The sequence below is a fragment of the Streptomyces sp. NPDC014907 genome, assembly GCF_055562975.1.
The window spans coordinates 56,633-114,303 of the sequence record NZ_JBVHEG010000014.1; the positions used below are offsets into that span (position 1 = coordinate 56,633).

The window sequence follows — 57,671 nt, forward strand, 5'->3', positions numbered from 1 at the left end:
TCGACCGGGTTCGACGGGGCGGTGCTGGCGACGGCCGGGGCGTCGGAGGCCGGGAAGGACTCCTTGCCCGCCTCGTCGACGCAGTCCACGTAGTTGCGGACGTCCTGCTTGAACTGCTCGGCGGCGTCGGCGAGGACGATGCGGTCCTGCGGGCGCTTCGGGCCGGCGATGGACGGGACGACCGTGGAGAGGTCGAGCTCCAGCTTCTCGGAGAAGTCGGGCTCGGCGGCCGGGTCGAGCCAGAGGCCCTGCTCCTTGGCGTACGCCTCGACGAGCGCGACCTGCTGCTCGGAGCGGCCGGTGAGCCTGAGGTACTTCAGGGTCTCGTCGTCGATCGGGAAGATCGCGGCGGTGGAACCGAACTCCGGCGACATGTTGCCGATGGTGGCGCGGTTCGCGAGGGAGGTGGCGGCGACGCCCTCGCCGTAGAACTCGACGAACTTGCCGACGACGCCGTGCTTGCGCAGCATCTCGGTGATCGTGAGGACGAGGTCGGTGGCGGTGGTGCCGGCCGGGAGCTCGCCGGTCAGCTTGAAGCCGACGACGCGCGGGATGAGCATGGAGACCGGCTGGCCGAGCATCGCGGCCTCGGCCTCGATGCCGCCGACGCCCCAGCCGAGCACGCCGAGGCCGTTGACCATGGTGGTGTGCGAGTCGGTGCCGACGAGGGTGTCGGGGTACGCCTGGCCGTTGCGGACCATGACCGTGCGGGCCAGGTGCTCGATGTTCACCTGGTGGACGATGCCGGTGCCGGGCGGGACGACCTTGAAGTCGTCGAAGGCGGTCTGGCCCCAGCGCAGGAACTGGTAGCGCTCCTTGTTGCGGCCGTACTCCAGCTCGACGTTCTGGCCGAACGCCTCCTTGGTGCCGAACTTGTCGGCGATGACCGAGTGGTCGATGACCAGCTCGGCCGGGGAGAGCGGGTTGACCTTCGCCGGGTCGCCGCCGAGCTCCTTGACGGCCTCGCGCATGGTGGCGAGGTCGACGACGCAGGGCACACCGGTGAAGTCCTGCATGATCACGCGGGCGGGCGTGAACTGGATCTCCTGGCTCGGCTGAGCCTGCGAGTCCCAGCCGCCGAGGGCCCGGATGTGGTCGGCGGTGATGTTCGCGCCGTCCTCGGTGCGGAGCAGGTTCTCCAGGAGGACCTTCAGGCTGTAAGGGAGGCGCGCGGAGCCCTCGACCTTGTCCAGCTTGAAGATCTCGTACGACTCGTCGCCCACGCGCAGCGTGCTGCGGGCGTCGAAGCTGTTCGCCGACACGACAGTCTCCTTCATCAATGTGCGCGTACTACCGTCATACTGCCGCCACGACCCCTCGTGAATCCGTTAAGGTAAGACTTAGTTAGGTAACCCTTACCAGCCGGGCGGCCACGGTGCGCCGTAAGCAGTTATCTCGATGTCGAGATAACTCTAGTGCATCCCCGCCGTTCGGTCATGCCCGGACGCCCGCGACCGCCGCCGAAGCACGCGACGGCGCGGTTCGGGGACGCTTCTCGGCGGTGCGGTCGCGTCGGTGGTGCGGCCGCGCCGGCGGTACGGCCGCGTCGGCGATCGCGTGGTGGGCGCCACTCCCCGGGCCGGTGCCGAGCACGCCGCCGAGCCGGCCTCCCGTTCCGGAACCGCCGGTTCGGCCCCCCGGGTGTCCCGATCGCCCCGGTCACCCCGGTCGCGGCAGCGACCCCGACCCGCACGAACACGATCCCCACCCCCACGCACACGCCCCCACCCCCACGCACACGACCCCGCCCCGTACGGACGCGGCCCGGTGGCCGCTTCCGCGCGGGGCACCGAGGATCGGGGCATGTTCAGCGGCGTGCATGTGACCCTCTACACCCAGGACGCGGAGGCCGACCGCGACTTCCTCCGGGACGTCTTCGGCTTCGGACACGTGGACGCCGGGCGCGGCTGGCTCGTCTTCGGGCTGCCGCCGGCCGAGATCGTGGTGCTCCCCACGGAGGCCGGGCCGAGGCAGGAGATGTACTTCATGTGCGAGGACCTCACGCGCACCCTGACGGTCCTGGAGGACCGGGGCGCGGAGATCTCGCGGGCCATCAGCGACCAGGGGTGGGGCCTGCTCGCGGCCGTCCGGCTGCCGAGCGGGACCGAACTCCCCCTGTACGAACCGCGTCACCCGACCGCGCACGGCCTTTCACCCTGACGGTCCACCCCCGCTACGATCTTCATCTCATATCTGAGATAACGTGACGCCATGGCAGACGACTACCTCGTACGCATCGGCAAGCTCATCCGTGACGCCCGGCAGCACCGTGGTTGGACCCAGACGCAGCTCGCCGAAGCACTGGCCACGAGCCAGAGCGCCGTCAACCGCATCGAGCGCGGCAACCAGAACATCAGCCTTGAGATGATCGCCCGGATCGGCGAAGCCCTGGACAGCGAGATCGTGTCCCTGGGATACGCGGGCCCCATGCACCTCCGGGTCGTCGGCCGCCGCCGCCTCTCCGGTGCCATCGACGTCAAGACGAGCAAGAACGCCTGCGTCGCGCTGCTCTGCGCCTCGCTCCTCAACAAGGGCCGCACGGTCCTGCGGCGGGTCGCCCGCATCGAGGAGGTCTTCCGGCTCCTGGAGGTCCTCAACTCCATCGGCGTGCGCACCCGCTGGGTCAACGAGGGCGTGGACCTGGAGATCGTGCCGCCGGCGGAGCTGGACATGGAGTCCATCGACTCCGAGGCCGCCATCCGCACCCGCTCGATCATCATGTTCCTCGGCCCGCTGCTGCACCGCATGGACCGCTTCCGGCTGCCGTACGCCGGCGGCTGCGACCTCGGCACGCGCACGATCGAGCCGCACATGATCGCGCTGCGCCGCTTCGGCCTGGAGGTCACGGCCACCGAGGGCATCTACCACGCCCAGGTGGAGCGCTCGGTCTCCCCCGGCCGCCCGATCGTCCTGACCGAGCGCGGCGACACGGTCACCGAGAACGCGCTGCTCGCCGCCGCCCGGCACGACGGCGTGACCGTCATCCGCAACGCCTCCTCCAACTACATGGTCCAGGACCTCTGCTTCTTCCTGGAGGCCCTCGGCGTCCGGGTGGACGGCATCGGCACCACCACCCTGACCGTCCACGGCGTGCCGCAGATCGACGTGGACGTCGACTACTCCCCCTCCGAGGACCCGGTCGAGGCGATGAGCCTGCTGGCCGCCGCCGTGGTCACCGAGTCGGAGCTGACGATCCGCCGGGTCCCGATCGAGTTCATGGAGATCGAGCTCGCCGTCCTGGAGGAGATGGGCCTCGACCACGACCGCTCGGCCGAGTACTGCGCCGACAACGGCCGCACGCGCCTGGTCGACCTGACGGTCCGTCCCTCCAAGCTGGAGGCGCCGATCGACAAGATCCACCCGATGCCGTTCCCCGGCCTGAACATCGACAACGTCCCCTTCTTCGCGGCCATCGCGGCCACGGCGCAGGGCAAGACCCTGATCCACGACTGGGTCTACGACAACCGCGCGATCTACCTCACCGACCTCAACCGCCTCGGCGGCCGCCTCCAGCTCCTCGACCCGCACCGCGTCCTGGTCGAGGGCCCCACCCGCTGGCGCGCCGCCGAGATGATGTGCCCGCCGGCCCTGCGCCCCGCCGTGGTCGTCCTCCTCGCGATGATGGCCGCCGAGGGCACGTCGGTCCTCCGGAACGTGTACGTCATCAACAGGGGGTACGAGGACCTGGCGGAGCGGCTGAATTCGGTGGGGGCGCAGATCGAGATCTTCCGGGACATCTGACCGTCTTCAGCGGAAGCTTCACTAACCCCCTCCTGACCTGCATATATGCGGGCCAGGAGGGGATTCGCAGCGACTGTGGGACTTCTCTGGGACTTTGAGCCAGGCGGAGAAACTGTCGGCCTCTGGGGGCCCGGGAGCCAGCGTCGCCGATGCTCCGCGAGATGCGTCATGATAATCACGCAGAGCAGCCACCCAATCGGAGAAGACCCGGCTCAGCTGACCTTCGGGCACTCAGGGTGCACGGCCACACGTCACGATCAGCGGCTCAGGTATCCGAGGAACGCCCAGAGGACTGCCTTCCTGTACTCGACTTCGCTGATTCGTGAACCATGCGGCGGGTCAATGCGCCGATCTCGGCAAGCAGTCCCGCGGGCTGCTGGTCCAGGTCGATCGCATGCTGGTGGAGCACGGTCCCCGCGTGTCGCACGCGGTGGCTGGTGTGCGGAGCGCTGCCCTTCGCATACACCAGATGTCCCTCGGGCAGCCCGAGGGCCGTGCAGTAGGCCAGCATCTGGTACAGGTCCTCGTTCGGAAATCCCCGATTCCTGCGGGCCTTGTACTTGGCGTCGGCAACGACCATCGGCATGCCGGAGTCTCCGTACCAGACGAAGTCTGGTCTCAGGCGAATGGATTCACCTTCGTCCATGTGGATGTTCTGCGCCTGGAGGGCGCTCCTTCCTCCGTGGGTACGCATTGCCTCCCGCAGCGCCTTGCAGACGAAGTCCTCGTAGACGCCGTTCATGTCGAAGAGGAATCCGTCCATGCGCAGCCGGCCGGGCAGGTGCTCGGCCGACGATCCCTTCAGCACCACCTCTGCGAGGTGGAGCGCCGCGTGATAGCGGGTGTTGAGCCGTGTCGGTCGCCATGCGGGAGGTGCCTGCCCCGGCACGAGCGGTGTGATGTCGGCCAGCCGGGACCGCTGGTGGGTCAGGCGGGCACGTACGGCTCCGGGAACGTCCGGAAGGCGCAGCAGACGGTCGACGGCCCCGTGCAGGAGGCGGTTCTCGGCGATATCGGTGCTGAATTCGTCGAAGGTCACCTCCACGGGCAGCGACATCCCGAACCGGCGCCGGATCTGCTCGGCTTCGCGAAGCCGGCCCCGTACGACATGGGACGACTCCTCGGTGGTCCGATAGCCCTGGAGCAGGCCTTGCCGCAAGGCACGGTCGATCTGCCGCTCGACGAGGTGAGCGAGTGCCGGGAGCAACTCGTCATGTTCAGCCAGATCGACGCCGCCGTCCCGCCAGCCTCGCGGGTCGCTGCTATAGCCGATCAGGAAGAAGAGGCGAGCGACCGGCACCTTGGGGGTGATGCGCACCGTGACGCTCTCGCCGCCCGGTGCGGTGATCGCGACAGCTCCGACCTTGCTTCCTGCGCGCAGTCGCCAGGCGCCGGGTTCGTACGGGTCCGGCCCGGCCTCTTCGAGAACCTTCTCGGCGGCCAGTGCGCGGCCCACGGCATCCGGCAGACGCAAGGACCGTGCGGGCCCGTGCTCGACGAGCGAGACGACGGGCGTCACTCCGAGCCGGCCCCTTCACCCGGCTCCGGGGACGCTGCCCGCGATGCCAGCGCCTTGCGCAGCTCCGGCAGCCCGTAGCGGCCCTCGATGTCCATGTCGTCGCCGTAGTGGTGCTCCTCCAGCAGCGGGAGGATCTTGGTCCGCCATGTCCGCTCCAGTCCTCCCTCGCGGAAGACGCCGGGCTTCATCAGATACGAGGGCCCGATCTGGAAGTCCGGGTCGTCGATACGGGCGTTGAGGGCCTCCAGCAGGTCCGCGGGCTCGGAATCCCGCTCCGTGGCCTCCAGCCAGCTGCGCAGCAGCCCACGGGTCGGCTCGATTCGCGGGGACAGCTCGACGAAGGCGAACCGCCGGCGCATCGCCGCGTCCACGAGGGCGATCGAGCGGTCGGCCGTGTTCATGGTCCCGATGACGAAGAGGTTGCGCGGCAGGGAGAAGTCCTCGTCCGAGTAGGTCAGCCGAACCGACCGGTCCCGGTATTCAAGGAGGAAGTAGAGCTCGCCGAACACCTTGGCGAGATTGGCCCGGTTGATCTCATCGATGACCAGGAAGTGGGGGATGTGCCTGTTGCCCTCGCGGCGAGCCAGTTCGGCGAACTCCCGCAGGGGCCCGGCCGTGAGCCGGAAGGCGACCTCACGGGTCCTGGGGTCCTCGCGAGGGCGGAATCCTTCGAAGAAGTCCTCGTAGGAGTACGAAGGATGGAACTGAACGAGCTTGACCTGCTCCCGTCCACCACCGAAAAACTCGGCGAGCTCCTGCGCGAGGAAGGTCTTCCCGGTCCCCGGAGGACCGTAGAAGATCAGCTGCCGCTCGTCGTCGAGGAGTTGTCTGACGTCCTGCAGCCATTCCAGCGAGTGCACGTTGAGCTTCTTCCGCAACGCTTCGGCGGGCTCCGGAAGCTCCACGTCTCGGCGAACGGTGACGGCCAGAGGCTCGACACCGGGTGCGACCCCACTGTCCCGGGCTTCCTCCACGAGTTCCTCATCGCTGACCCCGAGGCCGTCGACGATGGCCTTGACCACGGTGAGGTCGACCACGTCGTGGCTCACTGACAACTTCTGCCGGAGTTCCTCGGGCAGCTCCTCCAGATCGAAGCCATCGCCACCCCACTCCACGGGGCGCCACAGAGTCCGGCTTCCGTCCTCGGCTGTGCGCTGTTCCACATTGCCCGTGATCTCACCGACGTACAGCCGACCGTCAGAGACCGCACACACCGTGTCACCCGGTCGCATCCTGGAGAAGAAAGCATGCAATTCCTCTGCGAGCTGCATCTTCTCGGTATACGACGCGGTCGACTCGTAGTCCTCGTCGACGAAGGTGCGCAGCTGGTCCTTGCTGACGCCTCGGGTGACGTCCGGACGCAGTCGAGCAGCGGCAAGGGACACCCTGCCGTCAGGAAGCCACACGCGTCGGAACAGGTCGGGCCCTACGGAATGGGGCCCACGCACCAGCCAAACCCGGCTGGGGCCCGACCAGACATGGTCGAGGAAGTCGGCAAGCGGTCGGCCGTCGGCCGTCTTCCACTCCATCCACCCGTTGCAGCTGCGGCCCACGAGGATGTCGCCCGCGGCGGACGGCGAGTTGCACTCCACGTCCTGCACGACTTCGAGCCATCCCGGCCGGGTGGTCGTCTCGCGTATCGCCCCCTCGGCGATGAGCTTTTCGCGCAGCCTGTGCGAGGACGGGGTCCGCACCGCGAACGACGGCACGACCTCCGGCCGCGCCGGGGATCCGGCGAGCACCATCATTTTCTGGCTGCCGTTGGTTCCCATCTCGGACAGGAGCCGACCCCTCGCGAACGGCCCGCCGTGCGGCAGACGCAGCTGGAACTCCGGGTACGAATCGGACATCGGTCTCCTCGGCCTCACGGGCGGACATGCAGGCATTGTGGGGCTCGCGTGATCCACTTCGGCGCTGCTGCGCACGTTTCCGGCCAACTCCGGCCTGTCGGTCATCAGGCATCCGGCCTCGCGTTGCCCCACCCTGTGGACGCCGTACATGATCTATGACGAGGACACCGTCACAGCAAGGGGGGATGCCGTGAGCGCCGGAACGTTCAACGGACCGACCAGACAGCGGCACGCCGAGGAGCCGCTCACGTCAATCTCGATTACGCCCTCGCACATAGCCGAGGTGATCGGCGGGTTCGAGGGTGATGCGCAGGCCATGGTGACGGCCGCCATCCACACGGCCGGACGTGCGTTCTCGGAGCTCGACGCTTGCGACGACGTCATCGACGGCGCCTCGGAGGCAGGCCGCGCCATCGCGGACCGGCTGAACGCCCGGCTCGCGGCAGAAGCCGACGAGGACGTCGCCTCGGAGTTGGACGCCCTGGAGGCCGTCTGCGCTCGGGTCCGCGACACGGACCGGACTCGCGTGCTGCTCAATCGCATCCTCGGGCGCGAGGAGCCGGCCAAGCGCGCTCTGCCGGCCGTCCGGCATCTCGCAGGAGTGGACCTGCCCGAGCTTCCCTCCTCATACAGCGACGAGGCGGGGTTCGACGACTTCGTGGCCATGGCCGCCCGAGAAGAGGAGCTGGCGCCACAACTGCGTGAGACCCATGCCAAGCGCCTCGGCGAGGTGGCCGCGCACCTGGTCCACGTGGTGGCACAAGTCGCGGCTGTGGGATTCGCCGACGAGGTCTTCGCCCGCGAGTCAGTCCGCGAGGCACGTGAGGCCCACCGGCTGTGGCAGCGCTGCCTGGCGGAACGCACACGACAGCTCGGCTAGCCGAGGCTCGCCCCTCCCTCACAGCGACGTACCACTTCCGGCTCGGGGGAACAGGCAGTCCTTGCTCCGCCGGTACGGGTCCGATCCCCGCACGGATACGGTGTGCGGTACGAGCGGACACGTCAGTTCTGTCCCTCCATGTCCGAGCAGAAAGGCCCCTTGTGCACATCGCCCCTCTGAGCCCGCACGATCCCGCCGAGCTGGGCGGCTACGAGCTGCTCGGCCGTATCGGGCACGGCGGCATGGGGCAGGTGTACCTGGGAGAGTCCCCCGGCGGGGAGCCCGCCGCCGTCAAGGTGATCAAGCCGTCGGTCGTGGACTTCGAGACCCGGCAGCGCTTCGCCCAGGAAGTGGAGATCCTCAAGACGATCTGGGGCGCGCGGATCGCGGCGCTCCTGGACGCCGACGCGGAAGCCGATCCGCCGTGGCTCGCGACCGAGTACATCGAGGGTCTGGACCTGAGCCGGCACGTGGCACGCCACGGCCCGCTCCCCTCACTGCTCGCCGCCTCCCTCGGAGCGACCCTCGCCGAGGCACTCGCGACCGTGCACAAGCAGGGTCTGCTGCACCGTGACCTCAAGCCCGCCAACGTGCTCCTCGGCCCCAACGGGCCGAAGATCATCGACTTCGGGCTCGCGGTCTTCGCCGAGTCGAGCGTCTCCCTGACCGCGCCCAACACCGTGGTCGGCACCCCGTCGTGCATGCCGCCGGAGCAGGCGAGGGGCGACCGGCCGCTCACGCCGGCGGTCGATGTGTACGCGCTCGGTGCCGTGATGCTGTTCGCCGCTTCTGGCCACTTTCCGTACCAGGCGGCCAACATCCACGTCCTCTTCCACCAGGTCACCGACCCCGAGACGGCTCCGGATCTTTCGGGGGCGCCCGACGAGCTGGTGCCGCTGCTGACCGCGATGCTGGCGCACGAGGCCGAGGACCGGCCCGCTCTGAGCGACGTCGTGCAGCAGTGCCGCACCGTGATCGAGGCGCAGGGCTTCAAGGTCGCCCAGGCACGGCGTCGGCTCACGACTCACACGGCTGCCCCCTCGCACATGCTGGACGATCTGCTGCCCACGGTCGCCGCACCTCCCCCGCCTGTCGCCCCGGACGACCTGCCGGACACGGTGCCGGACGCGTCGCCTCAGGCGACGACCGTCGTGCTCCCCTCCACCGCCCCTGAGCCGGTCCCGACCCTCGTCGACCGTCCCGCCCCACCCTCCGACTCCCCCACGGCCGGGCACCCGGCCGCTCCGGCCTCTCCTGAGCCCGCCACAGCCGCGGACGGCCCCTCGGCCTCCCGGTCGGCCATCTCCGGACCGGCCCGCGGCAGCTCCGGAGGACGTCGGCACTCCACCCAGGCCCGGATCACCGCACAGCGGCTCCGCGAGGTCTACGCGGCGCACTCGGCGTTCTGACACCGGCGGCCCCGCGATACCAGCGGACCCGCGATACTGGAGGGCCTGCCACATCCGTCACGAAACACCACAGGAGGCCACGGGTGACCGCCGTCCAGACCAGCCCCGAGCAGAACGGCGACGCATCGGACGCGGCAGGGCAGGAGCAGTTCCCGGCAGGCGCGCAGGTGCTCGTACGCGACGAGGTGTGGCTGGTCAGGAACGCGACGCCCACCAGGGACGACGGCACCCGCGTGGAAGTGGTCGGGGTGTCCGACTTCGTCCGGGACCAGGAGGCCGTGTTCTTCACACGCCTTGACACCATCGAGCTGATCGACCCGCGGGACACCCGGCTGATCGCGGACGACTCCCCGAACTACCGGCGCTCCCGACTGTTCCTGGAGGCCGTACTGCGCCGTACGGCCCTGCCCCAGTCGGAGCGACGGCTCGCGCTCGCCGACTCGTTCCTCCTGGATTCGCTCCCCTACCAGCGCCGTCCCGCCGAGCTCGCGCTCTCCGGCGCCAATCTGCGTCCGCGGCTGCTGATCGCGGACGTGGTGGGTCTGGGCAAGACGCTGGAGATCGGTCTGACGCTCGCCGAGCTGATCCGCCGCGGCCGGGGCGAGCGCATCCTCGTCGTCACGCCCCAGCACGTACTGGAGCAGTTCCAGCACGAACTGTGGACACGGTTCGCCATCCCCCTGGTCCGTCTGGACTCGGTGGGCATCGAGCGGATCCAGCGGGAGATCCCCGCCGGACGGAACCCGTTCACGTTCTTCAAGCGCGTGATCGTCTCCATCGACACGCTCAAGAACACCGACCAGTACCGCCATCACCTGGAGCAGATCCGCTGGGACGCGGTCGTCATCGACGAGTCGCACAACCTGATCAACCGTGGTTCCCTGCGCAACCAGCTCGCCCAGACCCTGGCGCCGCGCACCGACGCCCTGATCCTCGCCTCCGCCACCCCGCACAACGGCGACGCGAAGTCGTTCGCCGAGCTGATCGGCCTGCTGGACCCGGCCGCGATCCGCGACCCGGAGAACTACCGCGCCGAGGACATCGAGCACCTCTTCATCCGTCGTACAAAGATCAGCACCGAGGTCCGCGAACAGATGAAGGGGCAGTGGGCGGACCGCGGCCCGTCACAGGCGGTGCACTGCCCGGCCACCCCCGCCGAGGAGAAGATCTTCGAGGAGCTGGCCGCCGTCTGGCTGCCGCATGACGGCCGCCCGTCCGTGAGCTCGGTCCCGCTCTTCCCGTACACGCTCCTGAAGTCCTTCCTCTCGTCCCACGCGGCGCTCAAGGCCACCGTGACCGCCCGCGTGAAGACCCTGGAGAAGAAGGACGACCCGCAAGGCACGGCAGCGGAGCTCTCCGCCCTGCGCCGGCTGACGGAACTGACCGCGGACCTGACCGAGGCGGACTCGGCGAAGTTCGGCGCGCTCGTGGAGCAGCTGAAGGGCATCGGTGTCGGCCCGGCGTCCGTCACCCGCGTCGTCGTCTTCTCCGAGCGCGTCCAGACCCTGGAGTGGCTCGCGACCGTCCTGCCCGCCGCGCTCGGGTTCCGGGGCCGCGCTGCGAAGGAATCCCTCCGCGTCATGCACGGCGGTCTCTCCGACGAACAGCAGATGCAGGTCGTGGAGGAGTTCGGACTCGCCGGCGCTCCGGTACGGATCCTGCTGACGGGCGACGTGGCTTCCGAGGGCGTCAACCTGCACCGCCAGTGCCACCAGCTCGTTCACTACGACGTGCCGTGGTCGCTGATCCGCATCGAGCAGCGCAACGGCCGTATCGACCGTTACGGGCAGGCCCACCCGCCGCAGTTCCGCGCACTGATCCTGACCAGTGGGACAGAGGGCGCGAAGGACGACACCCTGGTCTCCGAGCGGCTCCTGGAGCGGGAGGACCAGGCGCACCGTTCGCTCGGCACCGCCGAGGCCGTCACCGGCCTCTACCGCGCGGAGGCCGAGGAGAAGTCCCTGATCCAGGACCTTCTGCGCGGCAGGACCGTGGACGAGTCCCTCGACGGGCGCCGGTCCGACGCGGACACGGGCACGGAGGCGATGGACGACTTCCTCGCGGACTTCTTCGGTTCGGTCGGCGAGGAGCCGGCGGCGGAGGCCGGTGGTGACGCCGAGAAGTCCTCCCCCGAAGCGCTCGGAGGCGACACGAGTACGAGCACGGCCACGGGCTCCGTACTCCCCCGGCTCTTCGACTCGACCGCCCACTTCCTGGACGAGGCGCTGCGCGAGGTGTACCCGGACGCCCGCGACCGGCTGGACCTCGACCGCGACGAGCAGTCGGGCCTGCTGTCCTTCCGCCCGCCGGCCGACCTCCTCCACCGACTCAAGGCGCTGCCCGTGGACTATCTGCGGGAACAGCGGCTGCGCGAGCGGCTGCTCGTCACCTTCAACCGACGCCTCGCCCAGCATTCGCTCCAGCGGGCCCGCGAAGCGGGTTCCACCTCCAGCTGGCCGGAGATCTCGCTGCTCACCGACCTCCACCCGGTGGTCGAGTGGCTGACGGACAAGGTCCTCGTCCGACTCGGTCGCCAGGAGGCGCCGATGATCACGGCGGGTGTGGCGGAGCCCACCTACCTCGTTCAGGGCGTGTACTCGAACACCCTGGGCAGGCCGACGGTCGTCAAGTGGATGGGCGTGACGCGGAGCGGGGCCGTGGACGACGACATGGTGTCCCTGCTGCGCCGCTCCGGGGTCGGCCCGACGATGGCGAACAAGCTCCGCTACCGGGATCCCGACCCGCTGGTCGCCGCCATTCCGAAGGTACTGGCCGCCGCCGAGGCCTTCATGGAACAGCGCCGCGACGCCTGGGACCGGCCGCTGCGCGAGTCCATCGAGCGCCACAAGCTGCGGCTCGGCGACTGGGAGCAGCCCACCCTCTCGGGCGAGCGCACCAAGCAGCGGCTCACCGACCTCGCCGACGACCTGCTGACCACCGGGCAGAGCCCGATGCTGCGGGTCCTCGCGGTCCTGCTGCCCGACCCCGACGCCCCGCCCGCCGCGTCCGCTTCCCTGTCCTCCGCGCCCGCCGCCCTCTGAGAGAGCCCCTGTCATGACGTACGACTCCCTGGTCAACCGCGGCGACTACTTCTCGGCCCACTACCTCGCCGAGGTGCTGCCCAAGGACCTGAAGACGGGCCTGCTCCAGGCGTGGAAGGAACGGGAGGAGGCCGCCAGGCCGCCGGCCGGCGCGGGCGAAGCCGGCATCGGTGAGGCGGCCCCCGCCGACGATCGGGACACCACACACGAGGACGCCGACAAGGCCCTGCCCGTGACCCCGCGGGCCGGGCTTCGGGCACTGCGCCGCGACTACTTCCGGGCCAGGTCGTTCTTCGCCCTCCCCGAGGACGCCGAGGGCACCGCCTCCACACCCGACACCGGGGACGACTCGGTGACGTACGGCGCCCCCGTCTGGCGCGAGCGGGTGCACGCGCTCAACGCCGAGGTCCTGCGCGCGCTGGGCTACGACGCAAAGGCGGGCACGCTCACCGTGGAGCGGGCCGGCCAGAGCTACGAGGTCACGGTCGCCCACGCCGAGAAGGGCCTCGTCGCGGTCGACTGCGGCTGGGCCGCCGAGGCGGACGCCGCCCTGGATCCCGACGGCCCCGGCCGTCTGCTCGACCCCGTGGCCCTCGACGGCTCGAACAGCCTGGCCACCGGCTCCAAGCTGGCCTCGTTCCTGTTCGCCTGCGACGACGCCCCGCGCTACGTCCTGCTCCTCGTCGGCGGCGTCGTCGTCCTCGCCGATCGCATGGCCTGGGGCGAGGGTCGCTACCTCGCGGTCTCCCTCGACACCGCGCTCCAGCGCAACGACACCCGGGCGGGTGGCGAACTCGACACCGTCGCCGCGCTGTTCGGCGCCGACTCGCTCCGCACCCCCGAGGAAGGCGGCGAGAACCCCCTCGCCGAACTCGTCGGCAAGTCCACCAAGCACGCCGTGGGTGTCTCCGGCGAGCTGCGTGACGGCCTGCGGCTGAGTGTCGAGCTGATCGCCAACGAGGTCCTGGAGCGCCTGCGCGAGCAGGGCATCCGGCCCGAGGACATCGGCGAACTCCCCGAACTGGGTCGCCAGTTGACCCGCGAGTCGCTGCGCTACCTGTACCGCATCCTGTTCCTGCTGTACGCCGAGGCCCGCCCCGAGCTGGGCATCCTGCCGTCCGACTATCCCGAGTACCAACTGGGCTACGGTCTCGGGCGGCTCGGCGAACTCGTGGCGGAGCGGGACCTCGTCGACGAGAAGTCCCGCAGGGGCTTCTACCTGTACGAGTCCCTGGACCTGCTGTTCCGCAAGGTCCAGGACGGCTACCGGCCTCGCCGTACGCACGGCGAGGCGGTCGAGGCGGGGGAGACGGCGGAGGCCGGCGACGTCGTCGGGTCGAAGATCAGCGAAGACCTCGGCCTGCGCTTCGAGCCCCTGCACTCCACACTCTTCGAGCGGGACTCGATCAAGCTGATCGGGGCGGACACCGTCACCGACCCGCGCCACGATGCCGACGAGGCCCACGCCCGGGGCGAGTCCGTCCGCTACCTCGACACCCGGCTCCGTAACGCCACCCTGTACGAGGTCCTGCACAAGCTCATGCTCACCAAGGGCAAGAAGGGCGAGCGCGGCGGCTTCATCTCGTACGCACAGCTGGGCATCAACCAGCTCGGCGCCGTCTACGAGGGCCTGATGTCGTACTCCGGCTTCATCGCGGGCGAGGAACTGTATGAGGTCGCCAAGGGCGGAGACCCGAAGGACGGCTCCTGGCTGGTGCCCAAGTCGAAGTCCAACGAGTACCCGGACTCGGTTTTCGTCCGGCGGCCTGACCGGGACACGGGCGAGGAACTCCGGGTCTGCTACCCCCCCGGTTCGTTCGTCTACCGGCTCTCCGGCCGCGACCGCCAGACCTCGGCCTCGTACTACACCCCGGAATCGCTGACCAAGGTCACGGTGCAGCTGGCCCTCCAGCACCGCCTTGACCAGGACGACATGGTGACCGAGGCGCGGGAGCTCCTCGACTGGAAGATCTGCGAGCCGGCCCTCGGCTCGGGCGCGTTCCTCAACGAGGCGATCAACCAGGTGGCCGCCGAGTACCTGCGCCGGCGCCAGAAGGAACTCGGTCGTTCGATCGACACCGAGCAGTACGCGGTCGAGCTCCAGAAGGCCAAGGCGTACATCGCCCTGCACAACTCGTACGGCGTCGACCTCAACGAGACGGCGGTCGAGCTGGCCGAGGTCTCCCTCTGGCTCAACACCATGCACCCCGGCATGGAGGCCCCCTGGTTCGGCCTCCACCTGCGGCGCGGCAACTCGCTGATCGGCGGCCGGCGCGAGGTGTACGGCCCCGAGCGCCTGAAGAAGGGCGGCTGGCTGGGCACGACGCCGGAGCGCTACCCGCTGTCGGACGCGCAGGCGGGTGTACCACTGCCGGAGGGCGCGGTGCACCACTTCCTCCTGCCCGCGAAGGAGTGGGGCGCGGTCGCCGCCGAGAAGGAGGCGAAGGCGCTGGCCCCGGAGGCCACGAAGGCGCTCGCCTCGTGGCGCAAGGCGGTCACGAAGTCCCCGACGGCGAAGCAGACGGCCCGGCTCCAGGGCCTGGCTCGGCGCGCCGAATACCTGTGGGACCTGGTGGTACAGCGGCTGACGATCTCCGAGCGGGAGATCTCACGGCGCGTGGATGTGTGGGAGGCGGAGCCGGGTTGGCTGCGGTCACCGAAGGAAGCGGTGCCTAGGGAGAAGGTGCTGGGTGATCTGACGGCGCCGGACACCCCGTACTGGCGGCTGAAGAAGCTCATGGACACGTGGTGCGCGCTGTGGTTCTGGCCGGTACAGGAGGTCGGCCTGCTGGACGGGACTGATGGGCAGTACGAGCGGGCGGAGGTCGCGCCTGCGCAGGGCGGTGACGCCGGTGCCGGGGCGGCGGCGTCGGACGTCATCCGTACGTACGAGGAGGTCGACCTCCTCGGCAACGTCACCGTGAAGGAGGTCAAGCGCGGCGACATCGACAAGCGGCGGAAGGGTAAGCGAAAGGGCGAGCAGTCCTTTGCGGGCCAGCGCCGCGAGGTGATCCCGCTGGCGGAGCTTGACGACTGGCTGGACTTCGCCGAGGCGTTGCTGGGTACGCACGACGTGCCGGCGGAGTCGCTGGTCGCGTCCTTCGACTCGCTCGGCGCGCTGGAGCAGTACGAGGACGAGCTCCCGGACTGGATGGGCATGGACCGGTCCTATTGGCTGGAGAGCCGGTTCCCCTGGGTGGGCGTTGTCAGTGATGTTGCGGGGCAGCAGGGTTTCTTCCATTGGGAGTTGGAGTTCGCCCAGGTGTTTGGGGGGATGGGTGGGTTTGACCTGCAGGTGGGGAATCCGCCGTGGGTGCGGCCGCGATGGCAGGAGGATCTGGTTCTGGCCGAGCTCGATCCTTGGTTCGTCCTGGAAGAAAATCCTAGTGCGGCATATTGGCGGTTGCGAAAGGAGGAACTCCTCGACGGCAAGGAGCGCTGCCGGGGCTTCCTACTTGACGAGTTGGCGGTTCATGCAGGGTCCGTCGCCACGTTGGGAAGCCCGGCCTCGTATCCCCTGCTGGTAGGAACGCAGGGCGACCTGTACCGGGCGTTCATGGCACAGGTATGGCAGCACCTGGCTCCCCGTGGGGGCGCGGGGCTACTCCATCCTGACACGCATTTCGGCGGCGTGCGCGAGGGAGCTATCCGGGCTGCCGCGTACCGACACCTCCGAGTGCACGCGCATTTCGTGAACTCATCTAACTGGGCGTTCGAAGACCTGAACCGCTCCCAGGAGTTCGCCATGCATATCTACGGAACATCGCAAGAGCCTGACTTTCTCCATCTCAGCGAGCTTCGTGGCGCCGACGTGTTGCCCGACTCCCTTGCCCACGACAGCAGCGGCGAAGCACCCGGCATCAAGCACAACGGATCCTGGGACGTCCGGCCACACTACGAGCGAGTTGTGCACGTGAATACCGCCCTGCTGGCTGGCTGGCAGGCTCTGACGGGATCAGCAGGAAGCGCCGAAGAGGCTCACCTGCTGTACCCGGTGCTGAGCGGCGAGCAAGGAGCAATCCAGGCGCTAGCGTCCTACAATAAGCACCTCGCCGACTTTCCCTCACTGATCTCCAGCGGATACCACGAGGCGAGCGCCAAGAAGGAGGGGCTGATCCGTTGGGCAAACGAAGCAGTCTCTGATCTCACGGATGCCATCCTTCAAGGGCCACACATTGCCGCAGCGCTTCCCTTCTCTAAGCAGCCGAGGATCCCATGCCGCAGCAATCGAGACTGGGATCCAGTAGCACCAATAGACCTCCCAGAGACGTACGCCCCCGTAACTAACTACCTTCGCGCGACGGACGAAAAGACATTCCTCGCCGCCCAGGATTCCTGGCAGGGAAAGCCGTATACCTCACACTTCCGGCTGGCCTGGCGGAGGATGATTCCTTTCGACAGCAGCCGCTGCCTACATGCCGCACTTCTTCCTCCCGGACCTGCCCACATCCACGCTGTGGAGTCCCTAGTCATGGAGGACACGCGGCTGACGGCGCTCAATGCCGGCTTTTGGGCCTCACTGCCTCTCGACTACATGCTGCGCATCACGGGTCGCTCGAACCTTCATGGCGGTGAGGCCCGCAAGATGCCAGCTCCTGATGCCAAGCACCCGCTGGCCTCAGCCCTCCTGCTCCGAACACTCCGCCTCAATGCCCTCACGAACCATTACGCCCCTCTCTGGGAGGAGCTGTTCGACGCACGCTGGGCGGGCTACGAGGACTGGGCCAACCAGGGTTGGCCCCGCCTGAAGCCCCTGGCTGCCGGCCTCAAGTCGACCTGGGAGTACACCACCCCGCTTCGAGCTGAGGATGAGCGCCGAGCCGCGCTCGTCGAACTCGACGCGCTCGTCTCCGTTTGGCTCGGCATCACCGCCGACCAACTCGTCGCGATCTTCAAGTCGCGCTACCCGCAGCTGCACGATTACGAGGCGAAGACCTGGTTCGACGCCAACGGCCGCAAGATCGCCGAGAACTTCAACACGTACGGCCACGGCCAGACCAAGCAGGACTGGCTGGACTTCGAGGCCCACCTCGCCGACCCCGCCAACACCCCGCCCCCCGCCGGCTACGTCGCTCCCTTCTACAAGGCTGACCGTGAAGCCGAGATGCGAACAGCGCACGCGCACTTCCAAGCGCGGCTGGACGAGGAGATCGCCCTCGGACGGTGGACACCCCCGAAGCGCAAGACGGCTGGGCAGAACACGGCGTGACACGTGACTACCCCGGACCCTCCGAGGTCCGGGGCAGTCACGTTTGTGGTCCTACCGGCTTGCGAAGCCGACGAACGCGATCCAGGCAGATGCTCCGACCACGAGCCCAGGGCGGTTCGCATCCTTGGAGTCGCGGACCTGGACGCTGCCCGGGCATTCAGCCACCTCGACGCACTCGCCGCCAGCGCCACTGCTGTAGCTGCTCGTGAACCAGACCAGCCCACGTTCGGCTTGATCAACATTTGCGAAGGTCATGTCTCTCCCAGCAGCTTCTCAACGAAGGTCAGCGACTCACGCGGAGTGAGCCCTTGCGCCCGGAGAATCCCATATTGTTCTTCGAACTCACGGACCGCGCCCCGCTCCGTGTGGAGGCGGCTTTCTTTGTGTGCTTCCACGTAGGCGATCCTGCGCCCTTCCTTCGTCTCGATCAAGGTGAACGGACCGCCCAGCGCCGCGTGCTCCTCGCGTTCGGTTGGCATCACCTGCAACTCGACGTTGCGCTGCTGCCCGACCAGCAAGATCTGCTCCAGCTGCCCCCGCAGAACAGACGCACCCCCGAGAGGTCGCCGCAGCGTCGCCTCTTCGATGACGAAGCTCAGCGTGGGCATCGGCGTTCGTGCAAGGATGGTCTGCCGTGCCAGACGAGCCGCAACACGCTGAGTCAAGGTGTCCTCGTCCAGCAACGGCCGCCACATCCCGAACACCGCGCGCGCGTACTCCTCCGTCTGCAACAGGCCCGGCACGGCCTGGTTCGCGTACACATGTAGCTCAACCGCCTCCGCCTCAAGCCTCGCCGCATCGCGGAAGAACGCCGGATACTGCGCCCGAGCCACCTCCTCCTTCATCTCTTTCAGGACCTCGCCCGCGTCCAGCAAGTCGTCCGCCTGGTCGATGAACCGAGGCGGCGGCACCCGCCTCCCCTGCTCGTACGCCGCGATCGTCGAGGCGGAGTACCCCAGCCTCGCTCCGAACTCCGGCCGCTCCAGCCCCGCCCGTACCCGGAACCGTTTCAGCTGGCGGCCGAAGACGCGCAGCATCCCCGAGTCCGGCGCAGGGTCGGGGCTCTGGTCGTCCGGGTCGTCGTCCGGTCGCTCGGTGGGTTCGTTCATGCCCGCCATCACCTCCACCCGCCAACGCCGCTCCGCGTCGGCCGTCACGCTCCGCGCCGCTTACACGCCACAACACGTCGCTTACCGCTACCACCCGTAAGCGCGCCGTGTCTTACTCAGCGTAAGCGGGCTGCGGAAGCGTACGCCCCATGAACAGCCAAACTTCCCCCGCACCAGCGGCCCTTGAGTTCTCCATGCGCTTCACGTCCTCGCCCCGCGGCGCCCGTCTCGCCCGTCGGCTCGTCTCCCACCGCCTCGACACCTGGGGCCACCCCTATACCTCCACCGCCAACGAGACACTGACGCTGATCGCCGCTGAGCTCACCAGCAACGCTGTGCGGCACGGTCACGTCGCCGGCCGGGACTTCCACCTCCGGCTGACCGGGACGGCCGACACCCTGCGTATCGAGGTCACCGACACCCGTACCGAGCGCGTACCGCTGCTCTCCTCCCACGAGCCGCCCGGGGACGCCGAGTCGGGGCGCGGGCTGCTTGTCGTGGCCCGGCTGGCGAGCCGGTGGGCCGTCGCGCCGCGCGTCGGCGCTCCCGGGAAGACCGTCTGGGCCGAGCTGTGCGTTTCACGCCAATGACCAGCAGGTTTTCGGAAACCAGCCCACCGCCTGTCAGTGCCTGCCGCTAGCGTCGTCCGTCCGTGTGCGCATCGCACGGGGGAATCCGAGGGGACAGCGAACGTGAGCACCACCCACACCGACCCGGCCGCCGGCTACCGCATCTCCATCGTCGACGAGGATCCGCTGCGCGCCCGGCGCGAAGCCCGCGAGCTGCTCGCCGCCCTCGTCGACACCGACCCGCAGGCCGCGCTCGACGTCCCGGGCAGCCCTGCCAACGGCAACGAAACCGACAAAGGCGGGCCGGTCGCCGATCTCATCGGGCTGGTGTTCAGCGGCGGCTCCTTCGTCGCCGCCGGGATTCAGATCTGGCTGGCCCGCGTACCGCAGCGGACCATCACCATCACCCGGCCCGACGGCGCATCGCTCACCATCTCCGGCAAGCAGGCCCGCGCGGACGACGCGCAGATCGAGCGGTTCCTCAACGGAACCCAGGGCCCGGCGGACGGGCCGGGCGCGGCGTGAGCGACAACGACCGGTACGCCATTCTCATCGGCGTATCCACGTACGACAGCGACCGCTACCACGACCTGCCGCCGGTCCGGGCGGACCTGCACTACATGCAGGCGGTGCTGGAGAGCACCGAGATCGGCATGTACAACGAGTGCGCGATGGTCGCCGAACCGACGCGCGCCGAGATGCTGCACGCCATCGAGGAGTTCCTGGAGGAGCGGCAGGCCAGCGAGACGGCACTGCTCTACTTCAGCGGGCACGGGGAGTTCTGCGAGGCCGACGGCCAGCTGTACTTCCTCACTCGGGACGCCGACCCGGACGACCTGCCGGGCACCGCCGTTCCCGCCGAGTTCCTGGAGCGGATGCTCCAGTCCTGCCGGGCCTCCTCGAAGGTCGTGCTGCTCGACTGCTGCTCCAGCGGCTCCGTCGTCCAGGGATGGACGGCCAAGGGCGCGTCCGACAGCGGCGAACGGCCTGCGCCCAGTACGCTCCTCCGACCGACCGGCGTGTACTTCATCACCGCCTCGGACGCCCTCCAGACCGCCTCGGCCATGGCACCTGCCGGATCCTCCCTCGGCACCTCCCGGTTCACCGGTGAGATCGTCGAGGGGCTGCGCAGCGGGCGGATCAAGGACAGCGGCTGGATCACGCCGGACGACCTCTTCGAGTACCTGACCGCACAGATGGTGCGCAACGGCGTACCCCAGGAGCAGCGCCCCACCAAGTCCACCATCCGTGCGACGCACTCCCTCCCGCTGGCCCGCTCGGTGGCGCGGTCTGTCCAGCTTCCCGACCCTCCGCAGGATGCCGCCGACGGGCCCCGGCCCTCCTCGGCACTGCTGAAAGCACGCCGGCTCGCTGGACAGGACGCCCAGGACGGCGTCGACTGGCAACGCCTCCTGCGCTACTACGCGCACTGTCTGAGCGCACAGGCCGCGTCGGGGATGCTGCCCGACAGGGACAGCAGCCGGGACTCCGCGTACTTCCTCCTGAACCAGGGGCCGGAGACGATCCAGTCCGGACTGGGGTCCGGTCTTCCCGCCCCTCCCCGGCTGCCCAAGCCGAAGAGCACCGGCGCGAAGGTCGACGAGGCCGCACTACAGGAGTACTGGTACGGGTACCCGGCCGTGACCCTGCCCGAGCGCGGCGGGGACGGCCGGCGGCGGGCCGCGGTGCGGATCGCGCCGCTGCTGATACAGCCGATGGAACTCGCGCCCGACGAGAACGGCCGTGACCGGTTGAGCCCGAGCGGCGTGCCCTCGCTGCACACCGGCGTGATCACGGAACTACTGGCGGACGACGACGCCGCCGAGTTGCTGGCCCGCTGGCAGCCGACCTGGCAGGAGGGCAACGGCGCCCAGATGGTCAAGGCGGTGCGGGAACTCCTGACACAGCTCGGGCTTCCGGAGTTGGAACCCCTCGATCTGTCCGCCCTCAGCGAGCGGTCCGTCATGGACTCCCTGCGGCCCGGTGCCCACAACGCAGCCGTCCTCCTCACGCCCACGGGCGTGGAACGGATCGCGACCGAGGCCCTCGTGGACAACCTGCTCCAGATCTCCACGCGCACCCCGCAGATTTCCGGCACCGCGCTCGACGCGCTCCTGACGGGTGGCGGCGACGGCGGGGACAGCGGGCGCGACGCGCCGGTCGTGGTGTCCCCCGGACCGTGCAACGAAAGCCAGGCGCGGGTGATCACATCGGCGATGACCCGGCCGCTCACCGTCTCAACCGGGCCGCCCGGAACCGGGAAGAGCGAAGTAGTGACGGCGGTGGTCGCCACGGCGGTCGCCGCCGGCCAGTCCGTCCTCGTCGCCTCCACCAACAACGAGGCCGTGAACGTGGTGGCCGAACGCTGCGACGCGATCTCCCCCGGGCTGCTCATGCGGACCGGGAACGCCGAAGCCCTGGAGCGCGAGGCCGCGAAGTTGGAACGGCTGCTCGCCCAGCCGGTCGAGGCACCGTCTCGGGGTTCGGCAACCGTGGCGGGCGATCTCAGGAACCGGCACGCCCGAGCCGCCGCGCACGAGGCTGAAGCGGCGCGGCTGGTCGGTGAGGAGGCTCGACTGCTGGAGCTGCTGCGGGGGCGTGCGCGCCGCGCTGACGAACTCGAACTGCCGGTGGAGCTGCTGGAGGGTGCCTGGCCCGAGAGCGGAGTCGCCGCGCTCGTGCGCTGGGAGGAGCGGGCACGGAAGGCCGCCGTCGCCCGGTGGTTCGCCTTCGGCCGCTGGCGCCGAGGACGGGCCCTGTCCGCGTTCGTCGCCTCGGCCGGGGAGGCCCCGGTGAGCCCCTGGCCGGCCTGGGCCACGGAGCGGCCCGTGCCACCCGAGCTCCTGCTCGGCCTCGCGGAGGTCGCGGCCGTGGAAGGAACGCTCAGGGGCCTCGTACCGCAGCATCTCTCTCGGGACGAGGAAGCGCTGAAGCAGGCGCGTCTGGAGAGCGGTGCCGGCCTGTCGGAGACGTCGGGGGAGCTCGCCCAAGCGGTGGCCGCGGAGGCCATGGTCCGCGGGCGTTCGCTGATGGGGCAGCGGCTCCAGGCCCTGCGCCGACGCTCCGGCTTCTGGAAGAGCCAGCGCAATCTGATGGCGCACCTGAAGGGGTGGGCCATCAGCACCCACTCGGTTCGCCAGCTCGAACTCACCCCGGAGCTCTTCGACCTCGTCGTGATCGACGAGGCGAGCCAGTGCTCGATCCCCTCGGTGCTGCCGCTGCTGTTCCGGGCGAAGCGGGCGCTGATCATCGGCGACCCCATGCAGCTCGGGCACATCCCTGGCATCACAGCGCAGCAGGAGCGGCAGGCCCGCGTCCGGGCGGGGCTGAGCGCCGCGCAGTTGGAGGACCATCGGCTCACGTACCACGTGTACGCCTCGTACCACGCGGCCGCGCAGCACGGCGAGGCAGCGCTGCTCCTGGACGAGCACTACCGGTGCCATCCGGCGATCGCTGACGTGGTCAACGGCTACTGCTACGCAGGACAGTTGCAGGTCCTCACCGACGTCCGGAGGCAGGTCCCGGCGCTCGATCCGGTCGGGCTGAGCGATCCAGCTCCCGCGCTGGGCTGGGTCGACGTGCCGCACGGTGAGTCCGCGCGGGGCGGGGGCGGTCAGTCCTGGCGCAACCCGGCGGAGGCGGCGCAGGTGCGGGAGACGGTGGACGAGCTGCTCGCACGGCTTCCCGAGGATGCGACGGTCGGTGTCGTGACACCGTTCCGTGCCCAGAAGGAGGCACTGGCGCGAGTGTGGGCGGACGACGACCGCGTGCGGGTCGGTACCGTGCACGCCTTCCAGGGCGGGCAGCGGGACGTCATGGTCCTGAGTCCGGTGGCCACCGGCAACACCCCTCCCCGTACGACGCACTGGGTGGCAAGTCAGGTCAACCTGTGGAACGTCGCCGTCACGCGGGCGAAGTCGCAGCTGATCACGGTGGGCAGCCATGCCTTCTGGCAGGGGCAGGCAGGACTTCCGGCGCTCCTCGCGGAGCGGTCGGAGGTACTGGGCGCGGGGTCCTCGGCGGATCGGGGTACGGCCTTCGGGGCGGAGACCCGGTCCGGGTTCCGTGAGGAGCTCGCGGATCGGCTCCAGGAGTACCTCGGTCGGCGCGGCATCACCGATCTGGAGCGCGCGGCGATGGTCGGCGGTCACACCGTCGACCTGCTGTTCACCGCGGAGGGGGCCAACACTGCGGTCCTCATCGACACCGGCCCCGAGCACGACCAGGACCCGGCTCGCCACCTCCGGTTGACACACGCGCGCGGCGACCTGCTGCCGGGGTTGCCGTCCGGCGGCTCCGGGGCGAAGTCCGGGCCGGTGACACGGACGGTCCGGGTGCCGGCGTGGCGGATCCTGGCCGGTGACGCGATGCTGGAGCCGCTCTTCGTCTGAGTCCGTGCCGCCGCCGGGTCAGGTTCGCAGGCTCCGGACGACGTACGTCATGTGCTGGACGTTGCCCGTTTGCAGCCAGACCGCCGCGTTTCCGGTGCCTTGCGGGCCCTGGCCTCGCGCGCAGTCACGCAGCCAGGTCTCGCCCGCGCCGGCCGCCGCACCGCGGAAGTCCGGCAAGGCGAGGATCTCCTGTGCGCCGGCGCGGATGGCGGCGGCCCGGTCGTCGCCTCGCGTCGGGACCTTCACGAGGACGAACGAATCGTCAGTGGTGTACCGCAGCACGCCCCAAGGCGGGCCGCCGTTGCCGGAGGAGGGTCCGCGAGTGATGCCTCGGGTGGAGTCGATGCCGTAGTCACCGTACGCAAGTCGGCGAACGAACTCGCGGGTGCTGCTGGTCAGCTCGCGCCAGGCGAGCCAGTCCCAGCGGGGCTCCACGGCCGTGCCGTATTCCAGGAGTCGGGCCGTCACGTCGGGGAAGCCGCCGCCCAGGACGGCGGCCGTCCGCCACGGCATCAGTGGTACCAAGGCATCGAGTGCGCGCAGCGACTCCTTCGCGGCGTCGGGCCGGTCGACGCGCACGGCGCCCAGGTCAAGCAGGAGGTCCGCCTCGACGGCGGGATCGATACGGGCGACCAGATCACGGACACCATGGCCGAAGGCGTCGTCCCACTCGCCGGGCATCATGACGCGTATGGCGAACCCGTTCCCCGTGGACCGGGCGTGCTCCAGCGTCGCGGTCTGGTGCTCCTCAGGACGCTCGGGACCAGTCACGGGGCGCAGCGGGCTCAGTTCGGCATCCGCAGACAGCACATCCGCCAGGACCGACAGTTGTGCCTCGTCGGCGAACGGGGCATCGACCCAGGCAGGATGGTGGCGCTGGACTCTGCTCACGTCGCGTACGTCCTTCCGTACGTCCGTGGCGAGTACATCAGGGTGCAGGCCTGCGCGGGGCGGAATGTTCCACAGTGGCACGACAGCCGCTTGGACGGCTGGGCTCAGCTGCCGGTACGCCTGACGAGCGTGCGGCTTCGCCGGCAGGACGGGAACGTACAGCGGTCCGGACATGGCGACTCCCCCTCGGCTCAGCCCGCGTCCACTTCCCTCGCGCTTCTCCCTCGTTCTTTCTTGGTAGCTGCTTCAGGATCCGTCGCGTTGCCGCTGCGCGTAATGACGCCTTTTCAGCCTTCATGGCTGGAACGTTCAAGAACCTGGTAGCGCTGTGACCAGCGAGGTACTGTTCGTGAAGCTCGGCAGCCGAACCCCACCACGTCTGCACGTACATGACCGTGCGTCTGCCGTGGCACCGCTTGTCGACCACGGCCGTGCTGCGCCCGGCTGCTCCACGATTGGGCACGCGTTTGAACCACCGGATTCTCGGACTGACGGTCCGGAACTTCCGCACCCTGACGGACGTGAAACTGCCGCTGGGCCCGCTGACGGTCATGGTCGGCCCCAACGCCGCGGGCAAGTCGAACGTCCTGCACGCCCTGAACTTCCTCGGCGATGTGTCCCGTGAGGGGATCGAACCGGCGCTGGACGCCCAGGGCGGATTCGATGTGCTGGCCTTCCGCGGAGGCCCGAGGCCGGTGTCACGGATATCGGTCGGCATCGAGGGCATCTGGTCGGACTTCGCCTCGGAGGAGGAGCCCGACCGGTACGAGCTGAGCATCTCCCGCCCCCGGCTGCCGGAGGGCTCCCGTCGGAGCCACACCATGTACCGGCGTGAGCGGTTCACTCAGCACCCCGAAGCCGGGGCTCCCACCTCGGCCGAGTTGGCGGGCGACCGCCTGACCCTTACAGGCCCTGTGGAAGCCCAGGGCGTAGCCGTCGGACGCATGGCGTCCGGCCTGCATCAGTCATGGGCGGCTCCCGGTCTCCCGTCCCCCGAAGCGGCCGTCGGCGATCTGCCGCGCCACCTCCGGCAGATCCGGGTCTTCGACCCCGACGTCCGGGCCGCCCGTAAGCCTTGGGGAATCACCGAATCCGGCCGCCGCCTGGAGAACGACGCCTCCAATCTCGCCGACTTCCTCAAGACGCTCAAGGATGACGGTGAAGCCTGGGCCATGCTCCTGGAGGATGTCCGCACGGTGGTTCCGCAGATCAGCGACATCCACCTCGTGGACGTGCCGGGCGAGGCGGGACGTCTCGCGGTGGAGCTGGAAGAAACCGGGCTCCGCGGGCGCACGCGCCTGACGGAGGCATCATGGGGAACCGTCCGGATCCTGTGCCTGCTGGCGATCTTCCACGATCCGGAACCGCCACTGCTGACCTGTATCGAAGAGATCGATCACGGCATCCACCCCCATGCCCTGAGCCTGCTCGTCGGCCGGCTCCGCGAGGCGACCACCCGCAGCCAGTTCCTGGTGACCACCCATTCGCTCGTCGTCCTCAATGACCTGGAACCGGAGGAACTCGTCGTCTGCGAGCGTCGCGACAGCGGCGCCTCGGTCATCCCCGCACGCCGTCCCAAGGACATCCAGCGGATCATCGAGAAGTCCGAGTACGAGCCGATCGGTGAGCTCTGGTACTCCGGGGCCCTGGGCGGTGGCCTGTGAGCCGCGGATCCACGCCGTCCCGGCGGCGTCGCCCGGTCATCGTGGTGGCCGGAGAGGGAGACTACGACCGCAAGGTCCTTCAGCACCTGCTCCCCGCCCTGCACCCGGGCGAATGCCCCGAGGTACGCATGCTGAAGAAACCCATCCGCCTGGCTCGGGCGCAGTCCAAGCTCCATCCCCGGCTCCAGGACATCAAGAAGTACGCCAACGCTCTGGCCGACACGGCCGAGCTCGCCGGCATCGTGATACACGCCGACCTCGACGGCGTCGCCGACGAGTCCTACGACAAACTGCGACGCCGCCTCTGCGAGGAGATGAACGGCGTCTTCAAGGGCACTCCCACGGCTCTGGCTCTGGCCGCCTACGAGATCGAGGCCTGGCTCATGCTGTTCCCCGATGCCTTCACCGCGCTCCATCCCGGTTGGAAGCTCAAGGCGGCGGACTGTCGGCGCGACCTCGCCAAGCTGGAGAAGGCGAAGGAGCACCTCATGAAGAACCTTGGGAAGCCCGACTACCGTGAATCACACGCGCCCCAGATCATGGAGAAGGCTGTCGAGGGCGGTCACGTGTCTCACAGGCCCACCGGCAACAACCGCTCCTTCCTGGACTTCGCGAAGGACATCGCGGCCTGGCACGAGGCGGCATAGCCCCACGTCACCAGGGACGTAGGAACCTCTATACGGTGGTATCGATCATCAGGGCATCGGCAAGACAAAGGGGACCGTCGTGAAGCCCACCATGGCCGCCGCCCAGTTGCGCGGCAGTCTGACGCAGTACCTCACGACGACGTACGCCCTCGCCGACGAGGACACCCGGCGAGCCCTTGAGCGGTTCCTCGGGCACCCCGAGACGGGGATCTTCCGGGGGCCGTACCTCCGGATCAGGACCCCGTTCCACGTGGCCGACGACAGCTGGCAGCGGGAGCTGGAGTGGACGGCCGGATTCCCTGGCTTCGCCCCGTACCGGCATCAGGCCACGGCCTGGGCGCGGCTGTCCACGCTCCACGGTCCGGCCCGGCCGACGCTGGTGACCACGGGAACGGGATCCGGCAAGACGGAGTCGTTCCTCATCCCGGTGCTTGATCACTGCCGCCGGCAGCGGGCTCAGGGCCGCCGCGGTGTGAAGGCCGTCCTGCTGTATCCGATGAACGCGCTCGCCACCGATCAGGCCGGCCGCATCGGCGACTACCTGGCCCGACCGGAGCTGGCGCAGGTCACGGCCGGTCTGTACATCGGCGACCGGCCCGACACGGACTTCCGCCGGGTGATGACGCGGCGCGAGGAGATGCGCGTCTCGCCGCCGGACGTGCTGATCACGAACTACAAGATGCTCGACCTGCTACTCCAGCGGGGCGAGGACCGCTCGCTCTGGGAGGACGCCGACCTCGCGTACGTCGTGCTGGACGAGTTCCACACATACGACGGCGCGCAGGGCACCGACATGGCCATGCTGCTGCGGCGGCTGGCCGCCGCGACCGGTGCGTCACGGCCGGGCAGGCCGCTCGGGTCGATCTGCCCGGTGGCCACGTCGGCGACCCTGGGAGAGGGCGCGCCGGGCAAGGAGGCCGGCGGCATCCTCGACGTGGCCTCGCGCGTGTTCGGGATGCCCTTCCCGGCGGACGCCGTGGTCGGTGAGGAGCGGATGTCGGCCGAGGAGTTCACGGGCGCCGTCGACTACGAGCTCCCCGAACCTCCGACGCCGCAGGAGGTCATCGAGTTCTCAGGCGGTCCCGGTGTGGAGGCCCGGCCCGATCTGCTGGATCTGGACAGGCTGGCCGAGCGGTTGCTGGGTCGCTCCGGCCTCGACGCCTTCCGCATCGGGCGCCTGCTGAAGCGCCACGACTTCACCCATGGCGTGCTGTCGCTCCTCGGCGGGGAGCCGTTGGACGAGTGGGGGCTGCGGGACCGGCTGGCTCGCTTCGGATACGCGTGGGGGCGCACCGCGCGGGAGAATCCGCAGCTCGTCCTTCAGGCGCTGTCCCGGTTCGTCGCCCTGCTGTCGGCGGCGCGCGATCCGGAGTCCGATGAACGCAGGCCACGGCCGCTGCTGCACATCGAGGCGCATCTGTGGGTCCGGCCGGTCACCCGGGTTCTGCGCGGCGTGGGGGCGTCCCCGGAGTTCCGCTGGTACGAGGACGACCGCACCGCGGCTCGCCGGGCCGCTCTGCATGCCGCTCCGGTCGCCGATGAGGACTCCGACGGGTCGTCGGGTGGCTGGCCGTCGGCCTCGGCCCGGCCGCAGCCGCTGCCCGGCGCCGACACCGCGGTCCGGCCCGCCGAGGTGCACCTGCCCGCGGTGTACTGCCGAAACTGCGGCCGATCGGGCTGGGCGGCCCTGTCTCCCGAGGCGGATCCCCAGCGGCTGGTCATGGCACAGGACCGGATCTGGCGGGCCAGCGTGGGCCGGGACAAGAGGCGCATCCGCTACTTCATCGCCGCCACGCAGAGCGAGCGGCAGCAGACTCTGGACGCCCTGACCGGCGTGCGGCCATCAGACGGCAGCGGAGTCGATCCCTTGTCGGTGGTGGTGCTGGACGGCGGGCAGGGCACGTACCGTCTGCCGAGCCGGTCGGATGCGGGCGAGCTGATCGACGCCTGGTTCGCGCTGGCCATACTCGACAAGAAGTCGGCGGACCGGGCGGCCAAGGACGACCGCTGCCCGGCCTGCCACACCGACAACAGCATCCGCTTCCTCGGTACCGCGCAGGCCGCTCTCGCCTCGGCGACGGTCACCCAGCTGTTCACGGGCGGCGACATCGCGCTCGTTCCGGAGGAGCGCAAGACGCTGCTCTTCAACGACTCCACCCAGGACGCGGCCCACCGGGCCGGCTACGTCGCGAACGCCTCGTACAAGTTCTCTCTGCGCTCGCTGCTCGCCCACAACCTGGACGAGTCGGGTGCCCCGACGGCGCTCAACGACCTGATCGGACACGTACTGGAGTCCGTGGACGATCCGGAAGCGCTGGCCGCCGTCGTGCCGCCGGACCTCCACGACGAGCCCGGGGTCGACCGCCTGCTCTCGGGGCGTGGCACCGGCGACGCGCGGACGTGGAAGCTGATCGGCGAGCGTCTCGCCTTCGCCACCGTGATGGAGTTCGGGCTGCGCAGCCGTATGGGGCGCACCCTGGAGCTCACGCGGACCGCCGCGGCCGAGGTGGTGGTCGCGGAGCCCAACCGGGTCACGGCCCTGGCCCGCGACGTTCATCTGTCGCTGCCGGGCCAGCTGCTGGTCACGGGAGGGCTGCCCACGCCCGACCGCTACCTCGCCTACGTCCGCGGCCTGCTGGAGCGCCTGCGGTTGCGCGGCGCGGTGCACCACCGTTGGCTCGACACCTGGATGAAGGAAGCCGGCACGAACCGGTACCTCATCTCCGGTCGCAGGCCAGAGGGCATGCCCGCGTTCCCCGAGGGTGTTGCTCCTCCTCGCTTCCTTCTGGACGGGCAGAAGGACAAGTCCGAGTTCGACACGCTCACCGGGCGCCTGGGCTGGTACCAGGACTGGACCCGCCGCTGTCTGGGTCTGGACGCCGCCGGTGCCACGGAGTACCTGCGCCGGCTGCTGCCCGTACTCGCCGAGGAGCGGGTGCTCGCGGTACGCACCACGCGTGACCGGCAGACGCGGCTCTACGGCCTGCAGCCGGGGCACATCGAGGCGCGGCTGCTCGACGACTCCGTCGTCAACAAGGCCTTCGTCAGCTGCGAGGACTGCGGCTGGCAGCAGGTGGTGGCGCCCGAGCGCCGCACCCGCTGGTACGGGCACCCGTGCCCGCGCTACCGGTGCAAGGGGCTGCTGACCGCGCCCCAGCCGGGCATGCCGCGGAGCGGCTCCAGTGCCTCCGGGTTCGGCTCGGCAGTCCGGGAACGGGACTACACCGGCGACTACTACCGTCGGCTCTATCTGACCGGCGGAACGTTCCGGGTGGTCACCGCGGAGCACACGGGCATGCTCAGTCGGCCGGAGCGCGAGCGCGTCGAACGCAGTTTCAAGGCAGGGACGCACTACACCGATCCCAATGTGCTGTCGTGCACGCCCACGCTGGAACTCGGCATCGACATCGGGGAGTTGTCCGCTGTCCTCCTCGGCTCCCTGCCTGGCGGTCCCGCCAACTACGTACAGCGGGCGGGCCGTGCCGGACGCCGTACGGGCAATGCCCTGGTGGTCGCCTTCGGCGGCCGCCGGGCCCGCGATCTGTACTACCTGGACGAGCCGCGCGAGATGATCGCCGGGACGATCCTGCCGCCCGGCTGCTACCTGTCCGCCGTGGAGATCCTGCGCCGTCAGTACACGGCACGGCTTCTGGACCTCGCGGCGAGTGGCAGGCTGCGGACGTCCGACGGAGAACTCCTCGCGCCGGTCCCCCGCTTGTCCTCCGCCCTGTTCGGTACCACGGGCTGGTGCCAGGACCTGGCGGACGCCGCGCAGAGCCACGGTGCCGCCCTGGTCGACGAGTTCCTCGGGCTGTTCCCGGTCGGCAGCGGCGCGGACGACTCCGAAGGTGGGGGTGTCTCGTCCTATGCGGCGGAAGAGCTGCGGGCGTACGCCACGGGCGGCATCGTCAGGGCGCTACAGGAGGCGGAAGAGGACTGGACCGGGCGCCGCGAGGAGCTCCGCCGCAGGATCGCGGCGATCGACGAGGCCGCCAAGCATCTGGTCCGTACGGACCTTGTGCAGGACCGCGAGCGCCGGGAACTGCTCGCCGAGCGGCGCAGCACCGGGGATCTACTGAGGGAACTGAGCCAGTCGAGTGCGCACGGCACCCTCGTGGAACTCGGCCTGCTGCCGAACTACAGCCTCACCGACACCACCACGCAGCTGGAAGCGACGCTGTACTGGACGGAGACTCCGGACGACGAGGAGGGCGCCCATTCGGAAGGTCCGGCTGTGGACCCGGCCAAGCGGGTCTACCGCAGCGAGACCAGGGACTACGAGCGCTCCCGCAAGCTGGCCCTGACCGAACTGGCTCCCGGGAACAGCTTCTACGTCAACGGCTACCGGCACGTGGTGCGCGCGCTCGACGTCGGCACCCCGGACCGGCGGGCCTGGGCGGAGTGGCGACTCTGCCCGGCGTGTGGGTACGCCCGTACGCACGACGCGAGGAACGACACCAGTCCGTGCCCCCGCTGTGGTGGGCGGGAAATCGCCGACGCGGGTTGCGTGCAGCACGTGCTCCAGCCGAGGCGCGTCGTCTCGCGGGACAAGCGGGACGACGCCCGGGTGCGGGACGACCGTGACGAACGAGATCGCCGGCACTACGCCGTGCTGACGACAGTCGACATCGACCCGGAGCGGATCACACCGGGTTCATGGCGGCACGAGACGGCCGTGTTCGGCGTGGACTTCACCCGACAGGCGAAGATCCGCACCTTCAACGTGGGACTGGACCGCGAGGAGGGCAGCAGTACCGTGCCGCTCGCCGGTGCGGATGTGCGGCTGAATCCCTTCTACGTGTGCACGAGTTGCGGTGGCGCGACGGCGGAAGGCCGCCCCGTCGTGGACGTGCCGCAGCACGCGCTGACCGAGTCGGGGGCCGCGAGCATCCCGGCCGCCGCCCACCACCTGCTGTGGTGCCCCCGCCGCCGGGTCAAGGGAGCCTCCGCGGACGAGCGGCAGGGCAACGGCCAGGACGTACCCCTGTTGCTGGCGCACGAGCTGAGCACGGAAGCGGTGCGCGTCCTGCTGCCCGCCTCCGTGGCCCGTGCCAAGGAACGGCTGGCGTCGTTCACGGCCGCGCTGTTCGCGGGCATCGCGGCGCAGTACGGCGGCGATCCCGACCACATCGACATCGCCGAGGCGACGATGCCCGATCACTCGGGTATCGACGGCTCCGACTGGCCACGGCGGTTCCTCGTGGTCTACGACCGCCTGCCGGGAGGCACCGGTTACCTGCACCGGCTCGCGTCCGCCGACGGCTTCCGGGAGGTGCTGCTCAAGGCGCGTGACGTCATCGAGAACTGCGGTTGCCGCGAGAAGGGCCTCGACGGTTGTCACCAGTGCCTGCTGCGCCGTGTGCCGGCTGCCGACTACGACAAGGTCAGCCGCAATGAGGTGCGGCAGATGCTGGAGGACCTCCTCGGCGAGGACGGTTCGCGCTGGCGGACGTCGCCCGTGGCGACCACCCGGCACATTCCGCTGGAGCGGCAGGCCGAGAGCGATCTCGAGATCATGTTCATCGACACGCTCCAGGAATGGGCGAGGCTCACCGAGTCCAGGGCTGCGGCCGACGCGTACACCACGTCGGCGGGCACGTACGCCCTCGACCTGCGGCTGACGGGGGACGACGGGACGACCGTGAGCTGGCGTGTCTCGCAGCAGCGTGCGCTGGACGGCACGCGGCCCGACATACTCCTCGAACGTCTCGACGCGCCCAGCCCTCGCGTAGCCGTGTACCTCGACGGCTACGCCTATCACGCGACCCCCGCGCACAACCGGCTGGCCGACGACGCCACGAAGCGGACCGGACTGCGCAGCGAGGGACTGCGGGTGTTCCAGCTGACGTACGACGACGTCAAGGAGTGGCGTGAGCGCGTACGGGACACCGGATACGCGGGGGCGGGTCCGGTCGATCCGGTCTGGGAGCCCTACCCGATGGAGGCACAGAACCGGGCACGCGACTACTACAGCCGCATCGGCGGGGGGCTGCCCGGCGAGCTGTCCGACGCCGTCTGGGTCAACCCCTCCCGGCTCCTGCTCGCGTACCTGCGTTCGCCCGACGCCTCGCGCTGGCAACGGCGGGCCGAAGCGGCCGCCGCAGGGCTGAGCGGCGCGGCCGGCGCCCGCGGCGCCGCCCTCGGAGCCGACGACCTCGGGCCGGCCCTTCGATCGGCCCTTCGTGGCGGAGCGGCCACGGGCGCGGCGGGGCCGATCCGGCTGGTACACGGGCCCGACGCCTCCGACTGCCGGCTCGTCCTGGCGGCGGACGGCAGGCGCACTCCGCCCGTGTGGACGGGTCTGGCGGTCCTGGACGACAGCGCCGAGGCCATGGCCGACGCACCCACCCACCGGCGGCGCTGGCGGGCCTGGCTGTACTGGAGCAACGTGCTGCAGTTCCTGGACCACGGAGGCGGCGACAGCGCCCAGCTCACCACCAGTCTGCTCGACGGCTTCGCCACGGAGGTGCTGACCGTGACCGGCGGCGAGGGATGGCTGCCGTCCACCCGGACCGAGATCATCCATGCGGAGCCCACAGTGGTCGCGGCCGCGGCGTCCGCGATGGAGGTCGGCGCCGTCCGGGACAGCACGCCGACAACCGCCGCTGCCAAGATGTCCGCGCCTCCGGCAGTGGGCCGGGCCCTGGGGTGGGAGCCGGTGTTGGAATACCTGGATCCCGACGAGGCCGGCCTCGCCGAGCTGGCCCGGGCCCTGGCCGACGCCGGGGTTCCGGCGCCTGAGGACGGCTACGAGCTGGACGAGCGGGGATGGCAGGCCGAACTGGCCTGGCCCGCCGCCCGCGTCGGCGTGGTCCTCGCTGCCCGCGAGGACGGCCCTGAGCCCGACCACGAGGCAGCGGACAGGGACAAGGCGTTCACGGCAGCCGGCTGGGACGTCCGTACGGCGACGGCCTGGGACGCCACGGAGCTGGTTGCCCGGCTGGCCGGACGGGGCCGGGAGACGAACCACGACAGCACCGACGACGGGGAGCACACACGATGACCGCCTCGGGCGTGACACTGCGCCTGCTCGACAAGGCCGACAAGGAGATCCTCAAGCTCCCCCGCACGGTCAAGGGCGCCTTCTTCGACTTCCAGCACAAGTTCAAGGCCAATCCGCACACCACCGGCCTCAAGCTCCAGCAGCTCAAGGGAGACAGCAGGCTGTGGTCGGCGCGGGTCAGCGACGACTACCGGGCGCTGTTGATCCGGCTCGCCGACGACGACTGGCTGATCGTCTCCATCAAGCACCGCAAGGACGTCTACGACCGGCTGTCGGCAGGGGTCAACCAGGTCACCGGTGGTATCGAGTACGTCGACCTGGAGGTCGTGGAGGAGAGCGTCCTTCGCCGCCTTCCCGCTCCGCCCGTCACCCCGGCGGCCGCGCCTGAACCGGCCAAGCCGCGGGAGCTCTTCGCGGCCTGGTCCGACACCCAGCTGTCGGAGCTCGGAGTCGCCGAACCGCTGCTCCCGGTCATCCGGACGCTCACCACCGAGGACCAGCTGTTGGGACTGGTCGAGTACGCACCCCAGCTCACGGGTGAGGTGCTGCTCGCGCTCTTCGACGGCAAGCCGTACGACGACGTCCTCGACCAGGTGACCGCGCCCGTCGCCGCCGCCGAGCCGGTCGACCCCGACGACTTCCAGGCGGCGGCGCAGCGTCCGGCCACGGTGGTCACCACGTCCGACGAGGCGCTCCGAGAGGCTCTGGAGGGCGGCGACTTCAGCCGTTGGAAGGTCTTCCTCCACCCCACGCAGGCCAAGCTCGTGGAGCGGCGCTACTCGGGTCCGGCCCGGGTCGGCGGGGGCCCCGGCACGGGCAAGACCATCGTCGCCCTGCACCGGGTACGTCATCTGGTGGGGCAGCTGCGGCCCGGTCGTGACAAGCCGGTTCTGCTGACCACGTACAACAAGAACCTCGCCGCGGATCTCCGTTCCCGACTGCTGGAACTGGGGGGTGAAGAGTTGCTGTCCCGCGTCGAGGTCAGCCACGTCGACCAGCTGGCGCTCCGCATCGTGCGCGAGGCCGAACCGGGCAGCGGCAAGCAGGTGATGGACGACAGCCAGGCCGTGCGGGAATGGCGGGCGCTGCTGGACGAACTGGGGGAGGAGGGCTGGGATCCCGAGTTCCTGCACGACGAATGGACCCAGGTGATCCTCGGGCAGGCCGTCGCCACACGCACCGACTACTTCCGCGCCCGGCGAGCCGGACGCGGCCGGAACATCACCCGCGGTGAGCGCGCCGAGATCTGGCAGCTCGCCGAACGCTTCACCCAGCGCCTGGACCGGCTCGGACGTCAGACCTGGGACCAGGTCGCCGAGCGCGCCGCGCGCCTGGAGATCGGTCGCGAGCAGCGGATCCTCTCCATCGCACGTCAGCGAGAGGAAGTCGGCGGTCTCGACAACATCCACCTCCAGGACGGCTCGGGCGGCTGGCTGCGCTATCGGTACCGGCACATCGTCGTGGACGAAGCACAGGACCTGCGCCCCGCGCACTGGAAGATGCTGCGTGCGATGGCCCCTCGAGAAGCGGACGACCTGTTCCTCGTCGGCGATACCCATCAGCGCATCTACAAGAACCAGGTGACACTGGGCAGTCTGGGCATCAACATCCGGGGGCGGTCGTCGAAGCTGAGCCTGAGTTACCGCACGACGCGCCAGATCCTTCGCTCCGCGCTCGATGTGCTGGGTGAGACGGACTACGACGACCTCGACGGCAGCAAGGAGACGCTGGCCGGCTACCGGTCCGTACTCAGCGGAAGGCCGCCGGCCGGACACTCGTTCCCCGACTGGGCCGCAGAGCGCGAAGGCATCGCAGCCCTCATCGAGGAATGGGACACCGACCCGGATTTGAGCATTCCGCACGAGCAGATCGCAATCTGCGTGCCGACGAACCAGATGGCCGCCGAGATCGGCTACACGCTCGGCCTGCACGGAATCCGTCCCGTGGAGATCCGAGCCGACGGGCCGCATGGGGACGGCGGGGTGCACATCGGCACGATGTTCCGGTTCAAGGGCCTGGAATACCAGCGGATGATCATCGCGGGTGTCGCGAACGGTCTGGTGCCGCGCGAGTCGGTGAACCGGTTGCGCACCAGTGATCCAGCCCGATACCGCCATGAGATGCAGCGTGCTCGATCTCTGCTGTTCGTCGCCGCGACCAGAGCTCGGGACAGTGTGGATGTCTTCTGGCACGGCACGCCCAGTCCGTTCCTCGGCCCGGCGCTGGCCCAACAAGGGTAGAACTGGGCGGACGGACTCCGCGACCATACCCAGAGCCTTCTGGGACTTCTCTGGGACTTTCGGCCGCATCAATGGGCACGACCCTGAAACAGTCGAAAGACGATCTGCGCAGGTCAGTGACTTATGGAGATGGATAGCAGCAGGTCACAGAGCCGCTGAGCCTTTTCCGGGACATCTGACGGGCCGGCACCGCCGCGTCCCTTCCGGCCCGCGAACGCGCCGGACGGGCGACGGCGCGGTGGTGGTCGCGGAATCCCTCCGGGGCTTTCGCGGGCTCCCCGGCCCCGCCGGTCCGGGCCGGCCCCGCACCGGCGGCTCCCCGCCCGGCGGGTACCGCCGCCGGGCGGGTGTGCCCCCCGGGTCCCTGCGCCCGCGTGCCCCGGCGACCACCTCAAGGGATACTGGTGGGAGCGGCAGGACGATGCCCGGTGCGCCGGAGCTGCCCGGGAAAGTCCGGAACCGGCCACCACGGGGGCGTCGCCGCCACCGCTGGAAAGGGCGTTCACGATGTGCCGCTGGATCGCCTACTCGGGTACACCCGTCCTGCTCAGCCAAGTCCTGTTCGAACCGGAGCACTCTCTGATCGACCAGAGCCTGCGTTCCCGCATGGGCGTGGAGACGACCAACGGTGACGGCTTCGGCATCGGCTGGTACCCGGGGGAAACGGCCGATCCGGCGGTCCTGCGGGACGTCGGCCCGGCCTGGAACAACCGCAATCTGCAGGAGATCGCCCACCACACCCGCTCGGGGCTGTTCTTCGGGCACATCAGGGCCTCGACCGGGACGGCCGTGCAGCAGAGCAACTGCCATCCCTTCCGGAGGGGCCGCTGGCTGTGGATGCACAACGGGATGGTCAACGAGTTCCACCGGCTCCGGCGCGACCTCTCCCTGGCCGTCGATCCGGCGCTGTACGCCGACATCGAGGGGTCCACCGACTCCGAGGTCATGTTCTTCCTCGCCCTCACCTTCGGGCTGAGGGAGGACCCGCCCGGTGCGGTGGCGCGCATGGCGGGCCTGGTCGAGGCGACGGCGGACGCGCGCGGTGTCCCGCGCCCGCTGCAGATGACCGTCGCGGTGACCGACGGCGAGCGCGTGTGGGTCTTCCGGTACTCCAGTGAGCGGCGCTCGCGGTCCCTGTACGTCAGCGCCAGGGTGAACGCCCTGCGCGCGCTCCACCCCGACGTGTCGTTCCTGCGCGGTCTCTCCGACGAGACCCGTCTGGTCGTGTCGGAACCCCTGGGGGACCTCCCCGGCGCGTGGAAAGAGGTGCCGGAGAGCAGTTACGGCGTCATCCAGCCGGGCGAGGACGTCCTCCACGACTTCCGGCCCGCGTACGCCGGCGGTCCGCGCCCGACACGGTGAGGACCGTGGCCCCGGCCGGCGGCGGAGTCCCGGAACCGGCCGGCGCGTACGCCGACCCCCTGGGAGACCCGTTCCTGCTCACGCGGTTCGCCCTTCCCGCACGGCCGGCCACGTTCCTGCGGCGGCCGCGGCTCGTCGAGCACCTGGACGGGGCCCTGCGCACACCGCTGACGCTGGTCAACGGCGCGGCGGGTGCCGGCAAGACCCTGCTGGCGGCCGACTGGGCCGCGGGGCTGCGGACGCCCGTCGCCTGGCTGACCGTCGAGGCCGGAGACCGCCGGCCCGGCGTCTTCTGGGCCTACGTCCTCGAGTCGCTGCGCGCCTGCGGCGTGCGGGCCGCCGGGGCTCCCCCGGACCCGGGAGGCGGACCGCCGGCCGCGCTCGCCGCCGAACTGAACGCGCGCGACCGCCCCGTGGTCCTCGTGCTCGACGAGTACGACCGGATGACCGCGCCCGAGGTCGCGGAGGAGCTGGAGTTCGTCCTGCGCCACGCCGGGCGGGGACTGCGTCTCGTCCTCGTCACCCGTACCGAACCGCTGCTTCCGCTGCACCGGTACCGGGCCGCCGGTGAACTGACGGAGATCCGCGGCGCCGAACTGTCCTTCACTCCCGAGGAGGCCGACGCGCTGTTGGGACTGCACGGCCTGCGCCTTCCCGCGCACGCCGCGTCCGCGCTGGTGGAACGCACCCGGGGCTGGGCCGCCGGGGTGCGCCTGTCCGCCCTGGCGGCCCGGGAGAGCGCCGACCCCGAGCTGTACCTGAAGGAGTTCGAGGCCGGCCACAGCACGGTCGCGGACTTCCTGCTGGCCGAGGTCCTCAGGGGCAGGACGGAGGAGACGCAGGACCTGCTCCTGCGCGTCAGCGTCCTGGACCGCTTCTGTCCCGGCCTGGCCGACGCCCTGACCCTGCGCACCGACGCCGAACGCCTCCTCGCCGGACTGCACCGGGAGAACGCGTTCGTCGAGCGGCTCGGGCACTCCTGGTACCGGCTCCACCCGCTCTTCCGGGAGATACTCCGCGCCCACCTGCGCGAACGCCTGCCCGGCGAGGAGCCGGAACTGCACCGGCGGGCCGCCCGCTGGCTGCGCCGTTCCGGTTTCCTCCCGGAGGCACTGGCCCACGGCGCCGCCGGTGGCGAGTGGGACCTCGCGGCGGGCGCCCTCGTCGACGACCTCGCCATCGGCCGGCTCCTCACGGGCCCGCGCTCCGACGACCCGGCACGGCTGTTCGCCCCCATGGGGCCGGAGGCCGGGAGTCCGGCGAGCGATCTGGTGCGCGCGGCCCGGGCCCTGGCCCGGCGCGACCCCGCCCACGGCCTGGCCCCCCTGCGCAGGGCGCGGGAGCGGTTGCCCGACGACGCTCCCGGCCCGGCACCGGCCCGGCTGACCTGCACGCTGCTGGAGGCGCTGGCGGCGCGGCTGACCGGATGCCCGTCCCTGGCGGAGGAGGCCGCCGCGTCCGCCGAGGGGCTGCTGCGGGAGCTGCCGGACCCCCTGCTCGGCAAGCACCCGGAGCTGACCGCCCTCCTCATGACGCACGTGGGGTCGGCGCGTCTGTGGGACGGGCGGTTCGAGGACGCGCGCACCGCCCTGACCAGGGCGGCCGGCGCTCCGGCCGGTCCCGCCACCTCGCTGCCCCGGGCGGAGTCGACGGGGCACCTGGCCCTCCTCGACCACCTGGACGGCTGGCCCGGCCGCGCGGAACGCAAGGCCCTGGCCTCCGTGTCGGAGGGGGAGCGGGCGGGGCCGCCCCGGCCCCCGGGCACGGACATCGGCCTGCTGGTCCTGGCCGCGGTGGCCGTGGACCGTCACGAACTGGACCGGGCCCGGGCCCTGCTCGACGAGACGGCCCGGCTTCCGGCGGGGGAATACGATCCGGTGCCGGCGGCGTGGCGGGCCGTCGTCACGTCGCGGCTCCTGCTCGACAGCGGTGAGACGGAGGCCGCCGTGGAGGCGGTGGAGACGGTCGTCCCCGCCGCCGTGGCGTCGCCCTGGGCGCGGAGCCACGCGGCCCTCGTCCGTGCCGCCGCCCGTCTGGCCGAGGGCCGGCCGGACGAGGCCTCCCGGGCGCTGCGGGACGTGTCCGGCGACCAGCCGGTGTGCGCCGTCGAGGCGGCGGCCCTCCACCTCGCCGCGGGGCACCCCCGGGCCGCCGCCGGCCTGCTCGGCACCCTCCGCGCCGAAGGACGCACCGGCCCGGCGGTGAGCGTGGGGGCGGCTCTGGTGAGGGCCCGGGCCGCCGTGGAGTCGGGGGACGGGGCGGCCGCCCGCGGGCTGGTCGCGCGGGCGCTGCTGGACGCCCGGCGCGAGGGGCTGCGGCGCCCCTTCCTCCAGGCGGGGGACTGGCTCCGGCCGCTGCTGGACACGGACCCGCCGCACCGGCTGGCGGAGGGCTGGCTCGTGGCCGGTCCGCCCCGCCGGCACGGTGGAGGGCCCCGGCCCGAGCCCGGCCCGCCGTCCCCGCAGCCCCTGGTGCCGGTGGAGCTGAGCGGACGCGAACGCGATGTGCTGGCGCGGCTGGCCCGCATGATGTCCACGGAGGAGATCGCCGCCGACCTGTACGTGTCGGTCAACACGGTGAAGACCCACCTCAAGAGCGCGTACCGGAAGCTGGCGGTGAACCGGCGCGGTGACGCGGTGCGCCGGGCACGGGACCTCGGCCTCCTGTGACCTCCCCCGCGGGGGGTGAGGCACGGGGCGCCGCCGCCGGGGTGCGATGGGGGGAACGCGCCCCGGCGCACGGACCGACTCCGCGAGGTGGGACGGCATGAAGCACTGGCGGGCCCTGGCGGTCCTCGGCACGGCCCAGTTCCTGATGGTCCTGGACACCTCCGTCATGAACGTGTCGATCAGCCGGCTGGTCGAGGACTTCGACACGGAGGTCACCGCCATCCAGGCCGTCATCACCCTGTACGCCCTGGTCATGGCGGCGTTCATGCTCGTCGGCGGCCGGCTCGGGGACATCCTGGGGCGGCGGCGCGTGTTCCTCGCCGGGATGGCCGTCTACGGGGTGGGGTCGGCCCTGACCGCCGTGGCGCCCACGCTGTGGGTCCTCACCCTGGGCTGGTCCGTCGTCGAGGGGCTGGGGGCCGCCATGGTGCTGCCGGCGATGGCGGCCCTGGTCGCGGAGTCGTACCGGGGACGGGACCGGGCCGTCGCCTACGCGGTCGTCGGCGGGCTCGCCGGGGCGGGCATCGCGGTCGGCCCGCTGCTGGGCGGCTGGATGACGACGTACCTCACCTGGCGGCTGGTCTTCGCGGGCGAGGTCCTGGTCGTCGTGGCCGTGCTGCTGTGCCGGCGGGCGATCGCGACGCCCGCCCCGGCCGGGCCGCGCCCCCGGCTGGACGGGGTCGGCGCGGCGCTCTCCGCCGCCGGGCTGGCGCTGGGCGTCCTCGGGGTGCTGCAGAGCAGCACCTGGGGGTGGGTGGAGCCCCGCAATCCCCCCTTCACCGTCCTCGGCTTCTCCCCCACCCTGTTCGTCGTCGGGGCCGGGGCCGCCGTGCTGGCCGTCTTCCGGCTCTGGGAGCGGCGGCGGGAGAGCCGGGGCGCCGACCCCCTGGTGCACCTGGGCCTGCTGGGGAGGCCGGTGCTGCGGGCCGGCCTGACCACGCTCCTGAGCCAGAACCTCATCCTGCTGGGCCTGTTCTTCGCCATCCCTCTGTACCTCCAGGTGGTGCAGGGCTTCGACGCCTTCCAGACGGGGCTGCGCCTGCTTCCGGTGTCCGCCACGATGCTGGTGACCTCCCTGTGCGGGTCCTCGCTGGGGCGGAGAGCGGGGCCGCGCCGGGTGGTGCGGCTCGCCCTGACGGTCCTGGCGGCGGCCGTCGTGTGGCTGCTGGCCACCATCGACCCGGTCATCGACGACGCGCAGTTCGCCGGCGCGATGGCGCTGCTGGGCGTGGGCGTCGGCCTGCTCGCCTCGCAGCTGGGGAACGTCATCCAGTCCGGTGTCGGCGAGGACGAGCGCAGCGAGGCCGGGGGGCTCCAGTTCACGGCCCAGAACCTGGGCTCGGCGCTGGGCACCGCGCTCATCGGGTCGATCCTGGTGGGCGCGCTGGCCCATGTCCTCACGACCCGGGTCGCGGACGACCCCGCCCTGTCCCCGGCGGCCCGGGAAGAGGTCGGGGTCCGGCTGGAGGCCGGCATCACCTTCGTCTCCGCCGAGCAGGTGCGTTCCGCGGCCGGGCGGGCCGGGCTGCCGCCGTCCGAGGCCGACGCCGTCGCCGACTCGTACGCCTCCGCCCAGCTGGGCGGGCTGCGGGCGGCGATCCTCGCCACGGGCGGTGTCGCGCTCGCGAGCTTCCTGGTCACCTCGCGCCTGCCGACCGCCCGGACGGACGGGCCGGACGGGACCGGGCCCGGTGCTGATCCCGATGCCGGTGCCGGTGCCGATTCGCCCGGACCGACCGGGACGACCGGGACGACCGGGACGACCGGGACGACGGACTGAGCGCGGAAGGAGACGCGGGTGTCCAGTCGCGCCACCGGCACGGGGGCCACGGACCGGCAGAGGCGCCGGGAGCGCCGGGCCGGGCACCGGGCGCACACGGACTACACCGGCGGCGTCTACGGCTCCATGCTCGCGGCTTCCGTCGTGATCGGCGCCGGCTCCCTGGGGGAGTTCCCCCGGACCGAACTGGTGCTCCTGCTGCTGCTCACCGGTCTGGTGTTCTGGATCGCCCACGTCCACGCCGAGCTGTTCGGCGCGCGTCTCGCCCGGCAGGCGCCGGACCGTCGCGTGATCGTGCACGTGTGCCGTGCCGAGTGGCCGATCGTCAAGGCCGCCGTCCCGCCGGCCGCGGCGGTCGCCGTCAGCCCCCTGCTGGGGCTGGACGTCCAGGGTGCCCTGTGGCTGGCGCTGTCCGTCGCCGTCGCCGGACAGGTGGGCTGGTCCGCCGCGGCGGCGCACCGCGCGGGCGCCCCGCCGCGCCTGGTGGCCGTCACCGCGTCGGTCGACGTCCTGCTCGGCCTGGTGATCGTCGCCGTCAAGATCGCGCCGACGCACTGAGTCCGCGGCCCGGATCACCTGTACCGGGTGAGGTCGCCGAGGGCGGCGGGACGGACGATCGTCACGGGGGATGCCGTCCCGGACCCCGGGCGGCGTCCCGGGCCCGTCCGGTGGAGGTGCCGTCCGTGCGCTACGAGATCCGAGTCGAGGGACATCTGTCGGAGACGCTGGCCCACGCGTTCCCGGAGCTGGATCACGTGGTGATGTCCGGCCAGACCGTCCTGTTCGGCCAGGTCGTGGACGAGGCCCACCTGTACGGCCTGCTGTCGCGCTGCCAGTCGCTGGGGCTGCGCGTCGTGGAGATGCGGCAGCTTCCGGAGTGGCGGTGACGGGCGGCGCCCGCCGCGCCCCTCACGCGTCCTTCGCCTCGATCCTGCCGGAGCGGCGGGCGGCCCGCAGGGCTTCGTGGTCCCGCTCGTTCTGGTCGGCGTAGGACTGGGCGAACTCCGTGAGCGCGCGGTCGAAGAGGTCGCCGCCGCCCAGGTAGGCGGCGAGTGCGACGGGGTCGCCCGAGCGGGCGTGGGCCCGCGCCAGCGAGGCTCCGCACAGCCGGCCGAAGAGGGCGAGCAGATCCGGCCCCATGGTCTCCGGCCGCGCGATGCCCTTCCAGTCCCACAGCTGGCGCACGTAGAAGTCCCGGCCCTTTCCGTCGAGGCCGGTGACGTGCGTCCAGCCGAGGAAGATGTCGCCGCTGGTCTGCATCAGGCGTTGTCCGGTCACCACCCGGCGGCCCTGGTTGCCGTGGCGTTCACCGCCCGTGTGGGCGGCCAGCACCGACTCCGAGGCCTCCTTGGCCTGGAGCAGCAGCGGGTCGTCGTCGTCCCTGCCGAGCAGGAGCAGCACCCAGCAGCGCGTGCCGACGCTGCCGACGCCCACCACCTTGCGGGCCATGTCCACCAGCCGGTAGTGGCGCAGCAGGTGTTGGCGTTCGGCCGGCAGGGTCCGCGCGTAGCCGTCCACGAGGGAGCGGAGTTCCTCCTCCCGGCCGGTCTCGGACGGGTCGGCCGTCAGGTCGTCGAGCGGGGTGATCAGCGGTGGGTCCGGGGCGATGCGCCGGCCCCCGGCCGTGACGCGGGTCAGTTTCGCGAACGCCCTCAGGTGGGTCCGGGTGCGGGCCTTCGCGGCGGCGTCGCGGAGGCGGCCCCGTGCCTCCGCCTCCGTCGCCAGCAGTTCCCGCACGTGGCCGGCGTCGTCCTGGGCGTACCAGATGTCCAGGGTGGGCATGCCGGCGAACTCGCGCATCCGCCGCCGGTAGGCCCGTACGCAGGCCCGTACGGTGTCGTTCTGTTCTTTCGTGGAGAAGCCGTTGGCCCGTGCCGCGATCACGAAACCGGCCGTCAGGCGCTTGACGTCCCACTCGAACGGTCCGGGCAGGGTCTCGTCGAAGTCGTTGACGTCGAAGACCAGCCGGCGCTCCGGTGAGGCCAGGAGCCGGAAGTTCAGCGGGTGGGCGTCCCCGCACAGTTGCACCTGGAGTCCGCTGCGGGGAAGGGGCGCCAGGTCCGCCGCCATGATCGCCGCCGCGCCGCGGTAGAAGCGGAACGGCGATTCCAGCATGCGGCCGTAGCGGATCGGCACCAGCTCCGGTACGCGGTCGGCGGACTGGCGCTCCACGAGGGCGACCGGGTCGGTTCGCCGCCGTGCGGGCTCGTACCGGCCGTGGCGGGAACGCGGGGCCCGCTTGCGCGCCTCCCGGCCGTACGCGGCGCGCTCGGCCGGTGTCAGGGACGCGGTGGAGGCGGTGGGGAGGGTCATGGTCCGGTCTCCGGTTCCCGGCGCCTGCGGTGCAGCCCCGCCTGCACCGCGCTCGCCAGCACCCGGGCGGCGACGCCGACGAGCAGCAGTCCGCCCGTCATCTGCAGCATCGAGAGCACCCGTCCGGTCTGGGAACGTGCCGTGATGTCCCCGAAGCCGACGGTGCTGAAGGTGGTCAGTGCGAAGTACAGCGCGTCGGTCCTGGTCAGCGGTTCGCTGAAGGACTCCGGCGCGGAGCGGCCCAGCAGGTAGTAGGAGACGGCGAAGAGGACCAGGAACAGCACGAGCGTGGCGGCCAGGCCCTCGGCACCCCTCAGCCGCGGGTAGGGGGACCGCGCGATGGCGCGCACCTCCCACCCGAAGACCAGGAGGACCGCCAGCAGTCCGCAGGCCAGCAGCGCCGACGTGCCGGCCGTGGGGCGCTCGTCCAGGGGCAGCAGGTAGTAGGCGGTGACGAGGCCGACGGTGGTGAGCAGGGCACGCGCGACGGCGACGACGGCCGCGCCCCGGCGGGAGCGGCGCGGGCCACGGGCCCCCGGGCCGGGCCGGGTCCGGTCCGCGCCGCCCGCGTCCGTGTCGCTCATCCCGCGTCCCTTCGTCCCGTCCGTCCGGCGGCTGTCCGGTGACCGTCCGGTGGCCGTCCGCCCGTGGACTTCCACTCCACCGCCCCGGCGGCGCCGGCGGATCACCCCCGGCGGGTGATCCCGGTCCCGGTGACAGCCGTGATCCTGGACCTTGAGCCGGTGGGGAACGGCCACCGGACCGGCCACCGGGCCCCACCACCCGGGACGGGAGGTGGGAGCACGAGCGCACAGACCCGTCCGGCGTACGGCTCCCCGCCACCGGGTGCCTTCCGGACCGTGCTGACGGCCTTTCTCCGGACCACGCGGTTCGTCCCGCTCTTCCGCGTCGTCACCGGCGCCTTCCGGGACGGCGGACCGGGCGGCCGGGCGAAGACGGACCGCGCGGGCACCACCCCCGGTGGCACCGGCGCCCCCTCCCCCGAAAACAACCCCGCACAGGAAACGAGGCCCGAGATGACCGCGACACACACACCGCCGGCGCACACCGCGAGGCAGGGCTGGGCGACCGGCCTGACCGTGTTCGCGGCCGTGATGCTCTTCCTCGCCGGTCTGCTCGACCTCTTCCGGGGCATCATGGCCATCGCCGAGGACGACGTCTTCGCCACGACGCCCCACTACGTCTTCGAGTTCGACCTCACCGGCTGGGGCTGGATCCACCTCGTCCTGGGCGTGCTCGCCATGATCGTCGGCGTCGGGCTGCTCAGGACGGCGACGTGGGCGCGCGTCACCGGCGTCGTCATCGCGAGCTTCGTGATCATCGCCAACTTCCTCTCCCTGCCGTACTACCCGATGTGGTCGGTCATCATGATCGCCATCTCCGGCTTCGTCATCTGGGCCCTGTGCGCGGTGCGGCGCGGCGAGCTGTAGGCCCCGTCCGGGGAACGCGGGACGCCCCGGGGGTGACGGCCGGCGCGTGCGGCCGGGAGGTGGCGGTCCGAACGGTTCGCGGGCGGCGGAGGGACGGGGCGCGGGCGGCCCCGCACGCGCCCCGTCCCTCCGTGCTCCTCCTGCTGGGCCGCGCCCCGGTGCCGCTCGTCGCCGGATTCCGGGTACCGCTCGTCAGCGACGGCCCCTGCGGACGCGCGGCGGGTGACCGGCGACGGGTCGTGGGGTCCGTTCCCGTCGCCGTCACCCGTGCGGGGCGTCAGGACGGGCGGCGGGTCTTCCCGCGGCGCAGCGCGACGGTGGTGGCGCCACCCGCGAGGGCCAGGGCCGAAGCCACGCCGACGAGGGCCGTGGCGCTGCCGTTCGTCCCGGTCTCGGCGAGGCCGGGGCCGCCCTCCGCGGGCGTGCGGACGCCGTTGTCCTTCATGGTCTTCCGGATCCAGTGCGCGTAGGCGGGCGCGCTGGTGTAGAGCCCGGGGCCCTTCGAGCACGGCACCCCCGGGGCGCCGGGGCCCGAGGTGACGCCGACGAGTTCCCACCGCCCGTTCCTGCCCTTGCGGAGCTGCGGTCCTCCGGAGTCACCGGAACACGCCATGGCCCCGGGGGCGGGGCTGATCGTGCACAGCCGGGTCGGGTCCGCGAATCCGGGCGCGCACTCGGACGCGGCGCCCAGGCGGGTGTTCAGCTCCTGGAGCCGTTCCGAGAACGCGAACGCGCCGTCGACGGTGCTGCCGAAGCCGACGAGCCGGGTCGGGGTGCCCGGCCGTCCCGCCTCCTCCGCGATCCCGACGGGCCGCTGGGAGACCGGCCGGTCGAGGCGGACCAGCGCGATGTCGTCCTTGTTGGCGGCCTTCCCCTCGCCGTTCACGTAGCCGGGGTGGACGAAGGTCCGGTCGATCTTCCGGACGGTGCCCCCGGACTTCCGGTGATCGCTGCCGACCCGGACGGTGCCGCCCAGTTCGAGCCCGTCGCCCGTCACGCAGTGCGCCGCCGTCAGCACCCACTGCCGGTCGATCAGGGACGCCCCGCAGGAGCCGTCGAGCAGACCGTGCTTCGGGGCCGACTCCGGGATCGTCGCCATGAAGGGGTAGGGCTCGGTGGCATCGTCGCCGTTGACGATCGCCCCGGCGCTGCCCGCCGTGAGAACGACGCAGGCGGCAGCGGCGAGGGTGCCGACGGCGGCGGAGCGGGCCGTACGGCGGAGGGACGGCTTCAGGCTGAGCACAGGGGTTCCTTTTGTTCGGTATGCGTACGTGTCCGGCCTGTCCGCCGAAGATCCTCCGGACCATGGTGTCAGCGCGTGGAGGCGCGGTCCGGGCAGCGGGGGCGAGGACGGTGGGGACATCCCCCGCCCTCCGCGTGCCCGGGGCCGCCGCCGGGCGGGCGGGGGGGGAGGGTCCGGCGGGCGCCGCCGGAACGGGCGGGGGAAGGGTCCGGCGGGCGGCGGTTCAGAGCTTGTCGGCCGCCCGGACCCGGTGGAGGTGGACGAGCACGTCGTAGGCCCGCCCGAGGGCGAGGGTGGGCAGGGGGTCGGGGGTGAAGGTCGAGCCGGCGTCGTAGACCGGCCGGGCGCGGTCCAGCCAGGCGCGGGCGGCGGCGGGCGCGGTCCGCAGGTCGAGGTAGAAGTCCCGGTAGCCGACCCGGTCCAGGGTGTGTTCGTTCATGCCGGGACGTGCCGCCGGGACGGTGACCGGCTTCCAGTCCCCGTCGAGGGAGGTGTCCTTGGTGAGGAAGGAGCCGGCGGCGAAGCTGAAGCCGATCGCGGCGTAGTCGCGTCCCAGGCGGTCGCGCAGGACGGCGCCCTGGGTCTTCGGGTACATGTCCGGATGGGTGGAGAGGTATCCGACGTGGCCGTTGTGGGCGGACAGCAGCATCTTGTGGCCGGTGTGGCGCTGCCACCACAGCACGTTGTCGGCCATGGCCCGGTCGCGCAGGTGCTCGGCGGCCGTGACCGAGGCCGGGTCGGCGAGGTCGACGGCGGCGAAGGCGAAGGTCTGCGCGATGTTCCGGGCGTGCTGCACCATCCACGCGTACGCGTCGTCGCCGGCTCCCCGGTCCCCGGCGACCAGGTCGAACGCCTCCTGGGCGCGTGCGGCGTTCTCCTTCCGCTCCGCGGCCGGCTTGCGCAGGTAGGCGAAGACGTCGTCGAAGGGGCGCAGTCCGGCGTACAGCTCGGTGAGCCGGGGCAGCGCCTCCGGCCGGGCCCCGCGCACGGACTCCAGGACGCGGTCGAAGACGTGGTCGCCGAGCTTCGGCGCCCCGAGGTCGTCGCCCATGAAGTGGACCCGGCGGCCGGGGTGGCGGCGGTTGTGCTCGCGCATCCAGCCGATCAGGCTGACGAACTCCTCGCGCTCCCACGGGGACCCGGCCAGCGTCTCCTCCGCGATCGTCCGCGGGTCGCCGGGACCGCCCTGGAGGTACTCGTCGATCCTGAGCCCCGCCGACCAGCTCATCTCCAGGGCGAAGGCGGTGAAGCCGCGTTCCTCGACGAGGTGCCGGAAGACGCGTTCCTTCATGGCGAAGAACTCGTGCGAACCGTGCGTGGCCTCGCCCAGGCCCACCACCTTCGCGTTCCCGACCATGGCGCCCAGCGCCCGCAGGTCCGCGGTCCCGCCGCCCGGCTCCGTGGAACGCAGCGGGTGCGCGTCCCGTTCCAGGAAGCGCACGACGGCCGCTTCCCGGCCCGCCGCGACGGAGTCCGCCGATGTCGCGGAAGCCGCCGGGGCGGTCAGCGCCGTGGCGGCGAGCACTCCCGCGAGTACGAGCGCCCCCCGTCGGCCGGTCGTCTTCCTGTGGTCACGCATGGTCGATCACTCCTCGTGTGCGGCGACTCTCCGAGCCGATGAAACGATCTTCTTCCGTCACGGGCCGGACCGCGCTGGAGCACTCCACCGTCTTCGCCCGGGGGGACGCCCCGGTACCGGGCCGGGGGCCGTCCCCCCGTACCGCGCCGGGGGGACCCCTTGCCCCGGGCCGGGAGGCGCCCCGGTGCCGGAAGCGCGGAGGCCCGGCCGCACGGGATTTCGCGGGACCCGCAACCCCGGCCCCCGCCGGACGTCTGTCGGAACGAAGCCGTCATCCGGCCGCCGCGGCCACCGGCCGCGGCGCCGTCCCCGGAAACCGTGGAGACCGTCCTTTGAAGTACGACGACACACCCGCCCCTGCCCGCCGCCTGCCCCGGAGCCGCGCCCTCGCCGTGTCGGCGGCCCTCCTCCTGCCCCAGGCCGTGGTGGGGAGCCCCGCGTCCGCCGCGCCCCTCGACACCCCGGCCCGGGAATCGCGGGGCGTCGCCACCGTCACGTACGACCTGGGCGACCGGGCCCACCGGGTGCCGGGGACCGGGGAGCCGGTCGAGATCGCCGCGACCGTGCACTACCCGAAGGACCTCGGCACCGCGCCGCGGCCGCTCGTCGTCCAGTTGCACGGCTGGCACGAGACCTGCGCGGACCGTCCGGCGGCGGCCGCCCGCGACGCCGCCGAGAAGGCCGGGGACTGGGACGCGTACGAGGCCGCGAGCCGGAAGCTGTTCGGCTGGCCCTGCGCCCCCGGCACCCGCCCCCTCCCCAACGACCGCGGCTACGACTACCTCGGCGAGGAACTGGCCCGCCAGGGCTTCGTCGTGGTGTCCGTCCGCGCCAACGGCATCAACGCCTCGTCGGTGTCGGGCGACGAGAACGCCTCCGCGCGGGCCGACCTGATCAACCGTCACCTCGCCCTGTGGCAGCGGCTCGCCACCTCGGGCCGCGGCGGCCTCGCCGGCGCGTTCCGCGACGCGGTCACGGGCGAGCCGCGACGCGTCGACTTCCGGCACCACGTCGACCTGGGCAACGTCGGCACCATGGGCCACTCGCGCGGCGGCGCGGGCGTGACGTGGCAGGCGGCGGACCGCCACCGGGACCGGTGGCCCGCCGGGGTCAGGGTCGGGGCGGTCATGGCGCTGGCCCCCGCCTACAACGTCATGACCGAGGACATGGCCGCGTACGGGATCACGAAGGTGCCCGTGGCCGTGATCCGCGGGACCTGCGACGGCCAGGTCGGCCGTGAGGCCCTCTCCTTCGCCGCCGACGCGACCGCCGGAAGCTCCGCCGGATTCCACCGGATCGAGATCCCCGGCGCGAACCACAACCACTTCAACACCGAATGGTCGCCGTCCAGCGGACAGGTCGCGGCCCGCGACGACGCCGGCCACGACGACGCCCGTCCCGGCCAGTGCACGGAACCCGGCGGCTCCGCCTACGAGCCCCAGCTGACCGAGACCGCCCAGCGCCGGATCGGCGCGGCCCACATCGGCGCCTTCTTCCGGCGGTACCTCACCCGGTGACGAGCGGCCCGGGTACGCCGACGGCCCCCGCGCGCCTTCCGGTGCGCGGGGGCCGTCGGCCTGCGTTCAGCCCTCCAGCCGTCCGCCCTTGACCGCCGCGACGAAGGAGGGCCAGCCGCCCGCCGGGAACACGAGGACCGGGCCGCGCGGGTCTTGCTGTCCCGCACGGGGACGACGAGGGGGGGCGAAGTCGCCGGAGACCTCGACGCACGCGCCGCCGTCCTGATTGCTGTGACTGCTCTTGCGCCAGGTCGCAGCGCTCAGGTCGATGGATCGCACGGCAGCTCCTCCCACACGCACAGGATGAACTTCCGCGACTCAGCGGGGGACAGGGCCATGTCGCGCACCACATCGTACGCACGCTGCATGCGCTCCACCGCCGCGCTGTCCTCGAAGAGTTCCCCTCCGTATCCGTGCTCCGCATACGCGACCGCGCGCCCGGCCGGCAGCCGCAGGAACCACACGTCCGTGCTCGACAGGCCGTGCAATCCCGCGCTCCGGGGCAGCGCTTGGAGCGCCACGTTCGGCATCTCGGCCATCTCGCGGAGGTGTTCGAGCTGTTCCCGCCATGCCGCCGGGTCCCGCAGGGGCGTCCGCACGGCCATCTCCGACAGGATCGTCCGGAACGGCGGCGCGTCCTCCCCCTCCAGCAATACCTTCCGACCCATCCGGGCCTCCACCTGCTGCTTCAGCTCCTTGCCCCTGTAGCCGCCCGCCGCCAGCAGCTCCCGCGCGTACCCCGGCGTCTGCAACAGTCCCGGCAGCACGCTCACCGCGAAGTGCCACAGGCTCACCGCCTCGGACTCCAGCGTCATGTACCGCCGGTAGCGCTCCTTGAACTGCGACTTGTCCCCCGCTGCCAGTTCCCACAGGGCGAGCAGCAGCTCCGGCGTCCCGTAGAAGATGTCGAGGGCCCGGACCACGTCCGGGCTGCCCAGCGTCTCGCCCTTCTCCATCTTCCCGAACAGGGACCAGTCCCAGCCGACCCGTTCCCCGAGCTGCCGCAGGCTCAGCTTGCGCCCGGTCCGGAGCATCCGCAGCTCCTCGGCGGACCGCTGGCGCGGCTCCTGGCTGCGGCCGCTGACCACTCGTCGCTGCGGCATGGCGCTCCCGCCGGGTCGCTCACGCGGGCGGGCCGTGCGGACGGGGCGTGGAAGGTGCGGAACCCGCGCGGTACGGCGGGGAAGCGCTCCCCCGTCCACAACCGGTCCGCCCGCGACCGGGCGCATCCTCATCACATCCGGACTACGCAGCGTAATCCACCGCACGTCACCGGGTCCGGGAAACGGACGAACCGACCCACGAGGAGTGAGCCCCATGACCCCCGCCCCGCACCAGCCGACCGCCATCACGCCCAAGATCCGGGAGGCCCTGGACGCGCGGGACGCCCTCGCCGCCGCGCTCTCCCGGGCCGGCGTGCAGCTCCCCGCCCTGGACGTCCGCACCCCGTGGCCGGACGAGCGCGAGGGCGAGGGCCCTACGCCCTCGTCCACCTCGGCGTCTGCTCCGCGCCCGTCGCCCACGCGCTCGCCGCCGTGATCACGAACGGGCTCGCGCGGTGACCCGCGAAGGCGACGGCGTCCCCCGCGTCGGCGCGGTCGTCCTCGACACCACCCGGAACCTGGTGGGCCGCGTCGTGGACGCCGGGGGCCCGCACCTCCGGCTCCGCCCCCTCTGCGGCGGCACCGCATGGGAGGTCGTACCGGCGGAGCTGCACCCCCTCACCGGCGCGGAGCTGCTGAGCGCCCTCGTCGCCGAGGCGAACACGCGCAGCCGGCGCGGCCGGGGCCACGGACCACCACCCGGTGCGGGCCCGGCGGGACCCGGACGAACGCCCTCCGCGTGATCCGGGCATAAGTCGGCGGGAGTTCGGACGGCGGGCCTACGATCCAGCCGTGGACCCGTACCCCTCCGCCTCTGCTCCCGCCCCTGCCCCGACACCGCCCGCCCCGCCCGCCCCGCGCCGCTGGTGGCAGCATCCGGTGCTCGTCGCCGGCGCGCTCGTCGTGCTGCCGCCCCTCGGGATCGCTCTCGTGTGGCTGAGCCCCTGGGGCCGGAGGGGGAAGATCGCCGCCACCGTCGCGGCGGCGGCCTGGTTCGCCCTCCTGCTCTTCGGAGACCCTTCGGGAGAGCCCGAGGGAGCCGGGGAGGCGAAGGGCGGCCGACCCGCGGGCGGCGGGGCCTCCGTCTCCGCACCGGCCTCCGCGTCCACGGGCGCTTCCTCCCCGGCTCCGGCGCCCGCCGGGCCGCCGCGGCTCGTGGGGAAGGTCCTCCGGGCGGCGAAGGCCGGCGCCTCCGCCGCCGGGTACGACGTCGTGACGCACGACGCCTCCGACCGGGACGACGGGCAGTGGGACGCGGACGGCTGGAAGGTGTGCTTCCAGACGGCGGCAGGACAGCGGGGCGGGGGCCGGCCCGTGCTCGACCTCGGGGTGGTGCGCGTCGGCTCGCCCTGTCCCGCCGCGGACGGCGAGAAGATCACCTGGCCGGTGATGCCGGGCGTCGCCGGAGCGACCTTCGTACGGGCCGGGAAGACGCTGGAGGCCGTCGGGGTGAGGAAGGCGCGGCCGGAGAGCGTCTACACCGACGTCGCGCTGCCCACCGACCCGGCCGGGTGGAAGGTCTGCTTCCAGGACCCCGCACCGGGCAAGGAGCTCGAGAACCCGCAGTACGTGACCGCCTACCTCAAGCTCGCCCCGCCGGACGCCGCCTGTCCCGACGAGCCGTACGCCCGGCTGCGGCCCGAGCCGATGCCCTAGACAGTTTCGTTCGGATCAGGCGGCCGCTGGTGCGGGTGTGCCGGCGACCGATGCGCAGTGGGCGCGGATCGAACGGTCGCTCCCGGACCGGACGCCGAAGCGGGGTGGCCGCCGGCGTGACCGTCGTGAAGTGATCGGCGCGATCGCCCACACGTTCCGGACCGGCACGCGGGTGGGGACCCGCCGGGAGCGCGGCCGTCCGGCCACGGCTCCCTCAGACCGCGTCCTGCGTGGTGGGCCCGTCCACGCCCTCCGGGGGCCTTACCATCGGGCGTCGGTTCCCCGTACGACGACGACCGGGCAGTGGGCGTGGTGGAGAAGGGCCTGGCTGACCGATCCGAGGAGCAGGCCGGTGAATCCGCCGCGGCCCCGGGAACCGACAACGATCACGCCCGCGTTCCGGCTCGCCCCGATCAGGGCTTCCCGGGCGTCGTCCCCCACCACGGTGTACTCGACCCTGACATCCGGGTACCGCCGCCGCTGATCTGCGACGGCCTCGGCCAGGAGAGGTTCCCCGGCCGCGAGCGTGACCGGCTCCGGAGCGCAGGAGGGCGCCGACGAAGCCCGCGGAGGTGCGACGGCCGCACTCCCCGGCGTCCACGCGTGCAGGGCCACGGTCTCCGTGCCGCGGAGGGCGGCCTCCTCGAAGGCGAACTCGACCGCTCCCTCGCCCGCCTGTGAACCGTCCACCCCCAGCAGGACGGGGCCGGCCCGGTCGGGCTCGCCCCGCACCACCATGACCGGACAGCGGCCGTGCGCGGTCAGGTGCACGGCCATCGAGCCCAGCAGAAGACCTACGAACCCGCCCGTCCCCCGGCTGCCGACGACCACCAGTGAGGCCGTGCGCGACTGGGCCTCCATCACCATCAGCGCCTCACCCGCCACCACCGCGTTGCCGACCTCCACACCGGGCGCCACGGAACGGGCACGCTCCACGGCCTCCGCCACCAGCCGCCCCACCACGTTCCGCACCTCGCCCTCAGGAGGTCCAAGCGGCACCGCACCGGGCGGCACGTGCTTCGCCGGCCAGACGAACGCGTGCACCACCTTCAGCCCGCACCCGCGCAACCGCGCTTCGCGGGCCGCCACCGAGACCGCCTCCAGACTCGAGGGCGAGCCGTCCACCCCGACCACGATCGGCCCCCTCACGATGTCTCCCCCGTCTTCCACCGCGGAGCCCGCCCGCAACAGGACGTGCCACCCGGCCGCACGTGCCACGACGTCCTGCCGTCTTGCCTTCCGACCGACCGCCCCGCACAAACAGCGATCACTTTGATGACCATTCCTCCCGTTTATCACATCTATCGAGCGATCACAGGACGCCGGCGGGCCAGGCGGGCGGTCCGGCGATCCGCCCACGGCATGCGTACGGCGCGACTCGCGACTCGGCACGAGAAGGCCGCCGCCCTCTGCCCGGCCCGGCTTCACGCCGATCCGAACGAAAGGCCCTAACCGCCGCCCGGCATCATGCCCGCGCCGCCCTTGAGGCGTTCGAGGTCCGAGGGGCGGACCTGGATGACGAACAGGGCGATCAGGACGCCGACGGCGGCGAACACGGCCGCCGTCACGAAGCCCGCCGAGACGCCGGAGGTCAGCACCTGGTCGCTCCAGGGCTTCGGGAGTTGGCCGGTCTCGGCGAACCGGGCCTTCTCCCGGGGGCTCGCCTGCGCGAGGAAGGCGGGCACCTGCTTCTCCGCCTCGTTGCGGCCGGCCGTGCCGAAGACCGTGACCAGGATCGACAGGCCGAGCGATCCGCCCACCTGCTGCATGGCGTTGAGCAGGCCGGACGCCGCGCCCGAGTCCCGCTGCTCGACGTTCGAGAGCGCCATGATGGTCAGCGAGACGAACATCAGGCCCATGCCGAGGCCGAAGACGAGGATCGGGCCGAGGACGCTGCCCAGGTAGGTCGAGTGCACGTCCGTCAGGGTCAGCCAGGAGAGGCCCGCGGCCGCGAGCGCCGAGCCCGCCACCATGAACGGCTTGGGGCCGTACCGGGGCAGCAGGCTGGACGTGATTCCGGCGCCGACCGCGATGATCGCGCTGACCGGCAGAAACGCGAGGCCCGCCTTCAACGGGCTGAAGCCGAGCACCTGCTGCACGAACAGGGTGAGGAAGAAGAACATCCCGAAGATGGCCGCCGCCAGGCACAGCATGATGGCGTAGGTGCCCGAACGGTTGCGGTCGGCGAACATGCGCAGCGGGGTGATCGGCTGCCGGGAGCGCCGTTCGACCAGGATGAACGCGGCCAGGAACAGGACCGCCGCGACGAACGAGCCGATCGTGTACGGATCGCGCCAGCCCTCCTGGGCGGCGCGGATGAACCCGTACACCAGCGCCACCATGCCGAGCGTCGAGGTGAGCGCGCCGACGAGGTCGAAGTGGCCGGGCCGCGGCTCCGACTCCTTGACGTGCCGGGGCGTCAGGAAGGTGATGAGCAGGGCGATGGGCACGTTGACGAAGAAGATCCAGCGCCAGTCGAGCCACTGGACGAGCATGCCGCCGGCCACCAGGCCGATCGCTCCGCCGCCGGCCGAGACGCCGGCGAACACCCCGAAGGCACGGTTGCGTTCGGGGCCCTCGTCGAAGGTCGTGGTGATCAGCGAGAGGGAGGTCGGCGAGGCGATGGCGCCGCCGGCGCCCTGGAGGGCGCGGGCGGCCAGGAGTTGCCACTCGTTCTGGGCCAGCCCGCAGAACAGCGAGGCGAGCCCGAAGAGCAGGACGCCGGCCATGAAGACCCGGCGGCGGCCGAGGATGTCCCCGAAGCGCCCGCCGAGGAGGAGGAGTCCGCCGAAGGTGAGCGTGTAGGCGTTGACGACCCAGGCCAGGCTGGTGGTGGAGAAGCCGAGCGCGCCCTGGATGTGCGGGAGCGCGATGTTCACGATCGTGATGTCGAGGACGACCATCAGCTGACAGGAGGCGATCACGAACAGGGCGATGCCCTTGCCGTCCCCGCCGCTTCCGCGGGGGGCCGTCGCCGTGGGGGTCGTCGACTTCGGGGTGCTAGACATGAGCGTTCATGGCGTGTGCGCCCTCACCGGAGGGAGTCGCCGTGGCCGGTCGGTCCACGGCCGTCAGTCCACCCTCACGACCCTAAGGCCGGCCCGTACGGGTGACCAGTCGATCAAGCGGGCGCGGGGCCGCCCGGCCGCCGGGGGACATGGTGGGGGCCGCCCGGCCGCCGAAGGACGCGGCGGGGGGCACGGCGGGGGGCCGCCCTCCCGGGCCGGGCCGGGAGCCGTACGCCGGGTGGTCCGCTCCGAACCGGGTGAGAATGCGGACATGCGGGCCCTCCCCGGCGCCCTCCGGCGCCTTCGCCGTCCCGACGCCCCGCGGCGTCCCCGCGCCGCCGCTCCGGGGCGGCGCCGCCGCGCCGGCCCGGGGTCCGCCCTTCACGCCCCGCCCGCCGCCGACGCCCCGGTGCGCCGGTGGCACGGCCGGCGGCCCCGTCACGACAGGGGGACGGACCCGTGGAACTGACGCCCTCCGCCCATCTCGACACCTTCGCCCGCGACCGGCTGCCGCCGCCGGACCGCCTGCCCCGGCTCCTCCTCGACCTCCCCGGACCGGCCTACCCGGACCGGCTCAACTGCGGCGCGGAACTCCTCGACCGCACGGTGGAACGGTTCGGCGCCGACCGTCCCGCCTTCCGCGACGACGACGGCGGGGTCTGGAGCTACGGGGAACTGCTCGACCGGGTCGACCGCGTCGCCCACGTCCTCACCACCGACCTGCGGCTCGTGCCCGGCAACCGGGTCCTGCTGCGCGGCCCGACCTCCCCCTGGCTGGCCGCCTGCTGGCTCGCCGTGATGAAGGCGGGCGGCATCGCCGTCACCGTTCTGGCCCAGCAGCGCGCCCCCGAGCTGGCCTTCATGGCGGAGACGGCCCGCTGCACCCACGCGCTCTGCGACGTCCGTTCCCTCGACGGGCTGCTCGCCGCCCGGATTCCCGGCCTCCGCGTCACCCCCTTCGGCGGGGACGGCCCGGACGACCTGCTGGCCCTCGCCGCCCGGCGCCCCGGCCCGTACGAGGCGGTGGCGACCGCCGCCGACGACGTGGCCCTCATCGCCTTCACCTCCGGAACGACCGGGCGGCCCAAGGGCTGCCTCCACTTCCACCGGGACGTCCTGGCCGTCGCCGACACCTTCTCCGCGCACGTGCTGCGCCCGCTGCCCGACGACGTCTTCACCGGTTCGCCGCCGCTCGCCTTCACCTTCGGCCTCGGCGGGCTCGTCGTCTTCCCCCTGCGGGCCGGGGCGAGTGCGGTCCTCCTCGAACAGGCCGGGCCCCAGCAGCTCCTCGCGGCGATCGCGCGGCACCGGGTCTCGGTGCTCCTCACCGCCCCGACCGCCTACCGGGCCATGCTCTCCGAACCGCTCCGGAGCACCGCCCCGGACCTCGGCTCGCTGCGCCGCTGCGTCTCCGCCGGGGAGAACCTGCCGGAGGCGACCTGGAGGGCCTGGTACCGGTACACGGGCCTGCGCCTGATCAACGGCATCGGCGCGACCGAGCTGCTGCACATCTTCCTCGCGGCGGCCGACGGCGACGCGCACCCCGGTTCGGCCGGCCGGCCGGTGCCCGGCTGGCGGGCCAGGGTGGTCGGCCCGGACGGCCGGGAGGTCCCGGACGGCCAGGAGGGGCTGCTCGCCGTGCGCGGCCCGGTCGGCTGCCGCTACCTGACCGACCCCCACCGGGACGGGCGCGCCCAGGAGGGGTACGTGCGGGAGGGCTGGAACATCACGGGCGACACGTACGTCCGCGAACCCGACGGCCGGTTCCGGTACGTCTCCCGGGCGGACGACCTGATCATCTCGGCCGGGTACAACGTCGCGGCTCCC

37 protein-coding genes and 1 pseudogene (2 of these 38 running past the window's edge) are annotated in these 57,671 nt (G+C 71.5%); 24 read left to right on the top strand and 14 right to left on the bottom strand.

Annotation, left to right across the window (positions count from 1 at the left end):
• A protein-coding gene (gene acnA, locus ACZ3IL_RS26860; RefSeq protein WP_467394317.1) for an aconitate hydratase AcnA crosses the window boundary here: on the bottom strand, positions 1 to 1,262 show its 5' end (the start). Its footprint begins 1,453 nt before the window's first position; only the first 1,262 of its 2,715 coding nucleotides appear in the window; it begins with the start codon at positions 1,260 to 1,262; its stop codon lies off the left edge, out of view.
• A gap of 541 nt (positions 1,263 to 1,803) precedes the next feature.
• Between acnA and ACZ3IL_RS26865 the strand changes: the two genes are divergently transcribed.
• Positions 1,804 to 2,160: a VOC family protein gene (locus ACZ3IL_RS26865; RefSeq protein ID WP_467394319.1), complete on the top strand. Its 357-nt coding sequence runs from the start codon at positions 1,804 to 1,806 to the stop codon at positions 2,158 to 2,160.
• 51 nt (positions 2,161 to 2,211) lie between these two features.
• Positions 2,212 to 3,741 (top strand): helix-turn-helix domain-containing protein, encoded by a 1,530-nt coding sequence (locus ACZ3IL_RS26870; RefSeq protein ID WP_467394321.1) that lies wholly within the window; start codon positions 2,212 to 2,214, stop codon positions 3,739 to 3,741.
• A gap of 265 nt (positions 3,742 to 4,006) precedes the next feature.
• On the opposite strand, the gene ACZ3IL_RS26875 is transcribed toward ACZ3IL_RS26870, so the two are convergent.
• Both ACZ3IL_RS26875 and ACZ3IL_RS26880 read right to left on the bottom strand, forming a co-directional pair.
• Positions 4,007 to 5,260 (bottom strand): McrC family protein, encoded by a 1,254-nt coding sequence (locus ACZ3IL_RS26875; protein WP_467394323.1) that lies wholly within the window; start codon positions 5,258 to 5,260, stop codon positions 4,007 to 4,009.
• Complete coding sequence (locus tag ACZ3IL_RS26880; RefSeq protein ID WP_467394325.1) at positions 5,257 to 7,110, bottom strand: DUF4357 domain-containing protein; 1,854 nt, start codon at positions 7,108 to 7,110, stop codon at positions 5,257 to 5,259. Before ACZ3IL_RS26880 ends, ACZ3IL_RS26875 begins: the two co-directional genes overlap by 4 nt.
• Positions 7,111 to 7,258: 148 nt before the next feature.
• Here ACZ3IL_RS26880 and ACZ3IL_RS26885 point away from each other — a divergent pair, with 148 nt between their 5' ends.
• The 4 genes from ACZ3IL_RS26885 (at position 7,259) to ACZ3IL_RS26900 (ending at position 17,649) form a co-directional block, all read left to right on the top strand.
• On the top strand, positions 7,259 to 7,990 hold the full coding sequence (locus ACZ3IL_RS26885) for a hypothetical protein (protein ID WP_467394327.1): 732 nt from the start codon (positions 7,259 to 7,261) through the stop codon (positions 7,988 to 7,990).
• A gap of 161 nt (positions 7,991 to 8,151) precedes the next feature.
• Positions 8,152 to 9,399 (top strand): serine/threonine-protein kinase, encoded by a 1,248-nt coding sequence (locus ACZ3IL_RS26890; protein ID WP_467394329.1) that lies wholly within the window; start codon positions 8,152 to 8,154, stop codon positions 9,397 to 9,399.
• 83 nt (positions 9,400 to 9,482) lie between these two features.
• Complete coding sequence (locus ACZ3IL_RS26895; protein ID WP_467394331.1) at positions 9,483 to 12,440, top strand: SNF2-related protein; 2,958 nt, start codon at positions 9,483 to 9,485, stop codon at positions 12,438 to 12,440.
• A gap of 13 nt (positions 12,441 to 12,453) precedes the next feature.
• On the top strand, positions 12,454 to 17,649 hold the full coding sequence (locus ACZ3IL_RS26900) for a class I SAM-dependent DNA methyltransferase (protein ID WP_467394333.1): 5,196 nt from the start codon (positions 12,454 to 12,456) through the stop codon (positions 17,647 to 17,649).
• Positions 17,650 to 17,700: 51 nt separating this feature from the next.
• Here the strand turns inward: ACZ3IL_RS26900 and ACZ3IL_RS26905 are convergent, their stop codons facing one another.
• Positions 17,701 to 17,904, bottom strand: coding sequence for a DUF397 domain-containing protein (locus ACZ3IL_RS26905; RefSeq protein ID WP_467394335.1), 204 nt, complete (start codon positions 17,902 to 17,904; stop codon positions 17,701 to 17,703).
• Positions 17,901 to 18,758, bottom strand: coding sequence for a helix-turn-helix domain-containing protein (locus ACZ3IL_RS26910; protein ID WP_467394337.1), 858 nt, complete (start codon positions 18,756 to 18,758; stop codon positions 17,901 to 17,903). The genes ACZ3IL_RS26905 and ACZ3IL_RS26910 overlap by 4 nt, the downstream gene beginning before the upstream one ends.
• A 149-nt stretch (positions 18,759 to 18,907) precedes the next feature.
• Here ACZ3IL_RS26910 and ACZ3IL_RS26915 point away from each other — a divergent pair, with 149 nt between their 5' ends.
• The 3 genes from ACZ3IL_RS26915 to ACZ3IL_RS26925 all read left to right on the top strand — a co-directional run bounded on the left by ACZ3IL_RS26915 (position 18,908) and on the right by ACZ3IL_RS26925 (position 23,718).
• Positions 18,908 to 19,348: an ATP-binding protein gene (locus ACZ3IL_RS26915; protein WP_467394339.1), complete on the top strand. Its 441-nt coding sequence runs from the start codon at positions 18,908 to 18,910 to the stop codon at positions 19,346 to 19,348.
• Positions 19,349 to 19,450: 102 nt separating this feature from the next.
• Positions 19,451 to 19,852, top strand: a complete 402-nt coding sequence (locus ACZ3IL_RS26920; protein WP_467394341.1) for an effector-associated constant component EACC1 — start codon at positions 19,451 to 19,453, stop codon at positions 19,850 to 19,852.
• Positions 19,849 to 23,718, top strand: coding sequence for a caspase, EACC1-associated type (locus ACZ3IL_RS26925; protein WP_467394343.1), 3,870 nt, complete (start codon positions 19,849 to 19,851; stop codon positions 23,716 to 23,718). The genes ACZ3IL_RS26920 and ACZ3IL_RS26925 overlap by 4 nt, the downstream gene beginning before the upstream one ends.
• Positions 23,719 to 23,736: 18 nt before the next feature.
• Here ACZ3IL_RS26925 and ACZ3IL_RS26930 read toward each other — a convergent pair whose 3' ends face one another.
• Positions 23,737 to 24,783: a beta family protein gene (locus tag ACZ3IL_RS26930; protein ID WP_467394345.1), complete on the bottom strand. Its 1,047-nt coding sequence runs from the start codon at positions 24,781 to 24,783 to the stop codon at positions 23,737 to 23,739.
• Between the two features lie 257 nt (positions 24,784 to 25,040).
• Here ACZ3IL_RS26930 and ACZ3IL_RS26935 point away from each other — a divergent pair, with 257 nt between their 5' ends.
• From ACZ3IL_RS26935 to ACZ3IL_RS26975, 9 genes are all read left to right on the top strand, one after another.
• A complete protein-coding gene (locus tag ACZ3IL_RS26935; RefSeq protein ID WP_467394421.1) occupies positions 25,041 to 26,273 on the top strand; it encodes an AAA family ATPase in 1,233 nt (410 codons plus the stop codon).
• Between the two features lie 44 nt (positions 26,274 to 26,317).
• A complete protein-coding gene (locus ACZ3IL_RS26940; RefSeq protein ID WP_467394347.1) occupies positions 26,318 to 26,920 on the top strand; it encodes a hypothetical protein in 603 nt (200 codons plus the stop codon).
• Between the two features lie 79 nt (positions 26,921 to 26,999).
• On the top strand, positions 27,000 to 33,923 hold the full coding sequence (locus ACZ3IL_RS26945; protein WP_467394349.1) for a DEAD/DEAH box helicase: 6,924 nt from the start codon (positions 27,000 to 27,002) through the stop codon (positions 33,921 to 33,923).
• Complete coding sequence (locus tag ACZ3IL_RS26950) at positions 33,920 to 36,163, top strand: UvrD-helicase domain-containing protein (RefSeq protein ID WP_467394351.1); 2,244 nt, start codon at positions 33,920 to 33,922, stop codon at positions 36,161 to 36,163. The genes ACZ3IL_RS26945 and ACZ3IL_RS26950 overlap by 4 nt, the downstream gene beginning before the upstream one ends.
• 507 nt (positions 36,164 to 36,670) lie before the next feature.
• Positions 36,671 to 37,525 (top strand): class II glutamine amidotransferase, encoded by an 855-nt coding sequence (locus ACZ3IL_RS26955; protein ID WP_467394353.1) that lies wholly within the window; start codon positions 36,671 to 36,673, stop codon positions 37,523 to 37,525.
• The gene (locus tag ACZ3IL_RS26960) at positions 37,522 to 40,194 is read left to right on the top strand and encodes a winged helix-turn-helix domain-containing protein (protein ID WP_467394355.1); all 2,673 of its coding nucleotides are present in this window, start codon (positions 37,522 to 37,524) and stop codon (positions 40,192 to 40,194) included. The genes ACZ3IL_RS26955 and ACZ3IL_RS26960 overlap by 4 nt, the downstream gene beginning before the upstream one ends.
• A gap of 97 nt (positions 40,195 to 40,291) precedes the next feature.
• Positions 40,292 to 41,974 carry an MFS transporter gene (locus tag ACZ3IL_RS26965; RefSeq protein WP_467394357.1) on the top strand — a complete coding sequence of 561 codons (1,683 nt, stop codon included), beginning with the start codon at positions 40,292 to 40,294 and terminating at the stop codon, positions 41,972 to 41,974.
• A gap of 18 nt (positions 41,975 to 41,992) precedes the next feature.
• On the top strand, positions 41,993 to 42,532 hold the full coding sequence (locus tag ACZ3IL_RS26970) for a hypothetical protein (protein WP_467394359.1): 540 nt from the start codon (positions 41,993 to 41,995) through the stop codon (positions 42,530 to 42,532).
• A gap of 125 nt (positions 42,533 to 42,657) precedes the next feature.
• The gene (locus tag ACZ3IL_RS26975) at positions 42,658 to 42,861 is read left to right on the top strand and encodes a hypothetical protein (RefSeq protein ID WP_467394362.1); all 204 of its coding nucleotides are present in this window, start codon (positions 42,658 to 42,660) and stop codon (positions 42,859 to 42,861) included.
• 22 nt (positions 42,862 to 42,883) lie between these two features.
• Here ACZ3IL_RS26975 and ACZ3IL_RS26980 read toward each other — a convergent pair whose 3' ends face one another.
• A complete protein-coding gene (locus ACZ3IL_RS26980) occupies positions 42,884 to 44,287 on the bottom strand; it encodes a DUF2252 domain-containing protein (RefSeq protein WP_467394364.1) in 1,404 nt (467 codons plus the stop codon).
• Positions 44,284 to 44,871, bottom strand: a complete 588-nt coding sequence (locus ACZ3IL_RS26985) for a potassium channel family protein (protein WP_467394366.1) — start codon at positions 44,869 to 44,871, stop codon at positions 44,284 to 44,286. Before ACZ3IL_RS26985 ends, ACZ3IL_RS26980 begins: the two co-directional genes overlap by 4 nt.
• Positions 44,872 to 45,324: 453 nt before the next feature.
• On the opposite strand from ACZ3IL_RS26985, the gene ACZ3IL_RS26990 reads away from it, so the two are divergent.
• Positions 45,325 to 45,738, top strand: a complete 414-nt coding sequence (locus ACZ3IL_RS26990; RefSeq protein WP_467394368.1) for a DUF7144 family membrane protein — start codon at positions 45,325 to 45,327, stop codon at positions 45,736 to 45,738.
• Between the two features lie 277 nt (positions 45,739 to 46,015).
• Here ACZ3IL_RS26990 and ACZ3IL_RS26995 read toward each other — a convergent pair whose 3' ends face one another.
• Positions 46,016 to 46,981, bottom strand: coding sequence for a S1 family peptidase (locus tag ACZ3IL_RS26995; RefSeq protein ID WP_467394370.1), 966 nt, complete (start codon positions 46,979 to 46,981; stop codon positions 46,016 to 46,018).
• 223 nt (positions 46,982 to 47,204) lie between these two features.
• Positions 47,205 to 48,560: an erythromycin esterase family protein gene (locus tag ACZ3IL_RS27000; protein ID WP_467394372.1), complete on the bottom strand. Its 1,356-nt coding sequence runs from the start codon at positions 48,558 to 48,560 to the stop codon at positions 47,205 to 47,207.
• 332 nt (positions 48,561 to 48,892) lie between these two features.
• On the opposite strand from ACZ3IL_RS27000, the gene ACZ3IL_RS27005 reads away from it, so the two are divergent.
• On the top strand, positions 48,893 to 50,077 hold the full coding sequence (locus ACZ3IL_RS27005) for an alpha/beta hydrolase (protein WP_467394374.1): 1,185 nt from the start codon (positions 48,893 to 48,895) through the stop codon (positions 50,075 to 50,077).
• 66 nt (positions 50,078 to 50,143) lie between these two features.
• On the opposite strand, the gene ACZ3IL_RS27010 is transcribed toward ACZ3IL_RS27005, so the two are convergent.
• Positions 50,144 to 50,356, bottom strand: coding sequence for a DUF397 domain-containing protein (locus tag ACZ3IL_RS27010; protein WP_467394376.1), 213 nt, complete (start codon positions 50,354 to 50,356; stop codon positions 50,144 to 50,146).
• Positions 50,338 to 51,180: a helix-turn-helix domain-containing protein gene (locus tag ACZ3IL_RS27015; RefSeq protein WP_467394378.1), complete on the bottom strand. Its 843-nt coding sequence runs from the start codon at positions 51,178 to 51,180 to the stop codon at positions 50,338 to 50,340. The genes ACZ3IL_RS27010 and ACZ3IL_RS27015 overlap by 19 nt, the downstream gene beginning before the upstream one ends.
• A 214-nt stretch (positions 51,181 to 51,394) precedes the next feature.
• On the opposite strand from ACZ3IL_RS27015, the pseudogene ACZ3IL_RS27020 reads away from it, so the two are divergent.
• The 3 genes and pseudogenes from ACZ3IL_RS27020 to ACZ3IL_RS27030 all read left to right on the top strand — a co-directional run bounded on the left by ACZ3IL_RS27020 (position 51,395) and on the right by ACZ3IL_RS27030 (position 52,836).
• Positions 51,395 to 51,639 (top strand): annotated as a pseudogene (locus ACZ3IL_RS27020) (hypothetical protein).
• The gene (locus tag ACZ3IL_RS27025) at positions 51,636 to 51,923 is read left to right on the top strand and encodes an H/ACA ribonucleoprotein complex subunit GAR1/NAF1 (protein ID WP_467394380.1); all 288 of its coding nucleotides are present in this window, start codon (positions 51,636 to 51,638) and stop codon (positions 51,921 to 51,923) included. The pseudogene ACZ3IL_RS27020 and the gene ACZ3IL_RS27025 overlap by 4 nt, the downstream one beginning before the upstream one ends.
• Positions 51,924 to 51,972: 49 nt before the next feature.
• Positions 51,973 to 52,836, top strand: coding sequence for a PASTA domain-containing protein (locus ACZ3IL_RS27030; RefSeq protein WP_467394382.1), 864 nt, complete (start codon positions 51,973 to 51,975; stop codon positions 52,834 to 52,836).
• Positions 52,837 to 53,097: 261 nt separating this feature from the next.
• On the opposite strand, the gene ACZ3IL_RS27035 is transcribed toward ACZ3IL_RS27030, so the two are convergent.
• Both ACZ3IL_RS27035 and ACZ3IL_RS27040 read right to left on the bottom strand, forming a co-directional pair.
• Complete coding sequence (locus ACZ3IL_RS27035) at positions 53,098 to 53,985, bottom strand: universal stress protein (protein WP_467394384.1); 888 nt, start codon at positions 53,983 to 53,985, stop codon at positions 53,098 to 53,100.
• Between the two features lie 299 nt (positions 53,986 to 54,284).
• A complete protein-coding gene (locus ACZ3IL_RS27040) occupies positions 54,285 to 55,844 on the bottom strand; it encodes an MFS transporter (RefSeq protein WP_467394386.1) in 1,560 nt (519 codons plus the stop codon).
• A gap of 459 nt (positions 55,845 to 56,303) precedes the next feature.
• Here ACZ3IL_RS27040 and ACZ3IL_RS27045 point away from each other — a divergent pair, with 459 nt between their 5' ends.
• On the top strand, positions 56,304 to 57,671 hold the 5' portion of the coding sequence (locus ACZ3IL_RS27045) for an AMP-binding protein (RefSeq protein ID WP_467394388.1). The gene runs 285 nt beyond the window's last position; the window shows 1,368 of its 1,653 coding nt (coding positions 1-1,368); it begins with the start codon at positions 56,304 to 56,306; its stop codon lies beyond the right edge, outside the window.

Bases quoted from the DNA above. Each gene is read 5' to 3' on its own strand.
- ACZ3IL_RS26880 (WP_467394325.1), bottom strand. From the start codon at position 7,110: ATGTCCGATTCGTACCCGGAGTTCCAGCTGCGTCTGCCGCACGGCGGG.
- ACZ3IL_RS26990 (WP_467394368.1), top strand. From the start codon at position 45,325: ATGACCGCGACACACACACCGCCGGCGCACACCGCGAGGCAGGGCTGG.
- ACZ3IL_RS27015 (WP_467394378.1), bottom strand. From the start codon at position 51,180: ATGCCGCAGCGACGAGTGGTCAGCGGCCGCAGCCAGGAGCCGCGCCAG.
- ACZ3IL_RS26980 (WP_467394364.1), bottom strand. From the start codon at position 44,287: ATGACCCTCCCCACCGCCTCCACCGCGTCCCTGACACCGGCCGAGCGC.
- ACZ3IL_RS26905 (WP_467394335.1), bottom strand. From the start codon at position 17,904: ATGACCTTCGCAAATGTTGATCAAGCCGAACGTGGGCTGGTCTGGTTC.
- ACZ3IL_RS26985 (WP_467394366.1), bottom strand. From the start codon at position 44,871: ATGAGCGACACGGACGCGGGCGGCGCGGACCGGACCCGGCCCGGCCCG.
- ACZ3IL_RS26870 (WP_467394321.1), top strand. From the start codon at position 2,212: ATGGCAGACGACTACCTCGTACGCATCGGCAAGCTCATCCGTGACGCC.
- ACZ3IL_RS26910 (WP_467394337.1), bottom strand. From the start codon at position 18,758: ATGAACGAACCCACCGAGCGACCGGACGACGACCCGGACGACCAGAGC.
- ACZ3IL_RS26930 (WP_467394345.1), bottom strand. From the start codon at position 24,783: ATGTCCGGACCGCTGTACGTTCCCGTCCTGCCGGCGAAGCCGCACGCT.
- ACZ3IL_RS27000 (WP_467394372.1), bottom strand. From the start codon at position 48,560: ATGCGTGACCACAGGAAGACGACCGGCCGACGGGGGGCGCTCGTACTC.
- ACZ3IL_RS26900 (WP_467394333.1), top strand. From the start codon at position 12,454: ATGACGTACGACTCCCTGGTCAACCGCGGCGACTACTTCTCGGCCCAC.
- ACZ3IL_RS26950 (WP_467394351.1), top strand. From the start codon at position 33,920: ATGACCGCCTCGGGCGTGACACTGCGCCTGCTCGACAAGGCCGACAAG.
- ACZ3IL_RS26965 (WP_467394357.1), top strand. From the start codon at position 40,292: ATGAAGCACTGGCGGGCCCTGGCGGTCCTCGGCACGGCCCAGTTCCTG.
- ACZ3IL_RS26955 (WP_467394353.1), top strand. From the start codon at position 36,671: ATGTGCCGCTGGATCGCCTACTCGGGTACACCCGTCCTGCTCAGCCAA.
- ACZ3IL_RS27040 (WP_467394386.1), bottom strand. From the start codon at position 55,844: ATGTCTAGCACCCCGAAGTCGACGACCCCCACGGCGACGGCCCCCCGC.
- ACZ3IL_RS26885 (WP_467394327.1), top strand. From the start codon at position 7,259: ATGATCTATGACGAGGACACCGTCACAGCAAGGGGGGATGCCGTGAGC.
- ACZ3IL_RS26915 (WP_467394339.1), top strand. From the start codon at position 18,908: ATGAACAGCCAAACTTCCCCCGCACCAGCGGCCCTTGAGTTCTCCATG.
- ACZ3IL_RS26865 (WP_467394319.1), top strand. From the start codon at position 1,804: ATGTTCAGCGGCGTGCATGTGACCCTCTACACCCAGGACGCGGAGGCC.